The organism is Rhizobium ecuadorense, from assembly GCF_001187535.1.
GTDB lineage: Bacteria > Pseudomonadota > Alphaproteobacteria > Rhizobiales > Rhizobiaceae > Rhizobium > Rhizobium ecuadorense.
Genome location: NZ_LFIO01000064.1, coordinates 1 through 57,671 on the forward strand (window position 1 = coordinate 1; position 57,671 = coordinate 57,671).

At 58.0% G+C, this 57,671-nt stretch carries 49 protein-coding genes and 1 pseudogene (1 of these 50 running past the window's edge); 27 read left to right on the forward strand and 23 right to left on the reverse strand.

Going from position 1 to position 57,671, the window contains the following annotated elements:
• Positions 1 to 233: 233 nt before the first annotated feature.
• The 7 genes from AF337_RS02590 to AF337_RS02620 all read right to left on the reverse strand — a co-directional run bounded on the left by AF337_RS02590 (position 234) and on the right by AF337_RS02620 (position 7,021).
• Positions 234 to 632, reverse strand: a complete 399-nt coding sequence (locus tag AF337_RS02590) for a Zn-ribbon domain-containing OB-fold protein (RefSeq protein ID WP_049730922.1) — start codon at positions 630 to 632, stop codon at positions 234 to 236.
• A gap of 2 nt (positions 633 to 634) precedes the next feature.
• Positions 635 to 1,795 carry a thiolase domain-containing protein gene (locus AF337_RS02595; protein ID WP_049730923.1) on the reverse strand — a complete coding sequence of 387 codons (1,161 nt, stop codon included), beginning with the start codon at positions 1,793 to 1,795 and terminating at the stop codon, positions 635 to 637.
• Entirely contained in the window at positions 1,788 to 2,885 is a 1,098-nt protein-coding gene (locus AF337_RS02600; RefSeq protein WP_049730924.1) for an amidohydrolase family protein, read from the reverse strand. The genes AF337_RS02595 and AF337_RS02600 overlap by 8 nt, the downstream gene beginning before the upstream one ends.
• Positions 2,882 to 3,457, reverse strand: coding sequence for a carboxymuconolactone decarboxylase family protein (locus AF337_RS02605; RefSeq protein ID WP_049730925.1), 576 nt, complete (start codon positions 3,455 to 3,457; stop codon positions 2,882 to 2,884). Before AF337_RS02605 ends, AF337_RS02600 begins: the two co-directional genes overlap by 4 nt.
• A gap of 4 nt (positions 3,458 to 3,461) precedes the next feature.
• Entirely contained in the window at positions 3,462 to 4,280 is an 819-nt protein-coding gene (locus tag AF337_RS02610; RefSeq protein WP_049730926.1) for an SDR family NAD(P)-dependent oxidoreductase, read from the reverse strand.
• A gap of 77 nt (positions 4,281 to 4,357) precedes the next feature.
• Entirely contained in the window at positions 4,358 to 6,133 is a 1,776-nt protein-coding gene (locus AF337_RS02615) for an NAD(P)-binding domain-containing protein (protein WP_342028404.1), read from the reverse strand.
• 234 nt (positions 6,134 to 6,367) lie between these two features.
• Positions 6,368 to 7,021 carry a GntR family transcriptional regulator gene (locus AF337_RS02620; RefSeq protein WP_049730927.1) on the reverse strand — a complete coding sequence of 218 codons (654 nt, stop codon included), beginning with the start codon at positions 7,019 to 7,021 and terminating at the stop codon, positions 6,368 to 6,370.
• 181 nt (positions 7,022 to 7,202) lie between these two features.
• On the opposite strand from AF337_RS02620, the gene tcuA reads away from it, so the two are divergent.
• The 3 genes from tcuA (at position 7,203) to AF337_RS39500 (ending at position 10,560) form a co-directional block, all read left to right on the forward strand.
• The gene (gene tcuA / locus AF337_RS02625; protein ID WP_049730928.1) at positions 7,203 to 8,612 is read left to right on the forward strand and encodes an FAD-dependent tricarballylate dehydrogenase TcuA; all 1,410 of its coding nucleotides are present in this window, start codon (positions 7,203 to 7,205) and stop codon (positions 8,610 to 8,612) included.
• Positions 8,602 to 9,705: a tricarballylate utilization 4Fe-4S protein TcuB gene (gene tcuB, locus AF337_RS02630; RefSeq protein ID WP_049730929.1), complete on the forward strand. Its 1,104-nt coding sequence runs from the start codon at positions 8,602 to 8,604 to the stop codon at positions 9,703 to 9,705. The genes tcuA and tcuB overlap by 11 nt, the downstream gene beginning before the upstream one ends.
• Before the next feature lie 627 nt (positions 9,706 to 10,332).
• Complete coding sequence (locus tag AF337_RS39500) at positions 10,333 to 10,560, forward strand: twin-arginine translocase TatA/TatE family subunit (protein ID WP_082336734.1); 228 nt, start codon at positions 10,333 to 10,335, stop codon at positions 10,558 to 10,560.
• A gap of 559 nt (positions 10,561 to 11,119) precedes the next feature.
• Here AF337_RS39500 and AF337_RS44910 read toward each other — a convergent pair.
• From AF337_RS44910 to AF337_RS02660, 6 genes and pseudogenes are all read right to left on the reverse strand, one after another.
• Positions 11,120 to 11,545: pseudogene (locus AF337_RS44910) on the reverse strand (SDR family NAD(P)-dependent oxidoreductase); the annotation flags it as partial.
• A 265-nt stretch (positions 11,546 to 11,810) separates the two neighbouring features.
• Positions 11,811 to 13,088 (reverse strand): NAD(P)-dependent oxidoreductase, encoded by a 1,278-nt coding sequence (locus AF337_RS02640; RefSeq protein ID WP_342028405.1) that lies wholly within the window; start codon positions 13,086 to 13,088, stop codon positions 11,811 to 11,813.
• Positions 13,089 to 13,093: 5 nt separating this feature from the next.
• Positions 13,094 to 13,879, reverse strand: coding sequence for an SDR family NAD(P)-dependent oxidoreductase (locus AF337_RS02645; protein ID WP_049730932.1), 786 nt, complete (start codon positions 13,877 to 13,879; stop codon positions 13,094 to 13,096).
• A 69-nt stretch (positions 13,880 to 13,948) separates the two neighbouring features.
• Positions 13,949 to 14,797, reverse strand: coding sequence for an SMP-30/gluconolactonase/LRE family protein (locus AF337_RS02650; RefSeq protein WP_049730933.1), 849 nt, complete (start codon positions 14,795 to 14,797; stop codon positions 13,949 to 13,951).
• 107 nt (positions 14,798 to 14,904) lie between these two features.
• A complete protein-coding gene (locus AF337_RS02655; protein WP_049730934.1) occupies positions 14,905 to 15,648 on the reverse strand; it encodes an SDR family oxidoreductase in 744 nt (247 codons plus the stop codon).
• Positions 15,649 to 15,764: 116 nt separating this feature from the next.
• The gene (locus AF337_RS02660; protein ID WP_082336735.1) at positions 15,765 to 16,205 is read right to left on the reverse strand and encodes a sugar ABC transporter substrate-binding protein; all 441 of its coding nucleotides are present in this window, start codon (positions 16,203 to 16,205) and stop codon (positions 15,765 to 15,767) included.
• Positions 16,206 to 17,242: 1,037 nt separating this feature from the next.
• Here AF337_RS02660 and AF337_RS02665 point away from each other — a divergent pair.
• The 5 genes from AF337_RS02665 (at position 17,243) to AF337_RS02685 (ending at position 23,799) form a co-directional block, all read left to right on the forward strand.
• Positions 17,243 to 18,220: a Bug family tripartite tricarboxylate transporter substrate binding protein gene (locus AF337_RS02665; protein ID WP_049730936.1), complete on the forward strand. Its 978-nt coding sequence runs from the start codon at positions 17,243 to 17,245 to the stop codon at positions 18,218 to 18,220.
• Between the two features lie 124 nt (positions 18,221 to 18,344).
• Positions 18,345 to 19,826 (forward strand): aldehyde dehydrogenase, encoded by a 1,482-nt coding sequence (locus AF337_RS02670; protein WP_049730937.1) that lies wholly within the window; start codon positions 18,345 to 18,347, stop codon positions 19,824 to 19,826.
• 233 nt (positions 19,827 to 20,059) lie between these two features.
• Positions 20,060 to 20,509: a tripartite tricarboxylate transporter TctB family protein gene (locus AF337_RS02675; protein ID WP_244471159.1), complete on the forward strand. Its 450-nt coding sequence runs from the start codon at positions 20,060 to 20,062 to the stop codon at positions 20,507 to 20,509.
• Positions 20,510 to 20,519: 10 nt separating this feature from the next.
• Entirely contained in the window at positions 20,520 to 22,013 is a 1,494-nt protein-coding gene (locus AF337_RS02680) for a tripartite tricarboxylate transporter permease (RefSeq protein ID WP_049730939.1), read from the forward strand.
• Between the two features lie 157 nt (positions 22,014 to 22,170).
• Entirely contained in the window at positions 22,171 to 23,799 is a 1,629-nt protein-coding gene (locus tag AF337_RS02685; RefSeq protein WP_049730940.1) for an MFS transporter, read from the forward strand.
• A gap of 183 nt (positions 23,800 to 23,982) precedes the next feature.
• Here the strand turns inward: AF337_RS02685 and AF337_RS02690 are convergent, their stop codons facing one another.
• Entirely contained in the window at positions 23,983 to 25,188 is a 1,206-nt protein-coding gene (locus tag AF337_RS02690; protein ID WP_049730941.1) for a DUF3422 domain-containing protein, read from the reverse strand.
• 338 nt (positions 25,189 to 25,526) lie between these two features.
• The gene (locus AF337_RS02695; RefSeq protein ID WP_049730942.1) at positions 25,527 to 26,351 is read right to left on the reverse strand and encodes an SDR family NAD(P)-dependent oxidoreductase; all 825 of its coding nucleotides are present in this window, start codon (positions 26,349 to 26,351) and stop codon (positions 25,527 to 25,529) included.
• Between the two features lie 431 nt (positions 26,352 to 26,782).
• On the opposite strand from AF337_RS02695, the gene AF337_RS02700 reads away from it, so the two are divergent.
• Positions 26,783 to 27,646, forward strand: coding sequence for a fumarylacetoacetate hydrolase family protein (locus tag AF337_RS02700; RefSeq protein WP_049730943.1), 864 nt, complete (start codon positions 26,783 to 26,785; stop codon positions 27,644 to 27,646).
• Between the two features lie 53 nt (positions 27,647 to 27,699).
• Here AF337_RS02700 and AF337_RS02705 read toward each other — a convergent pair whose 3' ends face one another.
• From AF337_RS02705 to AF337_RS02720, 4 genes are all read right to left on the reverse strand, one after another.
• Positions 27,700 to 28,725, reverse strand: coding sequence for a LysR family transcriptional regulator (locus AF337_RS02705; RefSeq protein WP_063844302.1), 1,026 nt, complete (start codon positions 28,723 to 28,725; stop codon positions 27,700 to 27,702).
• An 827-nt stretch (positions 28,726 to 29,552) separates the two neighbouring features.
• Complete coding sequence (locus AF337_RS02710; RefSeq protein WP_049730944.1) at positions 29,553 to 30,986, reverse strand: NAD(P)(+) transhydrogenase (Re/Si-specific) subunit beta; 1,434 nt, start codon at positions 30,984 to 30,986, stop codon at positions 29,553 to 29,555.
• A 16-nt stretch (positions 30,987 to 31,002) separates the two neighbouring features.
• Positions 31,003 to 32,577 carry a Re/Si-specific NAD(P)(+) transhydrogenase subunit alpha gene (locus AF337_RS02715; protein ID WP_049731006.1) on the reverse strand — a complete coding sequence of 525 codons (1,575 nt, stop codon included), beginning with the start codon at positions 32,575 to 32,577 and terminating at the stop codon, positions 31,003 to 31,005.
• Between the two features lie 173 nt (positions 32,578 to 32,750).
• Positions 32,751 to 33,776, reverse strand: a complete 1,026-nt coding sequence (locus tag AF337_RS02720; RefSeq protein ID WP_049730945.1) for a zinc-dependent alcohol dehydrogenase family protein — start codon at positions 33,774 to 33,776, stop codon at positions 32,751 to 32,753.
• Positions 33,777 to 34,308: 532 nt separating this feature from the next.
• Between AF337_RS02720 and AF337_RS02725 the strand changes: the two genes are divergently transcribed.
• The 4 genes from AF337_RS02725 to AF337_RS02740 all read left to right on the forward strand — a co-directional run bounded on the left by AF337_RS02725 (position 34,309) and on the right by AF337_RS02740 (position 39,005).
• Positions 34,309 to 35,316, forward strand: a complete 1,008-nt coding sequence (locus AF337_RS02725; RefSeq protein WP_049730946.1) for a sugar ABC transporter substrate-binding protein — start codon at positions 34,309 to 34,311, stop codon at positions 35,314 to 35,316.
• A 36-nt stretch (positions 35,317 to 35,352) separates the two neighbouring features.
• Positions 35,353 to 36,900 (forward strand): sugar ABC transporter ATP-binding protein, encoded by a 1,548-nt coding sequence (locus tag AF337_RS02730; protein WP_049730947.1) that lies wholly within the window; start codon positions 35,353 to 35,355, stop codon positions 36,898 to 36,900.
• A 16-nt stretch (positions 36,901 to 36,916) separates the two neighbouring features.
• On the forward strand, positions 36,917 to 38,134 hold the full coding sequence (locus AF337_RS02735) for an ABC transporter permease (RefSeq protein ID WP_049730948.1): 1,218 nt from the start codon (positions 36,917 to 36,919) through the stop codon (positions 38,132 to 38,134).
• Positions 38,135 to 38,228: 94 nt separating this feature from the next.
• Positions 38,229 to 39,005 (forward strand): glucose 1-dehydrogenase, encoded by a 777-nt coding sequence (locus AF337_RS02740; protein ID WP_049730949.1) that lies wholly within the window; start codon positions 38,229 to 38,231, stop codon positions 39,003 to 39,005.
• Positions 39,006 to 39,016: 11 nt separating this feature from the next.
• Here the strand turns inward: AF337_RS02740 and AF337_RS02745 are convergent, their stop codons facing one another.
• Entirely contained in the window at positions 39,017 to 40,483 is a 1,467-nt protein-coding gene (locus AF337_RS02745) for an MmgE/PrpD family protein (protein WP_244471161.1), read from the reverse strand.
• A gap of 145 nt (positions 40,484 to 40,628) precedes the next feature.
• On the opposite strand from AF337_RS02745, the gene AF337_RS02750 reads away from it, so the two are divergent.
• The 5 genes from AF337_RS02750 (at position 40,629) to AF337_RS02770 (ending at position 45,840) form a co-directional block, all read left to right on the forward strand.
• Complete coding sequence (locus AF337_RS02750) at positions 40,629 to 41,363, forward strand: SDR family oxidoreductase (protein ID WP_049730951.1); 735 nt, start codon at positions 40,629 to 40,631, stop codon at positions 41,361 to 41,363.
• 17 nt (positions 41,364 to 41,380) lie between these two features.
• The gene (locus AF337_RS02755) at positions 41,381 to 42,241 is read left to right on the forward strand and encodes an SMP-30/gluconolactonase/LRE family protein (RefSeq protein WP_049730952.1); all 861 of its coding nucleotides are present in this window, start codon (positions 41,381 to 41,383) and stop codon (positions 42,239 to 42,241) included.
• A gap of 127 nt (positions 42,242 to 42,368) precedes the next feature.
• The gene (locus AF337_RS02760) at positions 42,369 to 43,307 is read left to right on the forward strand and encodes an NAD(P)-dependent oxidoreductase (protein WP_049730953.1); all 939 of its coding nucleotides are present in this window, start codon (positions 42,369 to 42,371) and stop codon (positions 43,305 to 43,307) included.
• Between the two features lie 82 nt (positions 43,308 to 43,389).
• A complete protein-coding gene (locus tag AF337_RS02765; protein ID WP_049730954.1) occupies positions 43,390 to 44,844 on the forward strand; it encodes an NAD-dependent succinate-semialdehyde dehydrogenase in 1,455 nt (484 codons plus the stop codon).
• 60 nt (positions 44,845 to 44,904) lie between these two features.
• Positions 44,905 to 45,840 (forward strand): LysR family transcriptional regulator, encoded by a 936-nt coding sequence (locus AF337_RS02770; RefSeq protein ID WP_049730955.1) that lies wholly within the window; start codon positions 44,905 to 44,907, stop codon positions 45,838 to 45,840.
• 77 nt (positions 45,841 to 45,917) lie between these two features.
• Here AF337_RS02770 and AF337_RS02775 read toward each other — a convergent pair whose 3' ends face one another.
• The gene (locus tag AF337_RS02775) at positions 45,918 to 46,757 is read right to left on the reverse strand and encodes a hypothetical protein (protein ID WP_049730956.1); all 840 of its coding nucleotides are present in this window, start codon (positions 46,755 to 46,757) and stop codon (positions 45,918 to 45,920) included.
• 237 nt (positions 46,758 to 46,994) lie between these two features.
• Between AF337_RS02775 and AF337_RS02780 the strand changes: the two genes are divergently transcribed.
• From AF337_RS02780 to AF337_RS02820, 9 genes are all read left to right on the forward strand, one after another.
• A complete protein-coding gene (locus AF337_RS02780; protein ID WP_049730957.1) occupies positions 46,995 to 47,783 on the forward strand; it encodes an HpcH/HpaI aldolase family protein in 789 nt (262 codons plus the stop codon).
• 89 nt (positions 47,784 to 47,872) lie between these two features.
• A complete protein-coding gene (locus AF337_RS02785; RefSeq protein ID WP_049730958.1) occupies positions 47,873 to 48,700 on the forward strand; it encodes an SDR family NAD(P)-dependent oxidoreductase in 828 nt (275 codons plus the stop codon).
• Between the two features lie 26 nt (positions 48,701 to 48,726).
• The gene (locus tag AF337_RS02790) at positions 48,727 to 50,181 is read left to right on the forward strand and encodes an aldehyde dehydrogenase family protein (RefSeq protein ID WP_049730959.1); all 1,455 of its coding nucleotides are present in this window, start codon (positions 48,727 to 48,729) and stop codon (positions 50,179 to 50,181) included.
• Positions 50,181 to 51,266 carry a tartrate dehydrogenase gene (locus AF337_RS02795; protein ID WP_049730960.1) on the forward strand — a complete coding sequence of 362 codons (1,086 nt, stop codon included), beginning with the start codon at positions 50,181 to 50,183 and terminating at the stop codon, positions 51,264 to 51,266. The genes AF337_RS02790 and AF337_RS02795 overlap by 1 nt, the downstream gene beginning before the upstream one ends.
• Before the next feature lie 27 nt (positions 51,267 to 51,293).
• A complete protein-coding gene (ltnD, locus tag AF337_RS02800; protein ID WP_049730961.1) occupies positions 51,294 to 52,187 on the forward strand; it encodes an L-threonate dehydrogenase in 894 nt (297 codons plus the stop codon).
• 38 nt (positions 52,188 to 52,225) lie between these two features.
• The gene (otnK, locus tag AF337_RS02805) at positions 52,226 to 53,497 is read left to right on the forward strand and encodes a 3-oxo-tetronate kinase (protein WP_049730962.1); all 1,272 of its coding nucleotides are present in this window, start codon (positions 52,226 to 52,228) and stop codon (positions 53,495 to 53,497) included.
• A complete protein-coding gene (gene otnC, locus AF337_RS02810) occupies positions 53,494 to 54,144 on the forward strand; it encodes a 3-oxo-tetronate 4-phosphate decarboxylase (protein WP_049730963.1) in 651 nt (216 codons plus the stop codon). Before otnK ends, otnC begins: the two co-directional genes overlap by 4 nt.
• Entirely contained in the window at positions 54,141 to 54,905 is a 765-nt protein-coding gene (locus AF337_RS02815) for a hydroxypyruvate isomerase family protein (protein WP_049730964.1), read from the forward strand. The genes otnC and AF337_RS02815 overlap by 4 nt, the downstream gene beginning before the upstream one ends.
• Positions 54,906 to 54,934: 29 nt before the next feature.
• Positions 54,935 to 55,846 carry an NAD(P)-dependent oxidoreductase gene (locus AF337_RS02820; RefSeq protein ID WP_049730965.1) on the forward strand — a complete coding sequence of 304 codons (912 nt, stop codon included), beginning with the start codon at positions 54,935 to 54,937 and terminating at the stop codon, positions 55,844 to 55,846.
• A gap of 336 nt (positions 55,847 to 56,182) precedes the next feature.
• On the opposite strand, the gene AF337_RS02825 is transcribed toward AF337_RS02820, so the two are convergent.
• On the reverse strand, positions 56,183 to 57,430 hold the full coding sequence (locus AF337_RS02825) for an arabinose transporter (RefSeq protein ID WP_342028406.1): 1,248 nt from the start codon (positions 57,428 to 57,430) through the stop codon (positions 56,183 to 56,185).
• Between the two features lie 22 nt (positions 57,431 to 57,452).
• On the reverse strand, positions 57,453 to 57,671 hold the 3' portion of the coding sequence (gene irrA / locus AF337_RS02830; RefSeq protein WP_049730966.1) for an iron response transcriptional regulator IrrA. The gene runs 198 nt beyond the window's last position; the window shows 219 of its 417 coding nt (coding positions 199-417); the start codon falls outside the window, past its right edge; the stop codon is at positions 57,453 to 57,455.

Consider the following 57,671-nt stretch of genomic DNA (forward strand, 5'->3'; position numbering starts at 1 on the left):
AGGACTGGCAGTCAGAAGCCCTCTATCGCAAGACGGCCTTCACCGTGGGCTTACGTAGTGCCGCTCGAACCGCATGATCTTTCGACCGGCCAAGAATGGCATTCGACGACACGACCGTACCAATTCTGGCGAATGGAAAGACCGATGAGGCCGGTCGCCATGCAGAGGTTCGGCGGTAAGGACATGCTCCGCCGGCGCCCGGTAGCCGACGATCGCCAAGACTGACCAAGGTCCTATCTCTTGTCGGTTGGACGAAAGGCAAGATAGGGCCGGTCCATTTTGTCCTCGGAAGAGACGAACTCAACTTCAACGCGTTGTCCGATTGGTACAGCTCTCAAACTGTCGGTGAGGATCTTGGTCAGTATTCGAGGCCCCTCGTCGAGTTCGACATAGGCGATGATCAGTGGAACATCGGCCCTTCTGAAAATGGTCGATGTATAGACGTGGCCAAGCCCACGGCTCTCGTGCCAACCAATCTTGCCCGCCAGACAAAAAGGACAGACTGCCCTCGGATACCAATGAAACCGACCGCACTCCTCGCATTTTGGTAACAGGAAACGACCCGTTCGCGCCGCTTCGAAAAAGGCGGCGGCTTCGACGCTGACTTGTTCCGAATCGTCAATCTGGTGCATTCTCAGACCCGTTCCAAAATCAGCGTTGCACTTGCGTGACGGGTCGCCATATGTCCGCCCGTAGCTTGGACGCAGGCGAGCTCGCAGTTTCTGACCTGAATTTGCGGCGCCGCCTGATTGCGCAGTTGCCGAACCGCCTCGATCACCTTGGTGATACCGCCGCGGTTGGCCGGATGATTGTTGCACAGGCCTCCTCCGTCGGTGTTTACGGCAAGGCGCCCAACATTTGCAATCAGATTGCCATCCGCGACGAAGGCACCACCTTTCCCCTTCGGGCAGAAACCCAGATCTTCCAGCTGAATGAGGACCGTGATGGTGAAACTGTCGTATATAGACGCATATCGTATGTCATCGGGTGTCACGCCCGCCTGCGAGAAAGCCTGCTTCCCAGATCGTGCAGCCGCCGAATAAGTTAAATCAACCGCTCCGGCGTCTTGATGCTTGATGGCCATCCCGGAACCTTTTACTCGGATGGCCGCATGACCAAGCGACGCTGCTATTTCTCGCCGCGCTACCACGATTGCACCTGCACCGTCAGTGATCAGACAGCAATCCAGGCGATGCAAGGGGTCAGATATCAGCGGTGAGTTTAGCACGTCGTCGACGGCAATGACCTTTCGCAAGACCGCGTTCGGATTATGCTGCGCATGATGCGAAGCGGCAACCCTGACCCAGGCAAGCTGTTCGCTCGTCGTTCCAAACTCATAGAAATGACGGGCGGCTACGAGTGCATAATTGGCGACGTTGGCGACACCGTAAGGTCGCTCCCAGAGAATATCGGGGGCGGCGGCGTCCTTGACGATCTTCTTTGTTCCGGTCGTCAATCCTTCGGTCTTCGGCCGTCCAGCCTGGGTTATAAGGGCAACGTTGCATTTGCCCATTTCTATGGCAACGCAAGCCTGCGCAACCTGCGCGACCGCAGAACTTCCACCGATATCAAGGGTATCACAGTGCCGTAGGCGGAGGTTTAGATAATTTGCCATCGAAAGAGCCCCGCCAGGGGCGTCTCCTGAACAGAAATAACCGTCGACGTCGTCTTTGCTGAGGCCCGCATCCTCAAGAGCGCCCCGCGCGGCTTCGGCGTGGAGCTGAGCGACGGTCTTATCCGGAGCGGACCGCGTCGGATGTTCGAACACGCCGACAATCTGTGGCAAATCATTCATGTCCGGGTCCGAAATCGTTCATGCGCCTTACACCAGGATCAATCGTCAGCCGATAGAATCGCGCCGCAGAACGCCAGAAAACATCGTCTCTCTCGTCCTGACTGAGGTGCTCGACAATTCGCTTCATTGCATTCCAGCCGACAGAGTAGCTATAGCTGCCTTTGTCCATCGGGAAATTACTTTCAAACATACACCGGTCACTGCCAAAAGCTTCCAAGATCGTTGCCATATAAGGCCGCCATCGTTCCGCCAGTTGCTCTGACGAAGGCGCGATGCATTCACGCTCAAAATCAAAGCCTGACAAACTCATTCCCAATCCGCCGAGTTTAACCATGACATTCGGGCATTTGGCCAGATCCGAGATTGCAGCCGACCAAACAGAGAACACCTCGTTTTGCTTTCCCTCATAGGGACCGATTCCGGCAATGCCGCCGCAATGATCAAGCACGATAGCCGTATTGGGAAATGTCCGCGCAAGCTGAGTAAGGCGCGGAATTTGATGAAACAGCAGCCAGGCGTCAAAGCTCAACCCGAGAGGCGAAAGCTTCGCAAAACCGGCACGAAAAGCATCGCTGTCGAGCATCGCTTCACTGGGTTGGTAAGCTCCATTCACCATTCCCGGGTCGGGATCCCAAACAGCAATATGACGGATTCCCCGAAAGCGGCCATGATGGTCCGCCCCCCCGCCTGCGGCGGAGATGTGCGCTTCCAGAACGGGTTGCACCGCATCACCACGAAGCAGATCGGCATAGCCAACAATACCCGCGCAGGCGCGCACATCGCCATAAGTCCCGCTTGCGCACATGGCTGCCACGCCATTGGCAAATTCGGTTTCGCCGACCGGCTTCATGAGTTCCGGCCCGTCGGCGCGAAGCATCGCCCGTCCTTGCACATAGACCGTCGCTTGGACGTTGTGACCCCCGCCGATATCCGCCAACATATCGTCAAGAAGGTAACGCCAGCCCGGCCTGTCGAAGAGATGGTGGTGGGCATCGATGATCGGCTGATCGGGATAGAGAATCTCCTCCTTGCGCGTGGAGAGCCAAATAGGACGTATGGGGATATGGCTGCGCTGGGCTGTTTTGTTCATTGGCCAGGAGCACTCGTGAATTGCGGATCACCGAGCTCGACCGCCTGATTTTGCGGCAGCCCCAATTCAAATGCGTTGGCCGTCAGGGAGACAAGCCCGTAATAGCCGACGACGGCGACAAGCTCGACGATCGCGCGTTGCCCGAATTCGGCAACAGCGCATGTGTAGAGCGAATCCGGAATGCGCCGCTGTTCGAGCAGCGCTTTGCAAAGATTATAGACAATCTGGTCCCTTTGATTTGCAAATACAGGCGCCATGCCAGCGGCGATCGTCCCGATGACCCACTCATCTATGCCGTGTTCGAGGGCGTGCCGCTTGTGCGATGTCCAGACCTGATGCGCCATCCAATGACGCGCCGTAACCAGGATGGCCAGTTCCACCAGATGCGGTTCAAGTGCGGTGTGGAACCGCAATACTTCGCCGAGCTGCTGCCCGCGGCGCGCCAGTTCCGGGTTTTGCAGCCAAGCAATCATCGGTGACGGGATCTTACCACGGGGGCCGGCAATGACCTCGGCGCAGGCCGCACGCTGCTCTTGTGTCATCCCTGCTTCTGGAAGCGTCAATCTTGGCATTTCGTCACCGTGCCGCCGTCAAGCCGCCATCGACCACTAACTGCGTGGCCGTGATGTAACTTGCCTCGTTGCTGGATAGATAGACAACGGCATTGGCGATATCCCATGCGTCTCCCATGCGACCGATGGGAATACTGGCGTGCCGTTTGGCGATAAATGCTTCCGGGTCCTTGATATCGAGTTGTTTCATGAGCCGGTTCTCCACCAGCGGCGTATGCATGGTGCCGGGAATGACCACGTTGACGCGGATGCCCCGCTTGACATAGGCAATGGCCGTCGAGCGGGTAAAGGCGATGACACCGGCTTTTGATGCGGCATAGGCAACGTGCACGCGACCCCCCACGGCCGAACTCAGGCAGGCGACGCTCGCCATATTGACGATCGCACCGCCACTGCCATCAGCCTGAAACTGCTGTTCCATCACAGGCAGGATGTGTTTGCATCCCATGAACGCGGTTTTCAGGTTGAGGTCCAGCTGGTTATCCCAGGTTTCTTCGCTCATGGTGACAGGATCGCCGGGCGCGCTTCCGCCGACATTGTTAACGAGAATATCAATGCGGTCGAAATGTGCCAGGCAACTGTCGACGGCCGCCTTGACCTGATCGCTGTCCGTCATATTGCAGACATGGGTAGCCCAGCCAGCGAGTCCTTCATCCGCCATGGCGGACGAGGTCGCATCGAGGGCCTCGCGGCTCAGATCCACGCCAAACACCTTGGCACCCTGTCGTGCCATCAAGACCGCAATCGCTTTGCCATTTCCCCATCCCTCGCCGGCAGATCCTGCACCGGTGATGAAAGCGACTTTTCCTGTTAGATCGAGCATTTTTCCTCCTGTCGCGAACGCTTTTGCCCGTGCGTCGCTGCTTTTGTTTTGCGCCGAAGAACCAGAACGATGACGGTCTAGGGAACCAGCCCTTCCTCGATGGCCTTGATCTGAAGTGCGAGCGGCTTTGAATAGATGCGGCACTGGGCTAGCCCGCCACCCATGAACCAAAGGCCCTTCTGCGCCGTCGGCCTGTACATGTTGTTCATTTCGCCATCGGGCGCGATGCCCCAAACTGGGCCAATCTTGTCTGCGATTTCGCTTCCCAGGAGATGACGGACCAACTCCTGTGGCGACAGATACCCGCTAGCTGTGACAATCAGGTCGGCCTTTTCGACGCGGCCATCGCGCATATAGGCGCCATCTTCCCCGAAGCTGTCGATGTCATCGAAATGCAGGAGGCGGATCTTGCCTTCGACAATCAGCTCCGAGCATCCAACGTTGAGATAATATCCCCCACCGCGGCGGCGGAGCTTCATCTGGTGACCGGTCTCATCCTCGCCCATATCGAGCTTGAAGCCCTTCGCTTTCAACCCAGTGATCAGATCCTTGTCCATCTCAACCATCTTCTTGACGTTAAGCTGATAGCTGCGGATCAGGATCGGGTTGGTATTTGCCGCGGCGATCAGATCGCTGTCTTCGATGGGGAAACCCTCGGCATACAAGACGTGGTTTATCTGCGACGCCTCGATGCTGACAACAGTGGTTGAACTTCTCTGGACGATGGCGACGTCCGCGCCATGAGCATGCAGGTCCTGCGCCACGTCGTGGCCACTGCTGCCGGTGCCGAGCACCAGGGCGCGCTTGCCCTTCCATTGCGAGCCATCCTGGTACTGATGCGTGTGGATAATATCCCCTTTGAATTTTTCAAAACCCGGCAAGTTCAGATATTTCGGGATGCCGTTGACGCCGTTGGCAAATACCAGGTGCCTCGGTCTCAACTGTCTCTCGCTGCCGTCTGCACGGCGAACCGTGGCAGCCCAGCCGCCTGCCGCGTCGTCGTACCGGGCACCCGTCAATTCGGTCTCCGTCCAGACGTTCAGTTCCATCGCCCAGGCGTACATTTCGAACCAGCCCGCAAGCATATCCTTTGTCAGAAGCTTGGGCCAATTTGGCGGAAACGGGATATAGGGCATGTGATTGCGCTGCACCTCGTTATGAAGGGTGAGCGAATGATATCGCTTGCGCCAATTATCCCCGACATGCGGATGCTTCTCGACCACCAACGTGTCGACTCCAAGCATCTTGAGCCTTGCAGCGATACCAAGGCCAGCCTGACCGGCGCCAACGACAATGACTGCCGGTTCCCGGTCCTCGTAGGCCTGTTCTCTTTTGCGGATGTCCAGCCAGTTTTCGCCGCCAAAGCCCTTGGAATAGTTACTGCCCGAGGGCCGGTTTGCCAAAAGAGGCTCTTCATGGCCCTTTATTTCGTCCATCGATGTCAACAGAACCCAAGCCTTGTCGGGCTCTTCTACAGGCAGGCGCAACAGCCCCTCACCGCGGCTTACCGGGGTGTCGAACTCAAAGATAGCCTCGATCACTTCCACCCCTGCACGGCTCACACGGCGCGGCGCAGTGCGCGTCGGCGAGACGCTAAAGCGTGTCGCTGTAACATTGGCCCGCGTCTGTAAGAGCCGGTCAACGATCTGCTTCTTGCCCTCGAACTGGGACACAGACCAGGTAAAACCCACCAGGTCGCGCCAATGGCAATCGTCACAAAAGAGATGCTCAAGCGACTGCCTGTCCGCGCTGGCGAGCGCGTGTTCGAACGTATCAAGCCATCGCTCAGCGCGCTCCCTCGCTGATGTGGCCGATACGTCGATCAACTCCGGTGCGAACTGCACTGTATTCACTGGAAACCTCCCGGAAATTTTGGATGCGGATCAACTGCGTATGCTTCCGCGTCGTCTCGGCAAACTAGGTGAATGACCGGCGCAAGCCTCTCATTCAGTATGTTCGCAGATCACCCTAAGGGCATCTTCACGCGTCGCCTATGTTCACGGACGCCAAAGATTGTGACCCACGGTGCAATAATCAGATGTTGTCTTCTGGTGGGTGCGGGCGGTTATCGCCCCTGTGGGTGAGAGTCAGATATTGCCGGCGCGGATGAGGGTGAGGCGCGTTGCCAGAGAGCGGGAGATGTGGTCCCTGGCAGCGTCTGCGGCGGCCTTACCATCGCGCTCGGATATCGCTTTGATCATGCTGACATGCTCGCTCGCAGCACTCTCCAGCCGCGCAGCTTGCGTAAAGGTTGTTTGCGGCAGCAGCGCAATGGTTTCTTGCAGATCCTCGACCGCGGCGCGCAGGTATCGATTCCGTGCGGCATCATAAAGCCGGGCATGGAATGCACGATTGAGCTTCGCCGCTTCTTGGGGCGAACCCGCCGCGGCAAATTCGATGTTGAGTTCTTCCAGATTTGCAATCTCGGCTGCGGTGACGTGTTGAGCTGCAAACTGCGCAACTAATGCTTCGAGCTCACCCCGCATCGCATAGAGTTCAAATACCTGCTCCATGTTGAGCGTTGCAATTTCCAAACCACGGCCCGGGGCGGCCTGCAAAAGGCCTTTTTCTTGCAGGCGACCGAAGGCTTCACGCACGGGCGTTCGACTGATGCCTAAACGTTCGGCAACCTCCTCCTCGCGCAAGCGGCCGCCTGGCGGATAGACACCCTCGCGGATGAAATCCAGGATGATCTGGTAGGCGCTCTGCCCCAACATCTGCCGCGCACTGCTCTTGGCCATATTGGCAGCCTCCTCCGTTGGTCGCCGGTTCAATCAGTCTTGTTTCATGAGGCCACACCTCATTTCCGTGGTCACAGTAGACAGCATCATCCCCCATGAGCGGAAGCGCAATATTCGCTGTTGCACAGGTTTGCGTGCTATTGTATACAAACGAATACTAAGCTAGGGACAGGAGGCAAGTATGGCGGGACGTGGACCAAGCGCGCTGGCGCAGATCCGATGGGACGTCATTGTTGTGGGCGGCGGAAATGCCGCCCTATGCGCCGCGATTGAAGCGGGCCATGCAGGCGCACGGGTGCTCTTGTTGGAAGGTGCGCCAAAACCCTATCGCGGTGGCAACTCACGCCACACGCGCAACTTCCGGTGCATGCATCAGGGCCCGATGTCGGTGTTGACAGGCGTCTACGAGGAAGAGGAATATTTTCAGGACCTCATGCTGGTGACCAAGGGAAAGACCGACGAACACCTTGCTCGTATGGCAATACGCAGCTCCGAAGGCTGTCTGCCTTGGATGGAGACGCACGGAGTGGTCTTTCAGCCGTCGCTATCAGGTACACTGTCACTGTCGCGCACCAATGCCTTCTTCCTCGGCGGCGGCAAGGCTCTGGTTAACGCCTATTACAACACGGCATCAGATCTTGGTGTGACGATTGTATACGAGGCCAAGGTCCGCCACATCGCTCTTGCGTCGGATTCGTGCGAGGCTGTTCAGGTTGTCATCGACGGGAAGGAAATGGAGTTGGCAACGAAAGCCGTCGTGCTCGCTTCGGGCGGGTTTCAGGCGGATCTTGACTGGCTTGCCCGCGCCTGGGGGCCTGCGGCCCGCAACTTCCTCATTCGCGGTACACCGTATAACCGCGGTGAAATACTGCGCGATATGCTCGATTCGGGCGCAGAAAGCGTAGGTGATCCCACCCAGTGTCACGCTGTTGCCATTGACGGAAGAGCGCCAAAATATGATGGCGGGATCGTCACGCGCCTGGACTGCGTCCCCTTTTCCGTTGTCCTTAACAAGGACGGCCAGCGTTTCTACAACGAGGGAGAAGACGTCTGGCCGAAGCGCTACGCCATCTGGGGACGGCTTGTCGCCGCACAGCCCGACCAGGTCGCCTATTCCTTGATTGATTCCAAGAGCGTCAATCTCTTCATGCCATCGGTCTTTCCCGCAATTGCAGCCAACACGATCCCGGAACTTGCCCAAAAACTTGGCCTGCCGGTCGATTCAGTGTTGAAGACTGTCACCGATTTCAATGCCGCATGCCGCCCCGGCCGGTTCCATCCTACCGAACTCGACGGAATGTCGACTGAGGGCCTCGAGCCTCCCAAGACCAATTGGGCCCGCCCGCTCGATACGCCGCCCTACTATGGTTATTCACTGCGTCCGGGGGTGACCTTCACCTATCTTGGATTGAAGGTTGACGATACGGCCCGCGTGAATGGATCCAAAGGCCGTTTCAAAAATATCTGGGCGGCGGGAGAGATTATGGCAGGTTCCATTCTCGGAGAAGGATATCTCGCGGGCTTTGGAATGACCGTTGGGACAGTTTTCGGACGTCAAGCCGGCAGGGAGGCCGCCGCTCATGCAAATTGATATCTTCGCGCTTGCAAATCCGGGCGATCCCCAGGGGACGGCAACGCAAGAGGCGCGGCGTCAGCTCGATATCTGTAACGCCTGCCGGTACTGCGAAGGCTACTGCTCGGTCTTCCCCGCGATGACGCTGAGCCGTGCTTTTTCTGACGGCGATGTGACGCAGCTTGCCAATCTGTGCCACAATTGCCGCGGCTGCTACTATGCTTGCCAGTACACAGAACCACACGAGTTCAAACTAAACCTGCCTCGCGCATTGGCCGAGGTCCGGGTTGAAAGCTGGGAGAAATTTATCTGGCCAAGTGGTCTGGCCCACCTGTTCCAAAAGAGCGGGGTCTCGCTTGCCGGTGCGCTCGCTACCGGCATAGCGCTCCTGTTCGCGGTTGCCTATGCAATGCGGCCGGAAAGCGGGCAAGGCTTTTACGCCGTTCTATCCCATACGCTCATGGCCACGTTGTTTTCCGTTGCATCGCTGCTGCCGCTCGTTCTCGTCAGCGTCGGACTGTGGCGATACTGGCGTTATGTCGGCGGCGATCGTATTACCCTACAGCATCTGCGCGATGCATTGGTTGATGCGGGCAAGCTTAAGAACCTGTCCGGCGGATCGGCAAAAGGCTGCAATTATGAAAAGCAAGACCGATTTACCATGGCGCGGCGCTGGGCCCATCATGGCGTCATGTGGGGCTTTCTTCTATGCTTCGCCTCGACTGCATCAGCCACGGTTCTGCACTACGTCATGGGCATGGAAGCGCCCTACCCCTTGATTTCGGTTCCCAAGCTGCTGGGTGTTCCGGGAGGGGTTCTGATGACGCTCGGCGGGATCGTGCTCATTGGCCTGAAGGTGCGGGCTGAGAAATCCCTGGGAGCGCCGGCGGTGTGGGGCGGCGAGATGGCTTTTGTTTTGCTGCTGACGGCCATCGCAGCGTCTGGTATCGCGCTTTACTGCGCGACGGGAACAGCTGCGGTTCGGCCGTTGTTGATCGGCCATCTTGGAGCTATCCTGGCTTTCTACCTCACGCTGCCCTTCACGAAAATGGTGCATATGTTTTTCCGCTTGGCAGCCCTTGTGCGTGACGCGCAAACGCGAGCGAGGTGAGCCAAAGGCAGCCGGTGGCTTGCGGCAAGTCCGATGGTTGCCGCGGCGCGGCTGGCGGTCCAGCTCCGGCGGGCGGTATCGCCTCCGATCACGCTGTGACGGATATCGATGAGAACATGCAGGTCGCTTCTCGCATCAATCGACGAGCGGTGGGGAGAAGCTGATGCTGTCTGCGCCAAGTCCAGCGCCTTATCTTCATCTTCGATGGTGGTCGAGTTCTGCAAGGCTAGCGGCAGGACCTTTGCACAGGAACGTCTCTCTCCTCACCTGATGAACCTTTTGCGTATCTGTATCCTGAGACCCGTTTGCGGGCACTCGCAATCGGATGGGGCTCCATGCGACACAGCTTTTAAGGCGCGAGGATGCCGTGCGTCCCTGGTTGGAGATCAGATGGAGATGCCCTCCCACTGCATTGATAAACCTGGCTTCTGAAAGCATGGAAAAGAAACGGTCTAATCACATCCGGTGAAATCCTATAGCATCAGTGCGGCAAGGTTCTTTGGCGACAAGCGCGACGCTTGACCGGCTTACCCGAGAAAGCGTTCAGACTGTCGCCGGGATATTATCAAGGACGAAAACGGGATCGGGATATGTACAGACGTTCCCGGCAATCAGGGAGTGACTGAATTGGGTTCATTTAGCGCGTGGCATTGGCTTATCGTCCTTGCAGTTGTTCTTCTGCTTTTCGGTCGCGGCAAGATTCCCGAGCTGATGGGAGACGTTGCCAAGGGTATCAAAAGCTTCAAGAGCGGCATGAAGGATGATGAGGAACAGAGCGCAGACGCATCGGTAAAGGGGCAGCCTCTTGACGAGCGTGCCACGCCGGTGCTTGCCCATCACGAAAGCAGATCCTGACCGGCCGACCGGGCATTTTGGCGCTCTCTATATGAGAGCGCCATTTCCTTCGCGAGGTTGCTCGCGTTGGCGAGAGGCACGCCAACGGCGAAGTTTGCAGACAAGGGCCGGGCTGTTCAGGACCCCCTGCGCAACAGGGGCATAATTGCGGGCTCGTCGGGAACCCGAGCTGGGTCTGTGCGACCGGCGCGGGGCGGAAGCCTTTGTCTATCGTGAGCGGCGGTCCTGCCGACATGGCCTCAAACTGTTCGACTAAGAATGGTTCGCTCGTCGATCTCGACAACGCTTCGTTCGTACTGAGATCGTCAAGCTGGCGTATCAGAACGGGCTTGTACATCTCCAGGGAATCGCCATCAGCCACGAACTGCCTGGGCGGGTCCTTCATCTGGGAAATCGTCAGCAGCACATAGGAAAGCCTTTCGGCATCGGCATGAGCATCAAGACCGTAGCCGGGCACGATCTCATCTGCCACGTTGATGTTGCTGGTATCCTCAAGGGGACCGTCTTTGTCGTCGGTGTCGCGGTGCTTATGCGGACCGAAGCCGGATAAACCGAGTGCAATTGTGGTAATTCGAATTTCGAATGGCTCAACTTCCGGAGCGACCGCCTGAGACAAACCCTCGACCGCAAAAGTGGCGGTGCTATAGGCGCTGCGCCGCGCCAGGCCCACGAGGCCGGCAACTGAACTGATGTTGATGATGCGGCCGTAGCCTTGGCCGCGCATCGCGGGCAGCACCGTACGCATTGCGTATATCACTTCGAACAGATTTGCTGATACCACTTCTTCGATGTCGCGGGTCGTCAACGCCTCGAAATTGCCGAGCCGCCTGTGGCCGCCGCTGTTGAAAAGCACATCAATACGTCCAAATTCGTTCAGCGCATGACGTACCGCGTCTTGCGCCCCTGGCTCATCATGGCCGTCGACGCGGACCACTGCCAGATTTTCACCGGCTACGTCCTTAAGGCTAGGTCTGGACCAACTCAATATTAGCCCCGGCCGCCACGACTTTTCCGCCAGACTTCAATACGGTGCGCGCCATAGCGCAGCCGATGCCATGTCTCCCTGCCGTGATGAACCATACTTTTGTCATGCAAATCCCTTTGTCTGCTGGGCAAACTAGAGTGCTCTCTCAAGCCGGATTAGTTGGCCTAACCTGCATGCAGTTAGAAGCGATTTTCTGAATGGGCCATCCTATTGGCTTGCCGTGGGAGAAATGATAGCGCCATCGCGGCTTATGTTTGGGCTCCGATCATTGTTGGGCTGGAGCGACAGGTGAGGCTTGCATATCTCGCCAACGCGACAGCGCCGTGGCGGGCATGATGAAGGGAAGGTTCGCCGTCGCCGCCAGCAGGGCCGCCGTCTCAAGTGCCTGCCGCTCTGCTTCATAGTCCCGCTGCGCCAACCCGCCTGCCGCTATAGCCGACAACAACGGCGAGGCAATCTGGCACCAGGCTGAGCCTGAATCGATGACACGCGCGATGTCTGCCACCGGAAGGCCGAATTTGCGGGCAATCTCGACCCCCTCCATCACGGCGATCACGTTGCACGCGGCCGAACTGCGGCAAAGAATACCTGTGAGATCAGCAGGGGTCAGTGATGCCGGAAGCGCGACAGACATCTGCGGCCCTCCGCCGGCGAGCCGGACCGACGATAATGTCTCGGTCAATCCTATGACATCATCGAGCCGGGCCTGTTGACCGAAAAGGCTGATTGCGCTTTGCATCAAACCGCGCGCTGTGGCGGTCAGTGGCATCGCTGCGCCAAGTCCTGTACCGAGATCAAGCGCTCCGTTGAGATCCTTGACCATCAGCGCCATCGCAAAGTTGGTGGTGGATCGGCCCTCGACTAACCCGACCAGCATATTGCGCGAAGTAAAGTTTGCGCCGTTCCCTTCATTCAGATCTGAAACAATGTCCGGAAGGGTCAGGCCGAATTTGCGCCCCAGCGCGACCAGCTCGAGCGTGGAAAGTCTGTAGCAGGCGCCAATGGCATTGGTGACTAGCTTCAAGGCCTGACCATCGCCGACGCGGCGACCGCATCGTAAAGTCTTGGTGCTCAGCTCCGCAAGGATAGTCCTGCCACGCTCCCACGCGGCATCGGGGCCGGATGCGATAATCGTTACCGAACGACTTTGCGCTGCTGCAATCCCACCACTGACCGGCGCATCCAGAAACAGCACATTGCGTTCGTCAAGCCTGCGGGCAAATTCGGTCGTCATCGATGGCACGCCGCTGGTCTGGTCGATCACCAGCGTGCCAGTCCCCAGGTGTTCTGCTAACCCATCCACGCCAAAAAGCAAGTCGCCGACATCCGAGGAGCGCGGAAGACATAGGAGCACGACATCACACTGTCGCGCCAGTTCGCGCGGTGTGTTGGCTATGCGGGCGCCAAGTGTCTCGAAACTCGCCAGCGTGGCCGGGTCGCGGTCATAGACCACAAGCTCCCGTTCGCCGACCAGATGGCGCGCCAGCGAGCCTCCCATGGCGCCCAGTCCTATATATCCAATCCTCACCACTTGCTCCTGCACTCCGTTCAGATGCGGTCCGACCGCCCGCCATCAACATTCAGGGTCTGGCCGGTGACATAACTTGAATCTTCCGACGCGAAGAACAGAATGACGGTTGCCAGCTCTGTTAGCGTTCCGACGCGGCGCAACAACAGGTGTTTACGCCGGTATTCGAGGTGCTCTTCGACCTGTTCCGGGGTGCGCGTCGACGACGAGAATTCAGTGAGAAAGCTGCCTGGTGCAACGCAGTTGACAGTAATCCCGTCGGGGCTCAGCTCACGCGCAAGGGTCTTGGTCAACATAATCACCCCTGCTTTCGCTGATGCATAGGCCGCGCTTCCACCGGGCGAGCCTGCGGTGTTATGGGGGGCGGCCCCTGTGCCAAGTGCCGAGGAAATGTTGACGATCCGTCCGTAACTGCGTTCGCGCATGAAGGGCGCGACCGCCTGCGAACAGAAGAAGACACCTTTCAAGTCGACCGCCAGTACCGGATCCCAATCCGCGCTCGTGGCATCGGCAAACGATTTGTAACGCGAAATGCCTGCATTGTTGATCAGGATGTCGATCTGACCGAACTGCGTATGGACCGCTTTCATCAAAGCATGTGTATCGTCGCGGTTTGCAACGTCACAAAGGTGACCCGCTGCGGTAACACCATGCGCCTGCAGGTCGCCGACCGCTGTTTCGATAGCCTTTGGATTGATGTCTGCAATCACAATTTTCGCGCCATGCGCTGCGAACATGTCGGCGGTCGCTTTACCGATGCCGGACGCTCCCCCAGTGATGATTGCTACCTTATCCTTCAACCGCATTGCGGGTCCTCGCTTCTCAAAAATTGTCCACATTTGTGACGGTTCACAAGCTCGTGTCTGTCGTCTTACTTAGGATCCGATGGCTGGCACATCCACCGTCGCGGTAAACAATGCACCCAGGCGAGCGCCGGCCGCGATGCTTTCGCTCGCCCCCAGATAGGTCGAGAGAAAGAGCTGCCGCCCGTCCGCTCCACCCAATGTGCACGATACGCCACAGCCTTGAAATTCGAACCAGTGCGTGACACGCCCGCCATCCAGGACGCGAACAAACTCACCGGTGTTAAAGCAGCCCACCCAGACGGCGCCTTCGGCATCGGCGCAAATACCGTCCGGTTGTCGGTGGCCCATATCGGCGAAGACGCGGCGGTTCGTCAGTTCGCCGTCGATACCCAGATCGAACGCTGTCAAGCGACAGGCCCATGTTTCCGCCACGATCAGAGTGCGCCCGCCATGGATGACGACTGATCCATTGGGAAACTCAACACCTTTCGCCACCTCCGTAATCGTCCCGTCCGGATCGATGCGATGCAGCGATGTTGGCCTGCGCGCCTCGCCTGCGTCATAGTCATAGCCGAAATTGCCGACATAGATCCGGCCGCGGTCGTCGACCGCAAAATCGTTTACGTCACTGGCCGCATGGTCATAGAGGTCGGCATAGGTTTCGGTGATCTGACCGTTAACCAGTCTCAAAAGCTTCCGCTCTTTCGAGGAAACGATAATGAGAGAGCCATCGGGCAGAAAACCCAATCCAGATGGCCGGTGGGGGACCAGGCACGCGACCCGCCGCTCTCCCTTCGGCGAAATGGCGTAAACGCGGTGGTCAAACACATCGGACACCCACAAATGATCATGCTGCCATTTCGGGCTTTCCAGAAAAATGAAGCCGTCTGCAAAACGCTGCGCTTTTAAAAGCGGCATCGGGCACCTCCTCAGTTGCCGAACTCTCCCCTGGTTCCCGAGCTCATCCTCTTGAACCCGAGACGCAGCAAGATCTAAAGTCTCGTTTGCGCTGGCGTGAGCATGCCCTACCAGCCTGCATCAACCTGGATATTCTGTCCGCTGATCAGGTCGGCCTGCGCAGACGAGAGGAAGACGGCAAGATTTGCAATATCGACCGGCTCGATCCGGCGCTTGACGCTCTGACGCTCCAAGATCCACTGATGGTACTGCTCGCGACGGTCTCCAAAATGGCGATATTCCGCGTCGGAAATCACGGCACCAGGCGAAACTCCGTTGACGTTGATATTGAACGGGCCAAGCTCGCGGGCAAATCCTTTGATCAACCCGAACATCGCGCCCTTTGATGCAATATAGGGCACGAAACCATCCCAATGCCCGGTGAGCGTCAAGGATGTCAGGTTGACGATCTTGCCGTAATTACGTTGCTTCATATGCCGGCTTGCAACCCGCATCAGCACAAACGCTGCCGATGAATTGATGCGCACTTCTTCCTCATACTCCGCGATCGAAAAGTCTTCAAAGGGTCTGTTGTTCACATAAGCCGCATTGTTGACCAGCACATCGATGCCGCCCAATTCATCCGCAAGCCTGGAAACCGCGTCTTCCGTTCCTTGCAGATTGCCGAGATCGCACCCGAAATAACGGGCTTCGGCCGCCAATTGCGAAACAGTCTCCTGGGCGCCTGGCGTGTCGGGCCGATCCAACGCGATAACTTTGGCCCCTTCCTCGCCGTAGCGGCTTACTAGTGCCCGGCCAATGGTTCCGAGTGCCCCTGTAACCAGGACCGTTTTGCCAGCCAGTAGGGCCATTTTGCTCTCCTATTTTTCAAGTTTTGCCTGCGCGGCGCGCGGCCGGGCGGTGCCGTCGTGTCTGCTCGTTCGCTGCGTTCAGCATGGGCCCCCACCAAAGGCGAACTGCGCGATGTTTATCGAGGGCTGACTGCACGCGTTGCCCCCGATGACGTTATCGGGGGCGAGCAGGCTGCAAAACTGGCGCTGCATCTGCTGCCGAAGGATCGCAAAGCGGGTCGCCAGACAAACGGGATATTCTTGTCGGAGACCTTGTCGACGAACGATTGCGCGACAACGGAGTCCAGTGGCAGGAAGCCGATCGCGTCAACCATCTGAGCAATGAGATCGTCGATCGAGTTACCTTGCTTTTCCACGCTTCCTCGCGGGTCGAGCACGACGGTCTTGACGCCGACTGCCTTCGCCTCGGCTTCGAAACCTTTGGCCGTTGCGACGCTATAAGGATAAATCATGCTGCCTGGAACGTAGCCGAACGTCAGGTCTTTTGCCCAGGCACTCCCGGACAGGACAGCGACACTACCGGCAGAAGCCAGCAACAACCGTGCTCCTTTGATCATTTCTTTGCTCCTCCATTCAGCCAAACTTGGCGGAAAGGCCTCCTGGCCACGATGTGGCATGCATATCTCCGAAAACAAACCGCTTGGACTGGCCGTTCTCCCGTCGGCCGCAGCGTTCTAAGTCGCGCATATAAACACTTAGCGATATGGCTGGCGGTCCGATACGGACGAATTGGCAAAAGAATTTTGCAGCTGGCGCAAAGATGAAACAGGTCAGCGCTCCTGCTGGCAACGAATTCCTTGTCGTGGATACCGGCACAAAAATCCGTCTTGGTGCGTGTACTGCAAGATCCGTGGAAGATACTGTAGCCGGTGCCGCGTGGCGCAGCATTTAGGGTCGATCTGCAGCGATGCGGCCAGCCCGAAGATGTCCTTCGCGGTGGCGCATCCGCCGCGCATCAAAAAGCAACCTCGTGCATCAGCTTGGTTTCGTCCTCGAAACCATAGACGGATTTGATTTCATGATACTCCTCCAACCCGAAGACATCCATCTCCCGTCCGATGCCTGATTGTTTGTGGCCACCTAGCTGCCTCGATCTGGCTCGCGTGAGCCAATCTGCGACTTGGGGCATGCGGTTTAGATCGGCGCTTTCAACGACGGATTGCACGAAACAATATGGCACTGTTTATGCCATTCAGCTTTGCACCGTCCGCAAGAATGTGGCGCGCGCCATACCTCGGAGGACTGCATTTGCTTGTCTGTGGTTTTAAGTGGGAGAGATCCTCAAGTGGATGACGAGCGTGAGGTTGCCGCTCAGGTCCAGTTGCGAGCTTCGTTAAATACCGGTCTAAGCCTTGTAAACGTGCAGTTTGCGATGGGTTGGGTGTATTTGGGATATAATTCCAGCTTATATGCCCGAGATCGGGAATCCGGCTTTTTCCTTTACATAGGCCGTCTAAGAAGATGGATTGGCCCGCGTATCAACGCCACCAAGCGGCCTTGAACGCAGGCGCGCTGGGAGGTCAGAGCGGGTGGAGCGATTGCCAGGTATCGACATGTGCAACTGCCTCAAAGTGCCAAAATTCGGGAGGAACGCATGATTTCAAGAAGAGACGTATTGATCGGTGCCGGCGCGGTTGGATCGGTGGCCATGTTTTCGCGCGTTGCGAATGCGCAATCCAAATGGCCTGCCAGACCCATCACAATTACGATCGCCAATGCGCCTGGAGGCGACGACGACACGTTGAGCCGGTTCTTGGCGGAAACGCTGACGTCCGAACTCGGCCAAGCCGTGGTAATCGAGAACCGTGGCGGCGGATCGACCACGATCGGAGTAACTGCAGCGTCTGCGGCCAAAGCCGATGGCTACAGCTTTCTGTGTCTGCCGACGTCTGGCCTTGTGCAGACCGTGTTGCGCGACAAGCTGCCCTACACGCTCGAAAGCTTCACGCCGATTGTCGGGATAGGCGGTTATCCTCTGGCTCTAATCGTGTCCAAGAGAGCCGGGATTAACACTATCGATGACCTCATGGCTGCAATCCATTCGCCTGAAGGCGTGACTTTCGCAAGCGCCGGCGTTGGCACCATTGCCCACCTGACAGGGACGGCGTTTATCAAGGAAGCCAAGGGCAAGGGGATCAATGTCTCCTACAAAAACAACCCGGACGGCATTCAGGGGATCGCCGGCGGCTTTACCCAGATGATGTTTGTGTCTGCACGCGAAGGCGCCATCCTCAAGGACGACGAGAATGTGAAGGTGCTTGCGGTCACATCGTCCGCCCGCACCAGCAATCTACCGGATGTGCCCACGACCACGGAGATCGGCTATCCGCAGATCGATGGGCGGGTATGGTACGGCTATCTTGCACCTGCCGGTGTCCCTGAGGAGGTCGTGACCAGGTTTTCTGCAGCGATCGTCAAGGGCGTTCAGGATCAAAAATTCCAGGAGCGGTTTGGCCCTCTGTCATTCCATACAGATCTCAAGACCGGTGAAGAATTCAAGGCTTTTCTCACCAGCGAACAGAACCGTTTTCGAAAAATCATTACCGAGAACGACATCAAGCTGAATAACTAGGTTCGGTGGCCGCGGCTGGTTAGGTGACGCCATTTGCGGAGTGCCGTCACACCTGCGCATTCACAGCACACGCAGCTTTAGCGCCGCCTATTTATCGAAATCAAGACTGAGTTCAGGAGTGAGCATGCACAGGTACCAGCTTTTTATCGACGGGGCGTTCAACGACGCAGAAGGTGGCGAATGGATCGAAAGTGAAGATCCCTATCACGGCAAGGCGTGGGCAGAGATCGCCCGCGCCACCCGTGGTGACGTTGACCGCGCCGTAGCGTCGGCGCTCCGCGCCATGGAAAGCGGTCCCTGGAGCAAGATGACCGCCAGCGCGCGAGGCAAGATCTTGCGAAAGATCGGCGATCTGGTTGTCAGCAACGCAGACAGGATTGCAAGGATAGAAGCGCGAGACAATGGCAAACTTCTGGCCGAAGTTCGCGGCCAACTCAATGGCGTGGCAGAGTGCTGGTATTACTTCAGCGGTCTGGCCGATAAGATCGAAGGTTCGTCCATCCCGATTGAAAAGGCTGACACGCTTGCCTTCACCCTTCGTGAGCCAATCGGCGTGGTTGCTGCACTGACAGCCTGGAACTCGCCGATCTGGTTTGCGACCGTGAAATGTGCACCAGCACTGGCAGCTGGTTGCAGCGTCGTCGTCAAGCCTTCTGAATTTGCGTCGGCGAGCACTCTCGAACTTGCCGCGCTCGTCAAGGAAGCCGGCATGCCGGACGGCGTCTTTAACGTGGTCACGGGCTTCGGACACGAAGCCGGTGCGGCGCTGGTCGAGCATCCCGATGTCACGAAGATCACCTTCACCGGTTCGGATGCGACGGGCGCCAAGATCTATGAGACGGCCGCCAGACATATGAAGCGCGTGTCGCTTGAACTCGGTGGAAAATCGCCGAATATCGTGTTTGACGATGCAAATCTGGAACTCGCCGCCGCGGGCGTGGTGTCGGGAATTTTCGGCGCGGCCGGCCAGATGTGCACGGCCGGCTCGCGCCTTCTGGTCCACAGTTCGATCAAGGAGGCTTTCATCGCAAAACTGGTCGAGCTTGCCAGTCACATCAGAATGGGTGATCCCATGGATCCCAATACGAATGTCGGGCCTATCGCCACACCGCCACAGTTCAAGAAGGTCATGGATTATCTCGACATTGCACGTGCAGACGGCGCTCGCCTAATTCTCGGTGGACACGCTGCAACCGGCGAGGGCCTGACAGGGGGCCAGTTCGTCCAACCGACGATCTTCGCCGATGTTACCAACAATATGCGCATTGCCCAGGAAGAGGTCTTCGGCCCAATCCTGTCGATCATCACGTTCGAGACCGAGGACGAGGCCATCGAGATCGGCAACGACATCGCCTATGGGTTGGTTGCCGGTGTCTGGACGCAGAATATTGGCCGCGCAATGCGTATGACCAAAGCGCTGAAAGTAGGCACCGTGTGGGTCAACACCTATCGCGCCTACAGTTACATGATGCCATTCGGCGGCATGAAAAAGTCCGGGCTCGGACGAGAGGGCGGCATCGAGGCGATCAACGAATATCTCGAAACCAAGAGCGTGTTCCTGTCGACTGCCGATGAAGGGCCAACCAACCCGTTTATCATGCGGTAGCGGTGGTCAGGTCCGGCTTTAGCCTGCCCAGAGACGGTATTTTGACGGCCGACACTGCCTTACATCCACCGACGAATTGCTTGGCCGGCTTTCGTTCCATGTCTTTGCGGAGCTGTCATCCGGACCTGTTCTGCATGGCGGGTCGCCAAGGCAGCGCCACATAAAGACGCCCAACACAAATCGGGGAACATCTCGAAATGCAACAAGAACCAGTCGAAACCACATCTGGAAAAATGAACGCCAAAGACCTTGCGACGGGTGTGTTTCTGATCGCTGTCGCCGCCTTGGGCCTGATCCTGAATATGGAGAACGCTCTCGGTACGGCCGCTCAAATGGGCCCCGGATACATGCCCATGCTCATATTCGCGCTGCTGGCCATACTGGGGGTTGTGGTGATCGTGGGCGGGTTGCGTAGCGGCCCCGACCCACTTGAAAAATGGGCATGGAAGGAACTGGTCCTGATCCTTGGAGCCATGGCCGCGTTCGGCGTGCTGATCGAGCGGATCGGGCTCGGCTTGTCGGTTGCAACAGTCGTCGTCATCAGCACACTTGCCGACCGCTCGCACACGGTTTTAGGCGTTGCGGGATTGACGGTTGCTCTCGTCTTCATCTGTTGGCTGGTGTTTATCCTTGGCCTCAACCTGAACGTCTCGTTCTTGCCCCCTGCCCTGACCGAACTGTGAGCCAAGCACTATGATTGACAATCTCGCGCTCGGCCTCTCGGTCGCAATGACATTTCACAATCTCGGTTTCGCCTTCATGGGCTGTCTGATCGGCACGGCCATCGGCGTTCTGCCGGGGATCGGGCCACTGGCAACAATCGCTCTGCTGCTGCCGCTCACCTTCGCGCTTGATCCCGTCACAGCCGTTATCATGTTGTCCGGCATCTATTATGGTGCCCAGTATGGCGGTTCGACTTCCGCCATCCTTCTGAACCTTCCTGGTGAAGTTACAGCCGTGGTGACGACGCTTGAGGGTCACAAAATGGCGCTCAAGGGGCGGGCCGGCGCCGCGCTTGCCGTTTCTGCTCTTGGTTCCTTCTTCGCCGGAACCGTTGCCACCCTTGTTGTGGCTGCGTCCGGACCTGTCTTGACCTCATTTGCGTTATCATTTGGCCCAGCCGAATATTTCTCGCTCATTCTGCTTGGATTGATCATCGCGACGGTTCTTGCCCAGGGCAGCATTTTCAAGTCCATTGCCATGCTTGCGCTCGGCTTGGCACTCGGGCTCGTCGGAACCGACATCCAGAGCGGCGAAGTTCGTTTCTCGCTCGGTTTCTTCGAGCTATTCGAAGGGATTGACTTCGTTGCGGTTGCTATGGGGATCTTTGGTATCGCCGAGATCGTGCGAAACCTAGAGCACCCTGAAAATCGCAATGGGACGATTTCCAAGGTCGGAAGCCTGATGTTGACCAAGGAGGAGTTCAAGCGGGCAACGCCGTCAGTCCTCCGCGGCACGTTCGTCGGCTCGCTGCTCGGTATCTTGCCGGGCGGCGGCTTGGCCCTGTCGACCTTCGCATCCTACATTCTCGAGCGGAAAGTCTCGAAATACGGCCATGAATTCGGAACAGGGGCTATCGAAGGTGTGGCGGGCCCGGAGAGTGCGAACAATGCCGCGTCGCAGACCTCATTCATTCCCATGTTGACCTTGGGCATCCCGGCCAATGCCGTGATGGCCCTGATCATCGGGGGCTTGATGATACACGGGATCCAGCCGGGGCCTGGTGTCATTCAGTCGCAACCCGCGTTGTTTTGGGGTCTGATTGTCAGCATGTGGATTGGCAATCTGATGCTTCTTGTCATCAATCTGCCGCTCATCGGCGTCTGGGTTTCGCTGCTGAAACTGCCTTACCGCTATCTCTATCCAACCATTCTCGTCTTCTGCGCGATTGGCGTCTACTCGGTCAATTACTCCGCATTCAATGTCTTCGAGACGGTTCTTTTCGGGTTGGTTGGCTACCTGCTTTACAAGTTGAAGTGTGAGCCTGCACCACTCCTGATCGGCTTCGTCCTCGGCCCGATGCTCGAAGAATATCTGCGAAGGACAATGGTCGTATCGCGTGGCGATCCGATGGTCTTCATCGAGCGCCCGGTCAGCGCCGTCCTGCTTGCCATTGCGGCGATCGCTCTGCTTGCCATGCTGTTGCCGGCGATCCGGCGCAAGAAGGATGAAGCGCTCGAGGAATAGGGTCCCGTAGCAGGTTCTGTGGGCTCCAGTCGAGCTATGCAGAAGAACCGGTGCCTATACTGTTACGGTATCAGGCCCGGATCACCGCCTGCATTCGCACCTGCGCGGTTCCAGGCAAGCAGGGTCAACACGTACATATTCGGGGTGAGGACGCATTTTGCCGGATAGACTATCGCCGCTTGCCCCTTTCAGGCACGACACCTTCCGGACCATCTGGCTGGCGAGTTTGGCGTCGAATTTCGGCGCGCTGATCCAGGCGGTCGGCGCCGGTTGGATGATGACGTCGATCTCGCATTCGGTAAACATGGTGGCGCTGGTCCAGGCATCGACCTCCTTGCCGATCATGCTCTTCTCGCTGGTATCCGGCGCGCTGGCCGACAATTTCGACCGCAGGCGCATTATGCTTATCGCCCAGTGTTTCATGCTGTTCGTCTCCGCGCTGCTGACTGCTTGTGCCTGGTTGGGATTCATCACACCCTGGCTCCTTCTGTTTTTCACCTTCCTCATTGGCTGCGGCACTGCGCTCAACAATCCCTCCTGGCAGGCCTCGGTCGGCGACATGGTGCCGCGCGAAGCATTGCCGGCTGCCGTGGCACTTAATAGCATGGGCATCAACATCACCCGATCGGTTGGTCCGGCGATCGGCGGCGCGATCGTCGCGGCCGCCGGTGCGGCCGCCGCCTTTGCTGCAAATACGCTCAGCTATTTCGCCATTATCTTTGCCTTGGTGCGCTGGCGCCGAGAAATCACCTTGAGCAAGCTGCCACGCGAATCGATGGGCCGGGCGATTTCGGCCGGTTTGCGCTATGTGGCGATGTCGCCGAATATCGGCAAGGTACTCCTGCGCGGTTTCGCGTTCGGCCTGTCGGCCAGCGCGATCCTCGCTCTGCTTCCGCTCGTGGCACGCGATCTCGTATCCGGCGGCCCGTTCACGTTCGGGATACTGCTGGGTGCCTTCGGGCTCGGCGCCATCGGCGGCGCCCTGCTCAGCGCGCGGCTGCGCGAGCAGCTATCGAGCGAGGCGATCGTGCGTATCGCCTTTTTGGGATTTGCGGTAAGCAGCCTCGTCACCGCGCTCAGCCCCTACAGTGTCGTCACATGTCTGGCTCTTCTTCTGTCCGGTTGCGGCTGGGTGCTGGCGCTATCGTTGTTCAATACGACAGTGCAACTTTCCACCCCGCGCTGGGTGGTCGGCCGCGCGCTTTCGCTCTACCAGACGACCACCTTCGGCGGCATTGCCGCCGGCAGCTGGATCTGGGGCCAACTGGCGGAACTGCAAGGTCCGGCAAACGCGCTGATGATCTCCGCCGTGGTCATGGTCGCCGGCGCCGCCGTCGGCCTGCGGCTGCCGCTGCCTGAATTCCAGTCGCTCAATCTCGATCCGCTTGACCGCTTTTCCGAGCCGCCCTTGCAGCTGGACCTCAAGCCGCGCAGCGGTCCGATCGTGGTGATGATCGACTATGACATCGATGACGAGGACGTTCCGGAGTTCCTGACCGCCATGGCCGAGCGCCGCCGCGTCCGCATTCGTGATGGCGCCGGGCAATGGGCCCTGATGCGCGATCTCGAAAATCCGACCGTCTGGACAGAGACCTATCATGTCCCGACCTGGGTCGAATATGTCCGCCACAATCAACGCCGTACCCACGCGGATGCCGCTATAGGGGATCGTCTCACAAATTTGCATCAGGGCGCTTCACCCCCCCGGGTCCATCGAATGATCGAACGACAGACCATCGTCCCTTACGCCTATGAGCGGTATAAGCAGTCGTTGGACATGCATTGAGTACCAACTATTTGGCTATGACGGACGGGCGCCCAGATAGGGCTAAATTTAACGCGCAAAAGACAACTGTCCCTGCGCCGGAATGGACGAACTATTGAAGGCAGGCAAAAGCGCATCTTGTCCGATCGCCTGATCAAAACCTGATCAGACACGTGGGACGGATGGCTCCAAGCGGGGAATTGCTCAGGACTTGAGGGCGTGCTTGACTCTCAGAACTGTGATGCAGACCGCGCCGACAACCACAGGCACACAGATCAACATCACGAGTGGGTCAATAGGATAGCCTGCATGCTCGGATGTTTCCAATACCAGCTTGATTAGGCTGAGCAAATAGTAACTGATCGCAAGGATCGAAAATCCTTCGACGGCGCGCTGGATCTTGACCTGCGTGGCGGCTCTTTCCGCCATTGCTTGGATTTGCACCGCGTTTTGATATTCAATTTCAACCTGGATACGCGTCTGAAGCAGATCGATGAGATGCATGGTCGCGTGCGACAGCTGCTCCAATCGCACTGCGGTCGCCTCACAAGTGCGTATCGCAGGCTTAAACCGTCTGGCCACAAAGACACCGTAGCGCTGGAAGCCGGCAACATGAGATTCCCGCAATTCCGCAATGCGCTCTTCGACGATCTTTGCGTAGGCAATTGTAGCGCCGAAGCGGTTTCGTGTTTCCGCAGTCGCAGAGATCACCTGTGCGGACAGAATGGAGATCTCTTCAAGAAGGCTTCTATGCGCGCTCGTCGGGGTCGTCAAATGTCGGTTGGTAAGCTCGACCAGCTTCCTGTCATAGTCAGCCAGCAGGGGTCCGAGACGCCGAGCCTCCGGCAATCCCAGCAGTGCCATGACGCGGTACGTCTCAATCTCGTAGACTCGGCGAACCATGCGACCGAGCCTATAGGCATTTAGATCAGTGTTGAACAGGATGGCGCGGCTGCTGTTGGATGCGCTGACGCGAAAGTCCGAACAAACCAAGGCGCCGCCGCCAACGATGGAAGCTGCCGTGTCCGCAAATGCGAAATCTGTGAGCACAGAGCTGATGTCGCGCGGAGGCGCGCCTGCAACGAGAATCTCAAGTCGGCAGATCAGCGTCGCATCGTTCAGGCCGGACAGGCTTCTGGCCTCGTCGATTGTCAGATTTGTTGTTGGCCAAGCCGCCGGAGCATCCGGCAGCTTTGTCACTCTTGTGACGGTTACGAACTCGGTGTGAACCTCGACCTGAGTCTGGACAGTTCCATCACGCCCTTTTTCTCCGGATGCACGGTGACCTGAACTCATCGCGATAGCTGTCGCTGGGCGCAATGCAATATGTTCAACGAAGGACTGACCCGAAAAATAGATGGACGGTCTCGCATGTAATTCTGCATTGAAATCCAGCTCGACATCCACCATTTTTGCCGTCCCCAGTTTACCACTGCGCCGACCCTGTCGGTCTCTTTCATAGCCGTTGCGCGATAGGCCGAAACAAGAGTTCATAACCATCGGCATCTGCGCTCCGATGAAGGGCGATGAGCAACGACGACGCCGACCTCTTCTGCTGTTTTGACCATGCCCAGACTTCCGATTGACCTTGCCTATCGACCGCCTGCCTGTTCCTTCGGCGCCACGTGCAGGCGGAACGACTATTGGCCCACAATTGGTCCAGTTCTTTACCACGCAGTGGCCGCCCAGGGGCGACCCAGACTGCGTTGCGCCCCGGCTCATCGTTGGCTGTGCCGGCTCTGCTCGCATCAGCTGCTATGCGTGTAACCGCCGTCGCAGGCGATGGTCTGTCCGGTGATGAAGGCGGAAGCCGGCGTGGACAGGAACATCATGATCCCTACGAGATCGGTGGGCAGCATGCTTCGCTTGAGGCATTGTTGCATCAACTGACTTTGCCGCAGTTCCACCGTCGGATTGACTGCACGTTCCACCTCGGTCGAGACAGCGCCGGGCCGGATGCAATTGACATTGATCCCGTCCTCGCCCAATTCGCGCGCCATCGCATTGGTCATGCCAATCATTGCAGATTTAGAGGCGACGTAGTGCATGTAATTCATCACACCTTTGGTCACCGCATCTGACGATATGTTGATGATCCGCCCCCATTTGGCCGCGCGCATGATCGGTGCAACGGCGCGGGCACACAGGAACGGCCCTGTAATGTTGACGCGCATAACGCGGTCCCATTCCTCCAGCGGAATGTGCTCGAATTTGCGCTTGTCGAGGGTGGCGAAGATTGCAGCATTATTGATCAAGACATCAAGCCGCCCATACTGGTCAACGACCGACTTTACAAGGCCGTTGACAGATTCCGCGTCAGCGATATCGACCTGCGCTGCGCTCGCGCGGCCACCGCTTTCGATGATCTCAGCCTTGACGCGCTCAGTGTTGCCCATGTTGAGATCAGCAATAACCGGAACCGCGCCCGCGGCGGCAAATTGGCGGGCAAGCTCCCGACCGATCCCTTGACCCGCCCCCGTAATCAAAACAACGCGATCCGTCAGGCTGAAATCCCGAGCCCAGCCGGGAACCCCAGAATCCTGAGGGGCTTGGACTTTGATATGTTCGGTCACTTGTTGTCCTCTCGAGGTCGAAAACACGCAGGGCGGCGTGAGTGAAGCCGCACGCGGTTCATGTGTCGATTGTGTCGAATTCGTTGGGCGGCAACGACTCGTGCCACGTATGATTGGAGACCTCCGAACTGCCGCCGCACTCCGGCGCGCAGCAGCGTTGAGATCGACATGAACATGCGGCGGGTCTCTCAAGGAATCAACTGTGAGAAGGCGACTGGAACCGCAGGAGATAACAGCAGTTTATACCGCGAGCAGAGGGCGGATATCGCAGGCTCGAAACTGCTCTTAGAGTAAGCGTGCGGTCGGGAAGACGAAATGCGCGAGGGCGCGATCGGCCTGGTGATTTCTATCTGCGGACAGGGTCAAGAAGGCCGCGGGCTGGGCAAATCAGCACGTCAACCTCTGATCCCTTTATCGAACGGTTTATATTGATGAAAGTAGCACGATTTCTGGACGCCAACCGGCCACGGATAGGTATCGTGGATACCAGCGCGCAGCGGATCTATCCGCTCGATGAAAAGCTCAGCAGCGTCACTGACTTGATCAGGATTTCAGTTGGCGGTTTTTCCACCTTCCGGCCAGACAGCAGCTTTGTTGCCGTCGATACCGTAAAACTGCTCGCGCCGATTATTCCCCTGCGCAACATCTTCTGCGTCGGGAAAAATTACCATGCACATGCCAAGGAATTTTCCGGCAGCGGCTTTGAAGCAGGTGCCGTGAAAGGTCAGGAGATCGATGAATATCCTGCGATCTTCAGCAAGCCGCCAAGTACGGTCGTCGGGCCAAGCGACACCGTCGAGCTTCATCCGCAAGCGACATCGGCAGTCGATTACGAAGCTGAGCTGGCATTCGTGATTGGGCGTCCGGGACGCAACATCTCTGAAGCCGAAGCGATGAAACATGTGTGGGGCTACACGATCATTAACGACGTTACGGCGCGCGACCGGCAACGCAATCACAAGCAATGGCTCGCCGGCAAGGGTCTCGACACATTCTGTCCGATGGGGCCTTGGATTGTCACGGCCGACGAAGTCGATGCCGAGAATCTTGAAATAGAATGTCATGTCAACGGCGAGCTTCGTCAAAAGGCAAATACGCGTGACTTGATCTTCAAAATTCCTCAACTTGTCGCGGCGATCTCGGCCGGCCTAACGTTGCAGTCCGGCGACGTCATCGCAACCGGGACCCCGGCAGGGGTGGGGATCGGGTTTGACCCGCCGCGTTTCCTCAAGGCTGGCGACCGGGTCGAGATATCCATTGCAGGCATCGGGACCATCGCCAACACGTTTGGATAAGCCAAGACGTCAGGCGCCCGTATGCTGACTGCGGCCGAACGCGTCCTACATCCTCACTCCGCCGGCAGCAGCGCCTCGTGCATGCCGAACGTCTGTGGTCTGTCTGAAACTTTCACGTCTTCAAGGCCTGCATGTTCGCGAGGGAGGGCGTCAGACCGCCTGCAAAGCTCCTGGCCGACTGATTCTACCAGCTTCACCAGATCACGGCTCTGTTCGTCCAGATGATATCCGTCGCGGAAAAATACCGCAATGTTACGATCGAGAGCAGCGTCGCTGATGGCCAGGCTGCAAAGGCGTCCGTCCGCCAGCTCCTGGCGAACCGCATGGGCCGGCAGTACGGCCAGGTGATCGCTGTCGATGACAAGCGACTTCAACAACGTGACGGAGCCACACACGGTCATGCGCTCCGGCGGCGGCAATTTCGCGATCTTCAGTGCAGCAGCAAGAATGGAATGCGCGCGGCGCGCAGTCGGGGCCACCCACGGGTAACGCACAAGCGTCTCCCAATTCAATTCCTTGGCGCTGGCCAATGGATGTTCGGCTCGTGCAATCACCAGAAGCTTATCGCGAAACAGGACGCGTTGCCTTAAACCGTCTTCCAGGTCGTAACACTCGGTAAAACCGAAAACGAAGTCAAATTCACCGCGCAGCAAGCCGATCAAAAGATCAATCTGGGGGGCCTCCACGACTTGCAAGTCGCGATCGGCGTGCGCCTCTCGCCAACGGCTGAGCGCCATTGGCATAACGGTGCTTGCTAGGCTCGGTAGACTGCCAATGCGAATGGAAAGTGGGTGCTCTCCCTGCACGTTCAACAAGGCCCGTTCGGCCAATTCGATCGCGTCTCGTATGAGGCGCGCGTGAAAGTAAAGCACCTCACCAATCGCGGTGGGTGCCACGCCACTTGGACTGCGGAAGAGGATTTGCATCCCCAATTCCGCCTCCAGTCGGCTCATGGACGTTGATAAGGCGGGTTGAGACACATCCATCGCCTTGGCGGCACTTTTGAAGCTTCCGCTTTCGATAATGGAAGCAAGGTACAGGAGTTTCCTGGGATCGATGTTCATATTGCTGGCGGTCATTATCCTGCTCCTCCTCAATGTCTCCGAAGATTCGAATCCGGCCGTCCTTGTATCTTCCGCTTTGACCGAGGGGCGCCGCCTCCGTAGAGCTTCTCGGGAACCATTGGGATGTGATGGACACGGTGACCGAACCTAGGCAGCTTTCAATGTGCGGTTGTTGTGGGCAGATCGCTCCCCACACATGCTCGTCGCCATTTGGGCGGATGAAAAGTCAGGCCATTGAAGAGTGGGTTCACACTCGTTGCCATCAGCATCCACTAGGGCCTTTCAGGGTATTCGATATATTATACCCCCTGCGACGTCAACCTGACGTACCTATAGATAGGTAGCAATGGGGGGCGGCTGGCGGACAAAGGTGAGCCCCGGCTTATTTCAGCCATCCGTTCCGTCGCCGGCGGAAAGGCAACCACGCACGTCAGTGATATGTTGAAAAGCGCCTTATTCCAAACCGACGATCAATCCTCGACGAGTGCCCAGCCCTGCCATTTTCGCTTGATCGTTGTTCAGGCGCATGCGATTTCTAATGTGGAAATAATCGTGGACTGGAGCTCTTGACGAAAATGGCCGGGGCCGCGCACGTCCTTGCCTCCGCAACAGATCGCCGTCCAGAAAAGGGCATTTGTTGACGGGCCGAGCGCACGATGATGGTTCGAACTCAAATACGCAACACGCCCGCGAACAGGATGCCGTAAACCGTGTGATTTTGATCTTGCGTAACGCGCAGCCTGTATTCACAGGCTTGGAAGCGGCGGATAGAAGTGGCCACCGATTCCAAAGCTTGTGACGGCGCCCCGACGGTTCGCCGCCTTACATCTTGAAATGTGCAGCTACGCCATCAGTGGTATCAGGCCATCCAGCGATTTTTTCGCGTCGCCATAGAACATGCGCGTGTTGTCCTTATAGAAGAGCGGGTTTTCGATACCGGAGTATCCAGTCCCCTGACCGCGCTTTGACACAAAGACGTGCTTGGCCTTCCACACCTCCAAGACAGGCATGCCAGCAATCGGGGAATTCGGATCTTCCAGCGCCGCCGGATTGACGATGTCGTTGGAGCCGATGACGATGACAACGTCGGTGTTTGCAAAGTCCTCGTTGATTTCTTCCATTTCAAGGACGATATCGTAGGGAACTTTCGCTTCTGCGAGCAGAACGTTCATATGGCCTGGAAGCCGACCTGCGACTGGATGAATGGCAAAACGAACCTTCTTGCCGGCGGCCCGAAGTTTCCGTGTCAGTTCGGAAACAGATTGCTGAGCCTGAGCCACCGCCATTCCATAACCTGGAACAATGATGACGCTGTCGGCATCGTTCAGTGCGGAGGCCACACCATCCGCATCGATGGCGACCTGCTCTCCGATGATTTCCATGGTGGGTCCCGCGACGGTGCCAAAACCACCCAGGATGACCGAGACAAACGACCGGTTCATGGCCTTGCACATGATATAGGAAAGAATAGCGCCGGAAGATCCGACCAGCGCCCCGGTCACGATCAAGAGATCGTTTCCTAGCGTGAACCCGATCGCGGCCGCGGCCCATCCCGAATAGCTATTCAGCATCGAGACGACGACGGGCATGTCAGCGCCGCCGATACCCATGATCAGGTGATAGCCGATAAAGAAGGCGAGAAGCGTCATGGCGATGAGCGTCCAGGCACCGGCTCCGTTGGCATACATCAGCAGCAGCAGCAGCGACAGGATGGCGGCGGCGGCATTGAGGAAATGGCCGCCGGGCAGCTTCTTCGCCTTGCCGTCGACCTTGCCGGCCAGCTTGCCGAAGGCGACGACCGAGCCGGTGAAGGTGACGGCGCCGATGAACACGCCGAGGAAGACCTCGACCTTCATGATCGCAAGCTCGACCGGGCTCTTGTGGGCCAGGATGCCGGCGAAACCGGACAGCACCGCGCGCGCCGCCTCGTCCATGCTGGCAATGTTGGCCGCCTCGATATGGGCGTTGAAGCCGATGAAGACGGCGGCAAGGCCGACGAAGGAATGAAGGGCCGCGACAAGCTGCGGCATCTCGGTCATCTGCACGCGCGAAGCGACGCAATAGCCGAGCACTGAGCCGCCCGATATCATGAACAGGATGATGAACCAGTTGCCGACGCCGGGTCCTAACACGGTGGCGACGACGGCGAGCGCCATGCCGACAATGCCGTACCAGACGGCGCGCTTGGCGCTTTCCTGGCCGGAGAGTCCGCCCAGCGACAGGATGAAGAGGACAGCCCCGGAGATATAGGCGGCGGAAACAATACCAATGGTCATGATTATAGCCTTTACCTCAGGACTTCTGGAACATGGCGAGCATGCGGCGCGTCACGAGGAAGCCACCGACAATGTTGATCGTGGCGACCAGCACCGACAGGGCGGCGAGCGTCACCACGAGCCACTGGCTTGATCCGACCTGCAAGAGCGCGCCGAGGATGACGATGCCCGATACCGCGTTGGTGACGGCCATCAGCGGCGTGTGAAGCGAATGGCTGACATTCCAGATCACCTGGAAGCCGACGAAGCAGGACAGCACGAAGACCACGAAATGGCTCATGAAGCTGGAAGGCGCCACCGCGCCCACCACCAGCAGCAGGGCGGTCGCCACGAACAGCAGCATGCCCTGACTCTTCGTCTGCGCCTTGAAGGCGGCGGCTTCCTGAGCCCGCTTCTCCTCCGGTGTCGACTCCTTCACCTTTTCCTTGGGCTTCTGCGCCGCGATCGCCTGGATCTTCGGCGGCGGCGGCGGATAGGTGATATCTCCGCGATGAGCGACGGTCGCCCCCCGGATGACGTCGTCTTCCATGTTGTGGACAATCACCCCGTCCTTGCCCGGCGTCAGGTCGCTCAGCATGTGACGGACATTGGTCGCATAGAGCGTCGAGGCCTGGGCCGCCATGCGGCTCGGAAAGTCGGTATAGCCGACCACGGTGACGCCGTTGTCCGAGACGATCTTCCGGTCAGGAACCGTCAGGTCGCAATTGCCGCCGCGTTCGGCCGCAAGATCGACGACGACCGAGCCCGGCTTCATCACAGCCACCATGTCTTCGAGCCAGAGTTTGGGCGCATCGCGGCCCGGGATCAGCGCCGTGGTGATGACGATATCGATCTCAGGCGCCAGTTCCCGGAATTTGGCCAGTTGCTTCTCGCGGAATTCCGGCGAGGACGGGGCGGCATAACCGCCGGTCGCGGCGCCATCCTGCTGCGTTTCGCTGAAGTCGAGATAGACGAACTGAGCGCCCATGCTCTCGACCTGCTCGGCCACTTCCGGGCGCACGTCGAACGCATAGGTGATCGCGCCGAGCGACGTGGCCGTGCCGATCGCGGCAAGACCCGCCACGCCCGCGCCGATGACCAGGACCTTGGCCGGTGGCACCTTGCCCGCCGCCGTCACCTGGCCGGTGAAGAACCGGCCGAAATTGCTGCCCGCCTCGATCACCGCCCGGTAGCCGGCGATATTGGCCATCGACGACAGTGCGTCCATCTTCTGGGCGCGGCTGATGCGCGGCACCATGTCCATGGCGATGACGCTGGCGCCGGTCGAACGTGCCTTCTCCAGCAACGCCTTGTTCTGCGCCGGATAGAAGAACGAGATCAGCGTCTTCTCCGCCGAAAGCAACGCCATTTCCTCTGCCTCGGGTGGCTGCACCTTGGCGATTACATCCGATACGGAACAGACTTCCTTTGCACTGGCAAAAACGGTCACCCCAGCGCTTTCATATGCTCGATCGGAAAATCCGGCTTGGAGTCCCGCCCCGCTTTCGATGACACATTCGTAGCCGAGTTTTTGTAGCTGCAAGGCGCTGTCTGGTGTCAGGGCAACACGTGCCTCGTGACTGGCGATTTCTCGCAATGCTCCGATTTTCATGAGACGCCCCCCTTCGGCGCAATAGTTGATGGTCGCCATGCCAGGTGCTGACCATGATCAGTTGATGTAGACGTTGGCCTAGTGATCCGGCCGGCGCTCCTGCAACCGTATCGGCCAGTCAGGCAGGCGACTGCTGTCCCAGCGGGACGGTGCAGATCGTCGATTGGTAGGTCTCAGTCGAAAATAAAGACGCCTTTCCCGATCTTTCTCTGTTCAAACAGCGCATAGGCATCAATCGCCTGCTCGAGCGAGAATTCATGGGTAAACAATGCATCGACATCGATGCTACGTTCGGCCACATATTGAGCGCATTCGTCCTGAAGATTTTTGCTGAACGTCAAGGAGCCGACCAAGGTCTTCTGCTTGGTAATAAGCTCGTTGCATTCGAACTGCATTCCCCCATGAACGCCGACCAGGCACGTGGTTCCCCACTGGCGCACCACAGTCATCGCTTGCAGGCGCGCCATCGGATTGGAACTGCACTCGACTGCTTTTTCAACGCCAAGCCCGCCGCGCGTAAGATCGCGTATTGCTTCCACAGGATCGTCCTTTGCCGGGTTGATCGTGAAATCGGCGCCGAACCCTCGGGCCATTTGCAGGCGCTCTTCTCCGACATCCAAGGCAATCACTCGCGCACCGAAGGCTTTCGCAAACATCGTGCAACTAAGACCGACAGGTCCCTGACCAAAGATCGCAACCGTTTCGTCAGCGAGAAGGTTGATCCGCTTCAGCGCGGCGTAGGCCGTTCCGCTTCCACATGCGACGGCCGCTCCTGCCTTAAACGAAAGCGCGTCGGGCAGCTTGATGATCGTATGTGCGGGGACCTTCATGAATGATGCATGAGCACCATGACCGTTACCACCAAAGGCTATGCGATCATGATCGCAGTTTTGCATCCATCCAGAACGGCAGTTCGTGCAAGTCCGGCAGCCATCATAGTGGTAGACCATGACACGGTCGCCAACTTTGGCTTCCATTGGCCGTACGGCCGAGCCAACCTCCTCGATGATGCCGCAGGGCTCATGTCCTTCGATGACGATCTGATCTTCACGGCGTTTGGGCTCGTTCAGATGGTTGAGATCACTACCGCACATGCCCGAAGCCTTGATGCGGACAATGACTTCGTCAGGCCCGGGCGTTGGGTCCGCATACTCGCGAAACTCCATCCTCCCCTCGCCGAGAAAAACCAGTCCCTGCATTTCATGTCCTCCGCGACTTCGCCGTTGAAATGGTGACGCGAGCTCTAAAACCGTCGCCGTACCTGTAGAATGCTCGTGACAAATCCAAGCGTTGCGCACAATGACCCCGGGGCTGGAAAAGCGCCGGTAGCGCACCGGGAGTATAGGCGTATATTATAGCCTCGCACCTACCTCCCGCGCGACAAGACGGTAAAGCAGCAGCTGGAATAGCGGTGCCGCCGTGGCGCGGCGAGATGGGATCGCCCGGGCTGTAACATAGTTATAACCTGGCATTATAGCCTCTGTTTCGGACCTCTGTCTCCCGCTGCCCCAGCATGTTAGGCAATCCTTTAGCGGGAGGATCCGTCCGGCATGGCTTGGAAACACGACTGCCAAGCGTGCGTCAGTTCATTCTCGTCACCCTGCAAGTGCAACCGGACTATTGGCGGCACAGCTTGAAGGCATGGGGAAACGCGAACGCGTGCCACGGTCGTCAAGGGAGGCACTGCGGGGTGCAGCAGAAACCGCAATATTTCATCAAGGGAGGAACCTTATGCACACTCTATCACAGACACGCAGCACGAAACTCTTCGGGACCGCGCGTCCACTGCTTCGCTCATCGATCATCACGATCACTACGGCTCTTTGCATCGGCTCAGTCCAGGCAAAGGATCTGACTTTCGGCTATGTGCCGGCCAGCCTTGAATATCCTTATAATGTGATGACGGCCAAAGGTTTCGAAGAGGCAGCGGCTGCTGCAGGCGTCAAGACTGTCGTCCTCGATCCACGCGGAAGCGTCGAGAAACAGGGCAACTCTCTCGATGATCTTATCGCCCAAAAGGTCGATGCCATTGGCTTTCTGCCGCTCGATTCCGTGGTCTCCGAATCCTTTGTCGACAAGATCAACGACGCAAAGATCCCGGTGGTCGCCATTGCCCTCCAGGTCGGCGATTCAGCATCGCGCAAGGTGACCGAGCCTTACCCGGGCCTTTCGGCACTTGTGGCCACCGACAATTACCAAGCCGGCTATGTATCGGGAGAGATGGCCGCAAAACTCCTGCCCAAGGATCGTGCAGCGAAGATCGGCATCGTCATGGGCGATCCTGCTTACACGATCGTCAAGCTGGACACCGACGGCTTTAAGGCTGCGCTCGACAAAGCCGACGCGAAATATGACATCGTTGCTGAGCAGCCGACCAACTGGACGCCGGATGAGGGCGAAGCCGTCTGCCAGAATTTTCTGACGGCTCATCCTGACATCGATCTGATTTTCAGCCATGCCGACGACATGGCGATCGGGTGCGCACGTGCCATTGAGGCGTCAAGCTCTAAGCCGACCCTGATTGCGACCGGAGGCGGGTCGAAACTCGGCCACGACGCTATCTTGGCTGGCGAGATGTATGGCTCCGTCTGCACGCGTCCAAAGCTTCTCGGCTCGCTGATGTTTAAGGCGATGTATGAGGCGGCAACCAATCCTGACACGCCAAAAGCTCGGTTTGTCTCCTATGACATGCCCCCGATCACGAAGGAAACTATCGACGCCTGCCCTGAGCAGTGGTGAAATAGCTTTGTGAAAAAGAGCCAGTGGGAGGCTGCGATGCAACACGAAAACCCAATTATGCAACTGCGTGGTGTCGTGAAGGGGTTTCCCAATGGAACCATTGCCCTGCGCGGTGTCGATCTTGAGATCGAGCAGGGAAAAGTTCATGGATTGCTCGGCGCCAACGGCGCCGGCAAGTCCACGCTTATCAAGATTTTGTCCGGGGCTTACTGGCCAACGCTTGGCGAGATTATCTGGCGTGGAAAGCCTGTCATCTGGGACAATCCCAAAAACGCCAACGACATGGGTGTTGCCACCGTCCACCAGCATATCCCTCTGGTTTCGACGCTGTCGGTTCTTGAAAATGTCTACCTGGGGGAAGCAGGTTTTTGGCGGAATTCCACCACGATCAGACAGCGTTTCGACGAGCTTTGTCGGCGGCTTGGCTATTGGGTGAACCCAGATGCACCTGTCAGTTCGCTATCGATCGGCGAGCGTCAGATGGCATCGATCATGAAGGCAGTTGGCACTGGCGCCGACTTGATCGTGATGGACGAACCCACCGCCTCTCTTGCCGCGCAAGAGCGGGAACTTGTCTACGAGACGGTAAGACGGCTGTCGAAAGTTGAAAAAAAGGCCATCCTCTTCGTCTCGCATTTCTTGGATGAAGTGATGGCATTGACGGACCACGTAACCGTCCTTCGCGACGGCGTAGCAGTGATGCGCGCCCATACGTGCGATCTCGATGAGAATAAGATCGCGGAAGCCATTGTCGGAAAACAGATCGTTGCACTTGAGCGTCAAGCGCAAGAACGTCCGGCTTCCGGAACGGTGGCGGCAGCGACAAGGCTGCAGCTGAAAGATCTGGCCTCGAAGGGAAAGCTATCTCCCGTGTCACTCGATCTCCGGCAAGGCGAAGTCATCGGCATCGCCGGCTTGCTGGGGTCTGGTCGCAGCGAACTGCTGCATGCAATCTACGGCTCTGACAAATATGCCACCGGCTCGGTGATTTTCGATGGGCAACCGATCGCACGCAACACCGGTGCAGCAGTCCGCGCCGGCATTGGCATGGTTCCTGAGGATCGCATGGCCCAGGGTCTGGTGCCGGATTTCGAGATTTGGCGCAATACCACGCTTCCGGCATTGGGTGGCGTGTCGGTTCTCAATTCGTTGCCTGTTGCCGAACGGGAACGCGAACGTGGTTGGGAGGCAATCCGTCTGTTATCGATCAAGGCAAGCTCGCCTGATATTCTCGTGCGCGACCTTTCCGGCGGCAACGCCCAAAAGGTGACGATTGCCAAGTGGCTTTTCAGCGATGTGAAACTCTTCCTGCTGGATGAACCAACAGCAGGCATCGACATCGGCGCGAAGACCGACATCTTACGGCTCATCCGGCAGCTCGCCAGCCAGGGGAAATCGGTGATCGTCGTGTCATCTGAGTTTGAAGAGCTGCTTGCGGTTTCCGACCGTATTCTGGTCATGCGCGACGGGGCTTGCGTTGCCGAACGCAACACCTTTGAAACATCCGAGCACGAACTGCTTCTGCTTGCCGGCGGGCAAAGCGCAGCCCCTGCAGGCGCGCACCACCAGCCCGCGTCCCATTAAAAGCGAGACTGATCTAATGACGACCACGACACAGACGAAAATTGAGCCCGCAGCCGCGATCCCCCCAACGGAGCACGTTGACGGCAAGACAAATTGGCGACGCTTGTTCGGCCTGCGTGAGAGAGGTGTGTACTACGCACTGTTGCTGCTCATTGCTGTGCTGACAATTCTGACAACTTACCTTGGCCAGACCAATTACCTCAGCCTGCTCAACCTCTCCAATGTCGTCTACCAGTCATCGCTGATGGCAATCATGGCGGTGGCGATGACCGTGGTCCTGATTAGTGGCAACTTTGATCTTTCTGTCGCTTCTGTCGCAGCTCTTGCTGCCGTTGTTCTCATCGGGAACGCTGACGCCATTGGCTTTGTGCCTGCCGCAGCGCTTGCGCTTGCCGTCGCCATGGGTGTTGGTCTGCTGAATGGTGTGATCGTTCAATATGTCGGGATCAACGCTTTCATCGTAACACTAGGCACGATGACGGCGGTGCGCGGCCTGGTATTGATTTACACCGACGGCCGCTCATTGTCGGCCGGCAATCCCGACGTGATTGCTGCCATGAGAGCCTTTGAGGGAGGGCGACACGAGGTCTTTTGGTTCGTGCTCGTGACCGGAGTGTTGTTGCTTGCGCTGGGCGCGATCGGGCTTTTCAAGAGCTGGAGCGCGGGCAAGGCCTTGCGGCCCTCCGCCTTCGGAATGGCAATTGGCGGTATCCTATTCCTGTTGATTGCCTATGCATCGGACGGTGAAGTCTCCTTGCGCAACCCGGTGCTTTACCTGGCAATCTTCACGGCCATCGTCTGGGTGGTCCTCAGCTTCACCATGGTGGGGCGCCGCCTATACGCGGTCGGTGGCAATCCCGAGGCGGCCCGTCTGTCCGGCATCAATGTCATGCGATACAAGCTTCTCGCCTTCGTATTCTGCAGCGGCACTGCAGGATTTGCCGGTATTTTGTTTGCAAGCCGACTTCGGTCCATCAATCCAGCGGGTTTGCAAGGCGCCGAACTTACCGTGATCGCCGCGGCCATTCTTGGCGGAACGTCGTTGTTCGGCGGTGCGGGCAGTGTCATCAAGACGCTTGCCGGCGCGCTTCTGCTTTTTTCCCTGACGAATGGCTTCAACATGCTCAATCTAGGGGCAAACTGGCAGGGGTTGATCGAGGGCATTGTGGTCGTGGTCGCGGCAGCGATCTATACGGTTGGCGACAACAAATCGAAATCGAAGACGGGCGGCTAACGAGTCCGACGATGACCAATCGTGTTTTTAGCGCAACGCGGCAAGTCCGTATCGCGCGGCAGATTTCAACCTTAGAAAAACCGGGCGAGAGACCATGACCAACATACCGACAATCGATTTTACCGGCAAAGTGGCGTTCGTCACCGGCGCAGGCAGTGGTATTGGCCGTGCGACGGCGGTTGCCTTCGCCAAGGCGGGAGCTTCTGTCACCGCTGTCGATATCAGCGAAAAAGGGCTGGCGGGCACGGTCGAACTGCTTGAAGGTTTCGGCACCAAGATCCTGCCGATCATCTGCGACGTGACCAGCGGTGACAGCGTCAAGGCGGCGCTTGATGAGACGCTCAAATCCTTTGGGCGGCTGGATGCTGCGTTCAACAATGCCGGGATCGAGCAACCCGCTCAGCCCCTTGTCGAACTTTCCGAGGAGCTCTTCGACGGTGTTATCGCGGTTAATCTGAAAAGCGTCTTCCTGTGCATGAAATACCAGCTCGAGATCATGCTACGCCAGGGCAGCGGGGCGATCGTCAACACGGCGTCCGGCGCAGGGGTCCTTGCCATCCGCGGACAGTCCAGTTACTGCGCCTCCAAGTTCGGCGTCGTCGCTGTCAGCAAGGTTGCGGCACTCGAAAATGCCGATAAGGGCATCCGGGTCAACGCGATTTGCCCGGGTATCATCGACACACCCATGATTGCCCGCTACACCGGTGACACCGAGGCAGGCCGCGCCAACATCATCGCTCAGGAACCGATCGGACGGATGGGCCGGCCCGAAGAGATCGCGGGAACGGTGCTCTGGCTTTGCTCAGACGCTGGCGGCTTCGTAACCGGGCACGCCATGGTCGTGGACGGGGGCCAAACCGCCGGGATTTGAGATCCCACCGTTTAGCCAAGGCATCGGATTAGCTCTGTCGCGTCGGACAGTTGCTCCAATCTCCAGGCGAGGTCTTGCGCCTTCGCCTGGTTTCCATCCGCAACAGGTGTGGCAGCAACAGAGCAGCATTCCCGGAACTTGCCGCAAATATCTTCCCAGCTCATCGGATTCTCCGCGTTTCCAGGAACATTGCGGCCTTCCTCAATCCAATGACGACCGTCGCTGGCAACAATTTCGACGCGGCCCGGCGGCAATTCGAGTTTCCAGTCGAGCGTTGCGTCCCTCACCAGGCCGATCTTGCGCCCGATATCAAGGACTTGGGCATCTCGCAGGCCCGCCTCGGAAAAATCAGACACACTCATCCCGCCTCGCGCAATGGCAACGGATACCAGAAATGGCAGACTGAACTTGGCATCTGCGAGCGTCGCTGGAGCGCGGCGTTCCTCAAGCGGTTGACACATCAGGTCATGGTAGTCGCCGACGTGCAGCCGAATTTGTGAAATGTCGTCAAGTTCCAGATGGTTGTTGGTGACAATATCGATGGCCGCTTTCATGTGGCTATGTGCGGTGCCAACACAGGGCCACCGCTTGTAAAGCGTGCCGGTTCCAAGAAACTCTAGGCCGAGATCGCGAAGAATCTCATGGCGATTATAGCCGCCTGCAAAATACGTATTCATGAAGCCGTATTGGCCCTCGAACGCCCGATCAATGCCTGAGATGCCCTTCTGTGCCATCATGGCGGCGAGAACCGCACCCTTTGACGAAAAGCCTGCATACATGCCCCGCAAGTCGCTGCCGCGACCTGCAACCATCTCCATGATGCCGCTGGACTGCATTGTGGCGATGCCCAACGCGTGGCCGATGCTTGAAGCGGAAAGTCGCATAACGCGGCCAGCTGATGCCGTTGCTGCAAAGACCGCGAGAACGGTGGAGAGATTCCAGTCTTTTTTCCATTCTACATTGCACCGCAACCTAGCGAAAATATCCTGTCCGGCCGCGACCGCAGCAATAAGGTCACGGCCTGACACGCCACCTTGTCGCTCCGCGACTGCGAAGACAGCCGGTATGATCGAACTCGCCGTGTGCTGTCCCCAGGGTGTCTGGTCGTCATAGTCGAGGCAATGGGCCAGCGCCCCATTCGCAAGGGCGGCCATTATTGCCGGCGCCCTGCCCCCAAAGCCCAAAAGCGTACAGTCCGGGGTTCCCCCAGTTTCTTTGACGATATCCACAAGGCCCCGGACTGCGGGTTCCGTTCCGCTTGCAGCGAGAATGACACCCAATGTGTCCAGGATGGTTTTTTTGGCTGCCATACGCGCGGCATCCGGTAGATCATCAAAGGAGATATTTGCAGCGTAATCCGCGAAATGATGAACAAGGTCGCTTTGATCGGGCACGTTAGTTCCTCCGGCGGTAAGAGCGATGCTCTCGGGGCCAATTCTTCGAGCAGGATATTTCGCATGTTCCGTCTGGATGAACATCCCGAAGTTTCTGTCTAAGGCGGACCGAACCGCCAATGCTATAATATTTTCTTATAGCATTGTTGTACCGCATTGCTTTCGCTGTTCTCATTTGACCGTCAAAGTGAAATCTAGGGGACTGCAAACAATCGCGGAGGAGGCGAACGTGGGAATTCTAGCTGACAAGACCGTGTTGATCACCGGGGCACTTGGAACGATCGGAACGGCAATGGTGGCGCGCTATGCCGAGGAAGGCGCCAGCGTGATCGCTTCAGACCGACCCGGCGTCGACGCTCTGGATGACAGACTTGGCCAAGGCATACGCTATCTGGGCATGGACTTGAACGATTTGCCTGGGACGGAACGCGCGGTGGCCGAACTGGCCGACACGGTTGGCGGGATCGATATTCTGGTCAACAACGCCGCCTTCGTGGTGAACAAGCCGCATGAAGAGTTTTCGATCGAAGAATACGAGGAGGAAATCCGCGTGAATTCCTCGGCCGCCTTTGTCTTGTCGCGTGCTTGCAGCGTTCATATGAAGCGCAAGAAATACGGAAAGATCGTCAATCTGATCTCGTTGACCCTCACGGGTCATTGGGAGGGATTTGTTCCCTATATTGCATCCAAGGGGGCTATGTACGGCCTGGTCAAAGGCATGGCGCGGGAACTGGGTCATCATGGCATCAATGTCAACGGTATCTCGCCCGGGGCGGTGGTGTCAGATGCCGAGTGGCGCCACTTTGGTGAGAAGCGCGAGGCCTATCACCAGTGGATCCTGGAGCGGCAGAGCCTAAAGCGCCGGATCGAGCCTATCGATATCGCAAACCTGGCGATTTTCCTTTCGTCGTCTCAAGCCGACCTTATCAGTGGGCAGAACATCCATTGCGATGGTGGCTGGTAAACCAGAGGGAGGACGTCATGGACACCTCGGCTAAGACGCTTGAGCCGGTACCTTTTGCGGAGGGTTTCCTGTTTCTCGAAGCGCCAAAATGGCAGCACGACGAGCTTTGGGTCTCCGATGTGTTCGACCACAAGGTCTATGCGTTGTCGTCCGTTGGCCAGCGCATCAAGACCGTTGAGGTTTCCAATCGCCCTTCCGGGCTTGGGTTTCTGTCGGACGGCAGTCTCATCATTGCTTCGGCAAAGGACCGCAAATTGCTGCGTTTCGACGGGTCTGCCTTGAGTGAATATGCGGATCTTTCAAATCATGCTGCCGCGTGGCTGAACGATTTTGCCGTAGACCCGCAGGATCGGATCTACGTCGGCGATTTCGGTTATGATTTCGTGGGTGGTGAGGCGCGAAAGCTGACCAATTTGCACCGGATCGATCCGGACCGGTCAATTTGTAAAGTGGCCTCCGGCCTTGATTTTCCCAATGGTTCCGTGGTGATCGATCAGGGACGCACCCTGATCGTAGCCGAAACGTGGGAAGCACGGCTGACCGCGTTTGATATTGGCAACGACGGTCGGCTGACCAATCGGCGCGTTTTTGCTGACCTGAATGGGCGCCAGCCGGATGGAATCTGCGCAGATGCCGACGGTGCGATCTGGGCGGGAATCTACAATACCGGTGAGTTCATCCGTGTCCTGGATGGCGGAGCGATCACGCACCGCGTTGCGTTTGAAGGCTCCGGCATATCCTGCACAATCGGCGGGAGACAGGGGCACACTCTCTTCATGACAGTATTTCTCGGAACCGATGACGATATGACTGCCGGCAAGCGCAACAGCGCTGTCTTCATGGTCAATCTGGAAGTTGGCAAGGCCGTTCAGCCTTAAGGCATTCGCCGCAAAGCGGGTTATAATTCAAAATTATATCCAGGGCTGGATTTGACACGTTGGCGGTTGATCACGACGTGACGCGTCGATAGCGTCCGCACAATCACGAAAGAATAGGTAAGCCGACATGCAGCCCATCATCGCCTTCCCCGCCCTTGCGGGTATGACATATCCGCAACTGGAAGGGCGCGACCTGATGCGCATCGTGCCCGGCCTGGATGACATTTCCGCGTTACCGGACGCAGACCGTGCTGCGGTGCGCGTTGTCATGACCAGCGCGACGCGTGGATGTACCGACGATGTCGCCGCTGTTCTGCCCAACCTTGGTTTCGTCATTTCGCAAGGGGCTGGAAACGACAAGATCGACCTGGCTGGACTTGAGCGTCGCGGCATAAAGGTGCGGTGCGTCGGCGAAGCGTTGACCGACGATGTCGCGGACCTGGCAATAGCGCTCACCCACATGATTTCCCGCAACCTCGTTCGCGCTGACGCGTTTGCGCGCAGTGGGGCTTGGCAACAGGGGCGCTTCGAGGTCGGTGACAGCCTGGTCGGAATGACCATGGGGATTGCCGGCCTGAGTGGCCGGATCGGCCAGGCTATTGCAGCACGGGCCAGAGTGTCGCGCATGAAAATTGCAGGTCTAGCTCGCACCTCGAACGAGGGTCTGGGCGCCTCGCTTCACGACGGATGGCAGGCCTTGGCGCAGGCCAGTGATGTTCTTGTACTAGCTGTGCCGGGAACCGCTGATCTCAAGCATATCATCGGTGCTGAGGAACTTGCGGCGCTTGGGCCGAAAGGCCGCCTGGTCAATGTTGGCCGCGGCACGCTCGTCGACACCAACGCCCTGATCGAAGCACTCGAGAACGGCACGATTGCCGGTGCAGCGCTTGATGTCGTCGATACCGAACCCGCTATCCCTGAAAGGCTGGCTGCATTGCAGAACGTTGTCCTGACGCCGCATATTGGCGGCCAAACGTGGGGACAACGCGCGCGTGGCGCAAAGATCGCCGAGGACGAAGTGATCGCCTTTCTAAGGGCAAAGGGTGTCTGGCCGGCAGAGCGGTAACAAACCCCATCCTCCAGTACCTAGTCTCAACAGTATCGATCAGCGGCCCGCGGCCGCACGGCTCGAACAAGGACCAATCCGAATGACAGACACGCCACGATATTCCTATCCCCGCATCGGCCTGCTGATCGACGGTGAGTGGATCTATGATCGTCCGACCCTTTGCGACGTCGAGAATCCCAGCGACGAGACGATCTTGGGGCAGGTTCCGAAGGCCTCGCCCCAAGACCTCCAGAACGCGTTGGAATCGTCGGCGCGTGGCTTTGAGATCTGGCGCAAGACACCGCCGTCTGAACGTGCTGCCTTGATGCGCAGGGCCGCCGCGCTGGTGCGCGAACGGGCCGCCGCGATCGCCCCGATCTTTACGCTCGAACTGGGCAAGACGCTAAGCGAATCTCTGGCCGAGATCGAGCGATCCGCCACATTCCTGGACTGGGACGCCGAGGAACTGCGTCGTATGTACGGCCGCATCGTTCCGACCGATCCGCCAATTCAGCAATATGTCGTTCGCGAGCCTATCGGCCCGGTCGCTGCATTTACGCCCTGGAACGTCCCCATGAGTGCGCCGTCGCGCAAGATCAGCGCGTCCCTGGCAGCCGGTTGCTCCATCATCCTCAAGCCTGCTGAAGAGACGCCGGCCACAGCGTGCCTGTTTGCACAATGTTTCCTGGATGCCGGCCTGCCCAAGGGCGTGCTCAATGTCGTGTTCGGCGATCCCGACGAGGTATCGCGCACGCTTGTGCTGTCACCGATCACGCGGCTGGTGACATTGACCGGATCGATCAATGTCGGCAAGCATCTGACACGCCTTGCTGTTGAAACGATGAAGCCGGTGTTGATGGAGCTGGGCGGGCACGCGCCCGTGCTGATCGACGAGAACGTCGACGTGGATACGGTCGCTCAGATGGCGATCAACTGGAAATTCAGAATGGCGGGGCAGTTCTGCTCGGCGCCATCGCGTTTTCTTATCCACCGATCCGGCTACGAAAAATTCGTTGAAAGCCTCGCCACCAAGGCAAGCAAGCTGAAGGTAGGGGACGGGTTTATGGATGGCGTTCAGATGGGCCCGCTTGCCAATCGTCGTCGTCTAGCGGCGATGCAGGATCTTGTGGACGATGCCGTGGCCAGGGGTTCGAGACTTGCGACAGGGGGGCAACGCGTCGGCAATCGCGGCTGGTTCTACGCGCCGACCGTACTGGCCGATGTCCCACCGGACGCCAGGATCATGAGCGAAGAACCTTTTGGTCCGCTTGCGCCTTGTGCACCGGTCGATTCAATGGACGAAGCTCTGACGATCAGCAACAGCCTGAATATGGGGCTTGCGGCATTCGTGTTCACGAATTCCATGGAACGGGCAGATCACCTCAGCAGAGAACTCCAAGTCGGCTCGGTGGCGCTGAATGTATTTACCAGCCCGGGTGCTGACGCCCCCTTCGGCGGTGTCCGTGAAAGCGGCATCGGCCGGGAAGGAGGACCGGAAATGTATCACAGCTACACAGTCGCCAAAACCATTGCTGAACGGCGCGTCCGGGTCTAGGCTAAGCTATTGAGGTGCTTATACTCCTCTGAGAGAATGAAGAGGAGAAGTGTTCGTTCAATGACAATGGAAATCGATCCGAAAAAGCTGCTTTACTTCGCAGCCGTCATTGAGCATGGCAGCTTGAACCGTGCTGCAAAACTGCTGGGCGTTTCACAGCCAGCTTTGACCACATCGATGGCTCGCCTTGAGGCAGAGGTTGGAATTCAGCTGCTCGAGCGCAGTTCAAAAGGGATCGTTGCCACGCGCAGTGGCGATATCCTTTATTGCCACGCAAGGCTCATTCGCGAAGAAATTCAGCTGGCAGAACGTGATCTCTTGAATGCCAGCGATATTCGCAGCGAGTCGATCCGGATCGGAAGCCTGCCAAGCCTGGCAAGCAAGATCGTACCCATGGCTTTGAGCAAGTGGCGTGAAACGCACAATGACGGTCACCTTGAGATTGTCGAGAATGCTCAAGTCGACCTCCTGACCGGCCTGCTGCGCCGCGATTTCGACTTCGTTATCGGCTTCACCAAGGTTTTTGATATGCTGGACGGACTGCGCCAACGGGTGTTGTTCCGAGACACCCTGTGCGTAATTGCTGGCCCCAACCATCCGCTGCGTTCCCATGCGACGCTCACCTGGAAGGATCTTGTCGCCTATCCCTGGATCAGTCCGACATCGAGGCGCACGCACACCGTTTTGGAGCACATCATGCAGACGATGGATGCGCCCTTGCCCCAGATTACTGTGTGCGGATCGGTGTCGTTGCTGAAATCTCTCGTGGCAGAAACCGAACACCTTGCACTCTTACCGGCTCACGCCGTTAGCGAAGAAGTCGCCGAGCAACGTCTTTTTGCACTGCCGTTTTATGATCCGACGCTAAACCGAGATATCGCCGTGTTCTTTCGCGAGGGGTATGTGATGGATCAGCCGCGCCGGGACTTGGTGGCGTGCGTGACCGAGGTCGGTCTGGAGCTCTGCCGCGACAAAAATTTCGACCAGCACGCGTAGACGTCCGAGCAATCTCTGAGATGGTTCATCCGGTCAGAGGGGTGCTGGCGCAACCGATTTTGCGCCAGCACCGTTCCTTAGAACTTCGGGAGTGTGACCGTGAAGAACAGGGCTTCTTCACTCGCCTTGATATCGACCGGTGCGTCGGTCGGAAGAAGCTCAATTGCCGTCTTTTCGCCATAGGTCTTGCCGTCGACAGTGACATTACCCTTGCTCATGAACAGCACCTGGATCTGATCACGCGTACCCGTGTTGAAAGTGGCGCCGGCATCGACCTTGACGAAACCGATATCGATATTGCGTTCCGTGAACGTCCCCAGACGCTTGGTTGAAACGCCCGGTTGATCGGTCGCAATCCAATTATAGCCCTTTGGATCCATCATAATGATATCGTCGTAGCGCGGATGGGCAAGCACCATCTTCTTGCCCATCGCTTCTTCGTAGCACGCAGTCGCGCCGTCCTGATTGTGCGTCTGGCCCTTCTCGTCCACCCAGGTAAAAATGCCGCTCTTGAATTCGCCCTTGGCCTTCAGCGCTTCGTTCGCGGCTTCGCGCCGTGGCGTGCTCAAAAAGCCCTCTCCGCTCGCACCGCCGAACTGGATGACCATCATTTCAAGGCCTTCCGGGCGGTCCTGCGGACCGTAGTGGACGCTTTCCGGAAAGTAGGCGACAGAACCTTCATCCATGATCTTGTGGGGCGAAGCAGGATATTTGCCCTTCAGAACATAGCGGATCTGATCGAAATTGTGCCGATGGCGCGGCGTTCCCCAGCCGCCACCACCGGTCAGACCGACGTTGAGCAGATAATTGTTCGGCGACCCATCTTCCCCATACAGCAGGAACTTCTGGTCGAGCTTTCCGTCCCGCATTGAACCGACGGCACCGCCTTCTGCGGTTGATGCTTCTGAGATACGCATTGTCACTCCTCTCGTGTCTCGCGTTTCGAATTCGATTGGCTTTTCCCAGATAATAGGAAAGTCCGGCGCTCTGACATCCTCTAAATTTTTCAGTTATAACATTATGTTATCGCATCTGCGCCGTGCGCTGGATGCAGGCTTGATAACGGGGACCATAGACTGCAAAACCATGGGGACCGCGCACCGACTGGGTGCGCCAATACAGTGCGCGATTGCTTCGCGAGTTTTGGATCCCCTATGACCGGTTTGGAAATTCCGACAAAAAACCTGATGAAGGCGAAGATGGACGCCGGCGAACTGGCGGTCGGTATGATCGTCCGCCTCATGCGCAATGTTGAGATCGCCGCGATTGCAAAGAGCGCCGGTTTCGACTGCCTGTACATCGACCTCGAACATTGTAGTTTCTCACTGGAGACGGTCAGCCAGATCAGCATGACCGCTGTTGCCTTGGGTGTGACGCCGCTTGTGCGTGTACCCGGGCTCGACAAAGCTGAGATCAGCCGGACGCTTGAGGCCGGAGCGCAGGGAATTATCGTTCCGCATCTCGAAACGCGGGCGCAAGCCGAAGACATTGTCGACGCAGCAAAATTTCAGCCGATGGGAAACCGGTCCCTTCTGGGAGCAAATCCGCACACTTTGTTTCGCGCCGGTCCCGCTGCAGAAACAATGGCAAAGATGAACGAGGCTGCTCTGGTTGTCGGAATGATTGAATCGGTGCGTGCTGTGGAGAATGCTGAGGAAATCGCCTCGGTCGATGGCATGGATATGCTTCTGATCGGCACCAACGACCTTTGTAACTCACTCGGCCTGCCCGGTCAGCTTGATCATGTCCGGGTGCGTGAAGCCTATGAGCAAGTCGCGGCCGTTTGCCAGGCAAAGGGCAAGCATCTTGGTGTGGGTGGCCTTAACACCCGCCCGGACGTAGCGAAAGAAATGATTGGCCTGGGCGCTCGCTATGTATCGGCGGGCAGCGACACCGGCTTCCTGACCAGCGCTGCAAATGCCACCGCGCAGTTGTATCGGTAGCTTGCAATCAGCTTGCGCGATGATGTGTGCCTGTTCGGGCCCGTCGGCTCGAACCTGACAGACCGATCCTTTACTTTTGGAGATCAACCGTGAACATCGACACCGCCTCACAATCAACTGAGGACGCTGAGGTCCCCGCCGCTGCCCGCGACTTCAGCGTCAAGGACCGCGTTGTTATCGTCACGGGCGCCGGACAGGGCATCGGCCGTGAAATCGTGCGCCAGTTTTCCGCAGCCGGAGCCGTTGCCGTCATTGCAGATCTGAGCATCGAAAATGCGCAAGCGGTGGCAGCCGAAATCGAAGCGGCGGGCGGCAAAGCTCTTCCGCTGCAAGTCGACGTTTCCAAACGGGAATCAGTTGATGCGATGGTGGTTGCAGCCCTGGCGGCATTTAAGCGCATCGATGTTCTGATCAATAACGCCTCCCTCTTTTCGACCCTGACGAAACGGCCATTTGAGGAAATTCCTTCCGCCGAATGGCAAAAGGTGATGGAGGTCAATATCAACGGCACGTTCTTCTGCGCCTCAGCGGTCGTGAAATCCATGCGCGAACAGCGCTTTGGCCGCATCATCAATATCTCTTCGGCCTCCGTCCATCGCGGCACGAAGAATTACCTGCACTATGTCACTTCCAAATCAGCCGTCATTGGCATGACAAACTCCCTTGCACGCGAGGTCGGTGCCGATGGCATTACCGTCAACTGCATTCGCCCAGGCACTGTTGCGACGGAAGTCAAGGAACGGGTCGCCAGCCTTACTGCAGACATTCGCCAGCGCAATATCGATCTACAGTGTATTCCGCGAACCATCGTACCATCCGATCTGGCGGGGCTTGCAATGTTTCTCTCAACGCCAGCTGCAGCCTTTATCACCGGTCAGACGATAGCCTGCGATGGCGGCTACACCCACAGCTTTTGATCGAGCGCTTGCCGAGGAGATCGAACGTGAAGCACTACGGAAATCTTTATATTGACGGCATGTGGGTGGCACCTGCCAATGCCGGTCAAAAGCCTCTCATCAACCCGTTCACGGAAAGCGCCTTTGCAAGCGTCGTCACGGGCGGCGGCGTCGATGAAGTCAACAAAGCCGTTGCCGCGGCTCGCCGCGCATTCCCCACCTACTCGAAGACGACACTTGATGAACGGGTGGCGCTCATTGACCGCATCATCGCCGCTTACGAGGAACGCGCCGACGAGATTGCGGATATTATGGCGCAGGAAGTCGGCATCCCGATTAGCGCCCGGGCACAGACCACCGGCCCTATTGGCCATATGAAAGTCGCCCGTGACCTCCTGAAGACCTACCACTTCGAAAGGCATTTGGGAGACACGATCATCCGGCGTGAGCCCATCGGGGTTTGCGCGCTGATCTCGCCTTGGAACTGGCCGGTTCAAACACCGGTGATCAAGGCGATCTACGGACTGGCAGCGGGTTGCACGGTCATTATGAAGCCCTCCGACGCATCGCCGGTCAGTGCTGTTGTGCTCGCCGAGATTTTCGAGAAGGCCGGCGTTCCGCAAGGTGTTTTCAATCTAATTATTGGTCGAGGACGCGACGTCGGCGCTGCCATGGCGAGCCACCCCGACGTCGATCTGGTGTCCTTTACCGGTTCAACACAGGCCGGTGCACAAGTGGGCGAAGTGGCTGCGCGCACGATCAAGCGGGTGTCCTTGGAGCTTGGCGGGAAGTCGGCAAACATTGTCCTCATGGATGCCGATTTGGAAAAGGCAGCGCGCTGGAATATCCAGCGGTGCTTTTTCAACACCGGACAGTCCTGCCACGCACCGAGCCGCATGCTCGTGCATGAAAGCCAGATGGACACGGTTGTGCCCTATCTGGTCGATGAGGTCGGCCGGTATCGCTTGGGAGATCCCAGAGACCCCGACACAACGATGGGACCCGTCGTCAATCAGGCGCAGTTCGACAGCATCCAGCGGCATATTCAGATCGGAATCGACGAGGGTGCCCAGCTTGCCTGTGGCGGTACGGGCAAACCCGACGGGCGCAATCAAGGCTTCTTCGTAAAGCCTACCGTATTCGCCGGTGTGTCGCCCGACATGACAATCGCCAGGGAGGAAATATTCGGACCGGTGCTGGCCGTCATACCTTATAAGACCGAGCAAGAGGCGCTCGATATCGCCAATGACAGCATCTACGGACTCGGTGGCTATGTTTTCGGCGGCGACCGTAAGAAAGCCTATGAGTTTGCTTCCGGGCTTCAAGCCGGACGCATCTGCTTCAATGGTGCAGCCACCAATTCGCTGACGCCGATGGGCGGTTACAAACAATCCGGCATCGGACGTTCGATGGGAAGCGTCGGTCTGGAGGAATATCTCGAGATCAAATCGGTGTATGGGTTCGATGAGGAAGCGAGCCGCATGCCCGAGTTCACATTCTGATGCGTACCGAGACGCGCTCCTACAAGATTGCAGCAATTCCAGCCGATGGTATTGGACCGGAAGTCATCGGCGCCGGCCTTCGGGTGCTCAAGGCCCTGGCCGCGCGCACCGGGGACCTATCGTTCGATATCACCGATTACGACTGGGGATCGGACTACTACAAGACACATGGCAAGATGATGCCGTCCGACGGGCTGGAACGCCTCAAAGGTCACGACGCGATCCTGTTCGGTGCGGTTGGTTCTCAGGACGTTCCGGATCATATTACGCTGTGGGGACTGCGGCTGCAGATCTGCCAGGGTTTTGATCAATATGCCAATATCCGCCCGACGCGGATCCTCCCGGGGATACCAACCCCCTTGCACGGCAAGGGGGTTGGTGACCTCGACTGGGTGATCGTCCGGGAGAATTCGGAAGGCGAATATTCCGGTCATGGCGGGCGCGTACACCGGGGACTGCCCGAGGAAGTGGCAACCGAGGTCGCCATTTTCACGCGCACCGGGGTGGCACGGATCATGCATTATGCGTTTCGACTGGCACAGGCTCGGCCACGTAAGCTTCTGACTGTCGTTACCAAATCGAATGCTCAACGTCACGGCATGGTCATGTGGGACGAGATCGCCGCCGAAGTGGCGCAGGAATTCCCCGACGTCATCTGGGACAAGATGCTGGTCGATGCAATGACCGTGCGCATGACGCGAAGCCCTGAAAGCCTCGATACCATCGTCGCCACCAACCTGCATGCGGACATTCTGTCCGATCTGGCGGGCGCGCTGGCTGGAAGCCTGGGCGTTGCGCCAACCGCCAATATCGATCCGGAGCGGCGCTTTCCCTCAATGTTCGAGCCCATTCACGGTTCGGCTTTCGATATTGCCGGAAAGGGGATTGCCAACCCAATCGCGACATTCTGGACCGTCTGTCAGATGCTCGAGCATCTGGGGGAAATGGAGAGTGCTTCGCGTCTGATGAAGGCAATCGAGGACGTCTGTGCTTCTGGTACGATGACACCAGATGTCGGTGGGCAGGCGACAACCGAGATCGTGACCGATGCAGTCATCGAAGCGATCCGCGCATCGAATGCCTAACGGCTTATAACCATGGGAGGGATTCATATGAAAATCGGCGTTGTTGGGCTCGGCTCGATGGGCTACGGGATTGCCGCCTCGCTTCTTCGGTCCGGCCACGAGGTGTTCGGCGCCGACGTGAATGCTGACGCCCTCAAGCGCCTTCGCGCCGAAGGTGGTTCGAAGGACGATATTACATCAGCCGCACCGCAGCTTGATGCTCTCGTTGTCGTCGTCCTCAATGCAGCTCAAGCCGAGGACGTTCTGTTTGGAAAGAACGGACTGGTCGGCTGGCTGCCGGCGGATGCTGTTGTCATGCTTTGTGTGACGGTTGCACCCGACTTTGCACGAAATGCTGCGCAAAAATGCGCAGAGAATGAGGTCCATTTTCTCGATGCCCCGATCTCCGGAGGATCCGTCAAAGCCGCGCAAGGCAAGCTTTCGATCATGGCCTCCGGGACACCCGAAGCATTCACCAGAGCCCGGCCCGCGCTTGATGCAATGGCTGAAACCGTTTTCGAGCTTGGTGACACGGCCGGCGCTGGATCGGCGATGAAGGCTGTGAACCAGATGCTCGCCGGCGTTCATATTGCGGCGATGGCCGAAGCGATCACGTTCGGTATGACGCAAGGCATTGATCCAGAAACGTTCATCAAGGTCATTCCCCGTTGCGCGGGAACAAGCTGGATGCTGGAAAACCGTGCGCCGCATGTGGTGTCGGGCGATTTCACCGCCCACTCCGCCGTCGATATCTGGCCGAAGGATCTCGGGATCGTGCTTGACGCCGCCCGCGCTTCAAAGTTCGCCGCGCCGATCACAGCGGCAGCGCTTCAACAATTTCTCGCAGCATCCGGGATGGGATTGGGGCGAGAAGACGACGCGGCCGTCGCCAAGGTTTATGCCCGCAATGCCGGGCTGACATTGCCTGGCGCCGGCAAATGATCTGCCATCGGTGAGTTATCGCAGGACGGGATGCAGGCATGACTACATATTTCGGTGCAATCGCTGACGATTTCACAGGCGCGACCGATCTTGCGGGACTTCTCGCACGCTCCGGCGTCGAAGTGTCGTTGCGTATCGGTGTGCCGGACAGTCCGCCGACCGGCACGGCGCGGGTTGAGATCATTGCATTGAAATGCCGCACCTCTCCGGTCGATGAGGCGATCAAGGACACACAAACTGCACTCGACTGGCTTCGCAAGGCAGGCGCCAAACGGTTCTTCTGGAAGTATTGCTCCACCTTCGACTCAACGCCGCGCGGCAATATCGGCCCGGTTGCCGAAGCGCTCATGCAGGCGCTTGGAGCGGATCAGACAATCTATTGTCCGGCCTTTCCGGAGAACGGCCGTTCGATTTTCATGGGTAACCTGTTTGTCGGCGAACAGCCGCTGGCCGAAAGCCCGATGAAGGATCACCCGCTGACGCCAATGCGCGATTCCAATCTCCTGCGGCTGTTGGAGCCACAGGTTACCTTGCCGGTCGGGCTTGCAAACCGTCACACTGTGGCCAAAGGTCCAAAAGCACTTCGCGAAAGGCTTGCCAGCCTCAAGGCAGAGGGTGTGGCGCATGTCGTTGTTGATGCGGTTGCAAATGACGACCTGTTTATTATCGCTGACGCCTGCCAGAATCTACCACTACTGACGGGTGGTAGTGCGGTCGCGATGCCTCTGCCGAAGATCTGGTTGCGCCAGGGATTGGTCAACGGACGTGACGTCAAAAGGGAACATCGATTTGAAGACGGTCCTGCGATCGTCCTGTCAGGCAGCTGCTCAGCCATGACAAACCGGCAGGTGGCAGCCTTTCTTGGCCAAGCCGGCCGGCCCAGCTTGAAGTTGGACCCCCTTGAGCTTGCCGAGAGCGGCGTCGGGTCCGCCCTGGATTGGCTTTCGCACCAAGATTTAAGCAAGACGCCAATCCTCTATGCCACCGCCGCGCCTGATGCCGTTCGTGAAGCCCAGGCGAGACTAGGGACTGATCGCGCCGGCGCGCTGGTGGAAGCAGCCCTTGCGTCTTGCGCAGTCGTGGCCAGAGATCTGGGTATCCGCCGTTTTGTCGTGGCTGGAGGAGAGACATCAGGTGCCGTCACCAAGAGCCTCGGTGTGTCGCGTCTTGATATTGGGTCCGAAATTGCTCCCGGTGTTCCCTGGTGCTTTGCGCGAAGTGAACAACACGACATTGCTATAACTCTTAAGTCTGGAAATTTTGGAAGCGAGGACTTCTTCGCGAAATCTTTGGAGGTGCTTGACGCATGACCGAAGAAACCCGCTTGCGCGACTTGATGTGCACGCTTGCCAAGTCGCTCTTCGACCGTGGCTTGACGCATGGCTCAACCGGCAACATTTCCGCGCGCACCGCCGATGGCGGACTGCTGGTTTCACCGACCGGATCGAGTTTTGGCCGATTGAATCCGGCGCGGCTGAGCCGGTTTGATGCCACGGGCCAGCATGTTGATGGTGACCTGCCGACCAAGGAGATGCCTCTTCACAAGGCCTTTTACGACACACGGAGCCAGGCCGGTGCCGTCGTTCATCTCCATTCATGCCATGCCGTGGCATGGTCGTTGATGCCCGATGTCGACGAGGATGACTTTCTGCCGCCCTTGACGCCTTATGCCATCATGCAGCTTGGGCGGGTCAAGCTCCTGCCTTTTTACCGTCCAGGTGATCCTGCCATGGGCGATGCGGTCAAGGGATTGGCGGGGAAACGATCGGCGGTGATGCTCGCCAACCATGGGCCGGTTGTTGCAGGAAAGGACGTTGAAGCGGCGTGCAACGCGATCGAAGAGCTGGAAGCCACAGCGCGGCTCGCGGTCTTGACCTGCGGCTGTCACCGGCGGCTGTTGAACAAGGGCCAGGTTGCTGACATCGTTAGCAGTTTCAACGTGGAGTGGGAGGCATGAAATTCTCTGCCAATCTCGGTTTTCTCTTTGCGGACCGTCCGCTTCCCGAAGCCATCCACGCTGCCAAGGCTGCCGGATTCGATGCCGTCGAGTGTCATTGGCCGTATGCGGTGCCTGTTGCTGAGACACGCGCCGCGCTTGAGGAAACGGGGCTGAAGATGCTTGGGCTGAATACCAGCCGGGGCAACACATCTATCGGGGAAAACGGACTGTCAGCCCTTCCGGGACGCCAATCCGATGCCAGGGTCGCAATCGATGAGGCATTCGCTTACGCGGTTGGCCTCGCCGCACCAGCCGTGCATGTCATGGCCGGCAATACCAGTGGTCCGCGTGCCAGGCAGACGTTTTGTGAGAACCTTGCTTATGCCTGCGACGTCGCCGGCGGTGCGGCGACAATTCTTATCGAGCCGCTCAATCCCTATAATGCCCCGGGATATTTCCTCAACAGCACCGAGCAGGCGGCCGGTATTATCCGCGAAGTCGCCCGCCCAAATCTCAAGCTGATGTTCGACTTCTACCACATTCAAAGGATCGAGGGAGATGTCACACGTCGTTTCGAGGACCTTTTGCCACTGATCGGGCATGTGCAGATTGCATCCGTGCCGGACCGCGGAGCGCCTGATCACGGCGAGCTCGACTACGCATTCGTCTTGCAATGTGTGCGAAAACTGGGCTGGGAGCGGCCGATCGGTGCGGAATATCTGCCCGAGGCGGGCACCCCACCAGATATGGCGTGGCTGAGCAAATATAAGGCACTTTAATCGCAAGACCGGGAAGAGAGGAACACGCAATGAGCGACAAACCAGTCGTCGGATTTATCGGCGTCGGCCTGATGGGCCATGGAATGGCAAAAAACATCAGGACTAAGGGCTACGAACTCTGGTATCTCGACCGCACGCCCATCGATAGTCTCCTGACATTGGGTGCTCACGAAGCCGCAAACGCCAGGGATATGGCGCAAAAGTGCGATATCATCCATATTTGCCTGCAGAATTCGGGTCAGGTCGAAGGTGTGGTTCGCGGCGATAACGGCATCCTGGCGGGCGCGAGACCGGGGCTCATCGTCATTGATACCTCCACCTCCGATCCTGCCTCAACCCTGAAGCTCGTTGAAGAACTTGAGGGCAAGGGTGCGCGGATGATTGACGCCTCGCTTGGGCGGACCCCGAAGGAGGCCGAGGAAGGTACGCTGGACGCCATGGTGGCCGGCGACGACGAGGTTTTCGAACGCGTGAAGCCTGTCATAGACTGCTGGGCCGGCCGGATCATCCGGGTGGGCGCCGTCGGCAATGGCCACAAGATGAAGCTTCTGATGAACTTCATCGGCATGAGTTATGGCGCTCTCTACGCTGAAGCTGTCGTGCTTGCCGCGAAGATCGGCATCTCGCCGCAGACCCTGCGAGAGGTCATTGCACCGAGCCGTATGGGCAGCGGCTTCTTCGATACGTTCATGAAATATGTCGTCGAGCGCGACCGCGACGCGCATAAATTTGCGATTTCGTTTGCAGCCAAGGATTTGCGCTACGTCAACAATATGGCCGCGGAATCGAAAATGATGAGCATCATGGCGTCAGCGGCTGTACAATATTACGCGCATGCCGAATCCACGGGTCATGGCAGTGACTATGTACCGATGTTGAGCGACCTGGTAGGGGCGTTGAACGGCGTTAACATGGAAGAGGAAGTGCGCAAGGGCGCTTAAAAGGCAACTTTTGCTTGATGTGCGCCAGAGCGGCCTCGGCTGGTCAGATCTGGCGCTACCGGCGTGGCATGAGCGCAATTGAGAACAGAGCGTCATCCGTCTTGGGCTCTTCTTGTGCAAGCCACCCGCTGGAACAAACATATGACCGGCGCATCGACAATGCCCACGCATGAAACGTCTATGCGTTCCCCTCCATCCCCTGCCCTGACATTTTCGGGGCGGCGGTGCCTTTGACGGCATATCGCGACTGCACGACGTTGAAATGCTGACGGTGCGTCAAATGGTACGGCGAGCGAGATCGAGCAGTGACTGGATAGGGTCAGTGTGAGCGATCTTTCAACGATCAATCCGCTCGCCATCTCTCGAAGTTTGGGCCGAGTAGGCGCTTTTTATACCTTCGTGGCGCAAGGTCCAAAAGGCAATTGGGGCCGCGCACAAAACGATGGTTGCGCTGACCAGGAAGATCGCCGGCAAGCCGGCTGCGTTTCCGACAAGACCAAGAAGCGGGCCGCTCAGCGCAAGTGCCAGGTCGAGGAAGGCCGAGTAAAGGCCCATGGCCATACCGCGATTTTCAGGCGGGGCGGCGCCGACCACGGCAATACCGAAACCCGGAAAAACAAGGGAGTAGCCGATACCAACCGTGGCAGCACCGATCATCCCGATGATCGGCTGCGGCGCAATCCATATCAAGATCAGGCCGACGACCTCCACGCAGACAAACACCAATGCCGTCAGTCCGCCTCCCAGCCTGTCCGGCAAATGACCCAGCAAAATTCGCGCGGTAACGAGTGCCGCGGCAAAACAGGTCACGGCGAGCCAAGGATTCGGCCATTGCCGGCTTGCAAACAGGAGAACCGAAAATGTGACGATGGCGGCATAGCCGACGCTGCTGAATCCTGCGCCAAGGCCGGGCAGCCAGACGGCGCGAATAACGCGCCCCCGCGACCCGGCGCTGGTCGCACGACCGGGCACAGACGCTAGCGGCGCAATAATCAATGCGGTCACTACGGGCAGAACGACCGTAGCCGTCGCAATCGCCGAAAAGCCCATTGCCGAATAGAGAGCCGTTCCCACCGGAGCGCCCGCCGCCAGTGCGCCAAACATTGCCGTCCCGACCCAGGCGATAACTTTGCCGGCATTGCCAGGCCCAGCAGTGGCCAGACCCCATGCCACCGAGCCGGTGAGGATCAAGCTTTCGGCCCCGCCAAGCAGAGCGCGGCCTATCAAAAGGATGACGGCGGATAGATTGCGCTGATCGAGAAAAAACGTCGATGCCAGGTAGAAGACACCTGCGACAACGGCGGTGCACAGCCCCAGGACCACCGCTCGCTTGGGGCCGCGCCGGTCGGCATAGCTCCCTGACCAGAGTCGGGTCAAGAAGGACGCACCAAACTGGGTGCCGGCAACCAGCCCGACGACGATATTTCCGAAGCCGAGATCGTTGTGAACATGCAACGGCAGGACCGGCATGGCCATGCCGGCGATCAGAAAACCGACGAAAACGACAGCCATTTTCGGCGCAAGGCCCTTGAAGACCGCGAAGTCACTGTCAAGGTTCGAATTTGGAGACATCAACTGCGGCAAATGGAATTCCAAAAATTTGAGTTCAGCTATCCGCAATGGGGCGCAGACGAATGACTATGTCGATATTGGCGATTTCATACCCGGCCGGCGGCTCTGGAAGGTTTGAAATGTCCATATGATTGTCAGGGACGTCGACGATTTCGCCGCGCCCCTCGACGTAGAAATGGTGATGGTCAGCAATGTTGGTGTCAAACCAAGTTCGCGATCCTTCGACGGCGAGAATGCGCACCAGGCCGGCATC

Excerpts from the sequence above, each read along its gene's own strand:
- AF337_RS02590 (WP_049730922.1), bottom strand. The coding sequence starts at position 632 with ATGCACCAGATTGACGATTCGGAACAAGTCAGCGTCGAAGCCGCCGCC.
- AF337_RS02595 (WP_049730923.1), bottom strand. The coding sequence starts at position 1,795 with ATGAATGATTTGCCACAGATTGTCGGCGTGTTCGAACATCCGACGCGG.
- AF337_RS02600 (WP_049730924.1), bottom strand. The coding sequence starts at position 2,885 with ATGAACAAAACAGCCCAGCGCAGCCATATCCCCATACGTCCTATTTGG.
- AF337_RS02605 (WP_049730925.1), bottom strand. The coding sequence starts at position 3,457 with ATGCCAAGATTGACGCTTCCAGAAGCAGGGATGACACAAGAGCAGCGT.
- AF337_RS02610 (WP_049730926.1), bottom strand. The coding sequence starts at position 4,280 with ATGCTCGATCTAACAGGAAAAGTCGCTTTCATCACCGGTGCAGGATCT.
- AF337_RS02620 (WP_049730927.1), bottom strand. The coding sequence starts at position 7,021 with ATGGCCAAGAGCAGTGCGCGGCAGATGTTGGGGCAGAGCGCCTACCAG.
- tcuA (WP_049730928.1), top strand. The coding sequence starts at position 7,203 with ATGGCGGGACGTGGACCAAGCGCGCTGGCGCAGATCCGATGGGACGTC.
- tcuB (WP_049730929.1), top strand. The coding sequence starts at position 8,602 with ATGCAAATTGATATCTTCGCGCTTGCAAATCCGGGCGATCCCCAGGGG.
- AF337_RS02645 (WP_049730932.1), bottom strand. The coding sequence starts at position 13,879 with ATGCGGTTGAAGGATAAGGTAGCAATCATCACTGGGGGAGCGTCCGGC.
- AF337_RS02650 (WP_049730933.1), bottom strand. The coding sequence starts at position 14,797 with ATGCCGCTTTTAAAAGCGCAGCGTTTTGCAGACGGCTTCATTTTTCTG.
- AF337_RS02655 (WP_049730934.1), bottom strand. The coding sequence starts at position 15,648 with ATGGCCCTACTGGCTGGCAAAACGGTCCTGGTTACAGGGGCACTCGGA.
- AF337_RS02660 (WP_082336735.1), bottom strand. The coding sequence starts at position 16,205 with ATGATCAAAGGAGCACGGTTGTTGCTGGCTTCTGCCGGTAGTGTCGCT.
- AF337_RS02665 (WP_049730936.1), top strand. The coding sequence starts at position 17,243 with ATGATTTCAAGAAGAGACGTATTGATCGGTGCCGGCGCGGTTGGATCG.
- AF337_RS02670 (WP_049730937.1), top strand. The coding sequence starts at position 18,345 with ATGCACAGGTACCAGCTTTTTATCGACGGGGCGTTCAACGACGCAGAA.
- AF337_RS02675 (WP_244471159.1), top strand. The coding sequence starts at position 20,060 with ATGAACGCCAAAGACCTTGCGACGGGTGTGTTTCTGATCGCTGTCGCC.
- AF337_RS02680 (WP_049730939.1), top strand. The coding sequence starts at position 20,520 with ATGATTGACAATCTCGCGCTCGGCCTCTCGGTCGCAATGACATTTCAC.
- AF337_RS02690 (WP_049730941.1), bottom strand. The coding sequence starts at position 25,188 with ATGGTGGATGTCGAGCTGGATTTCAATGCAGAATTACATGCGAGACCG.
- AF337_RS02700 (WP_049730943.1), top strand. The coding sequence starts at position 26,783 with ATGAAAGTAGCACGATTTCTGGACGCCAACCGGCCACGGATAGGTATC.
- AF337_RS02705 (WP_063844302.1), bottom strand. The coding sequence starts at position 28,725 with ATGACCGCCAGCAATATGAACATCGATCCCAGGAAACTCCTGTACCTT.
- AF337_RS02710 (WP_049730944.1), bottom strand. The coding sequence starts at position 30,986 with ATGACCATTGGTATTGTTTCCGCCGCCTATATCTCCGGGGCTGTCCTC.
- AF337_RS02715 (WP_049731006.1), bottom strand. The coding sequence starts at position 32,577 with ATGAAAATCGGAGCATTGCGAGAAATCGCCAGTCACGAGGCACGTGTT.
- AF337_RS02720 (WP_049730945.1), bottom strand. The coding sequence starts at position 33,776 with ATGCAGGGACTGGTTTTTCTCGGCGAGGGGAGGATGGAGTTTCGCGAG.
- AF337_RS02725 (WP_049730946.1), top strand. The coding sequence starts at position 34,309 with ATGCACACTCTATCACAGACACGCAGCACGAAACTCTTCGGGACCGCG.
- AF337_RS02730 (WP_049730947.1), top strand. The coding sequence starts at position 35,353 with ATGCAACACGAAAACCCAATTATGCAACTGCGTGGTGTCGTGAAGGGG.
- AF337_RS02735 (WP_049730948.1), top strand. The coding sequence starts at position 36,917 with ATGACGACCACGACACAGACGAAAATTGAGCCCGCAGCCGCGATCCCC.
- AF337_RS02740 (WP_049730949.1), top strand. The coding sequence starts at position 38,229 with ATGACCAACATACCGACAATCGATTTTACCGGCAAAGTGGCGTTCGTC.
- AF337_RS02745 (WP_244471161.1), bottom strand. The coding sequence starts at position 40,483 with ATGTTCATCCAGACGGAACATGCGAAATATCCTGCTCGAAGAATTGGC.
- AF337_RS02755 (WP_049730952.1), top strand. The coding sequence starts at position 41,381 with ATGGACACCTCGGCTAAGACGCTTGAGCCGGTACCTTTTGCGGAGGGT.
- AF337_RS02760 (WP_049730953.1), top strand. The coding sequence starts at position 42,369 with ATGCAGCCCATCATCGCCTTCCCCGCCCTTGCGGGTATGACATATCCG.
- AF337_RS02765 (WP_049730954.1), top strand. The coding sequence starts at position 43,390 with ATGACAGACACGCCACGATATTCCTATCCCCGCATCGGCCTGCTGATC.
- AF337_RS02770 (WP_049730955.1), top strand. The coding sequence starts at position 44,905 with ATGACAATGGAAATCGATCCGAAAAAGCTGCTTTACTTCGCAGCCGTC.
- AF337_RS02775 (WP_049730956.1), bottom strand. The coding sequence starts at position 46,757 with ATGCGTATCTCAGAAGCATCAACCGCAGAAGGCGGTGCCGTCGGTTCA.
- AF337_RS02780 (WP_049730957.1), top strand. The coding sequence starts at position 46,995 with ATGACCGGTTTGGAAATTCCGACAAAAAACCTGATGAAGGCGAAGATG.
- AF337_RS02795 (WP_049730960.1), top strand. The coding sequence starts at position 50,181 with ATGCGTACCGAGACGCGCTCCTACAAGATTGCAGCAATTCCAGCCGAT.
- ltnD (WP_049730961.1), top strand. The coding sequence starts at position 51,294 with ATGAAAATCGGCGTTGTTGGGCTCGGCTCGATGGGCTACGGGATTGCC.
- otnK (WP_049730962.1), top strand. The coding sequence starts at position 52,226 with ATGACTACATATTTCGGTGCAATCGCTGACGATTTCACAGGCGCGACC.
- otnC (WP_049730963.1), top strand. The coding sequence starts at position 53,494 with ATGACCGAAGAAACCCGCTTGCGCGACTTGATGTGCACGCTTGCCAAG.
- AF337_RS02815 (WP_049730964.1), top strand. The coding sequence starts at position 54,141 with ATGAAATTCTCTGCCAATCTCGGTTTTCTCTTTGCGGACCGTCCGCTT.
- AF337_RS02820 (WP_049730965.1), top strand. The coding sequence starts at position 54,935 with ATGAGCGACAAACCAGTCGTCGGATTTATCGGCGTCGGCCTGATGGGC.